Raw genomic sequence first — 57671 nt, forward strand, 5'->3', positions numbered from 1 at the left:
TGCTCCTTGAGCATGTCCAGCGTGCGCAGGTACTCGACCAGGCCGTAGCTCAGGGCGCAGTCGAACTGCAGCCAGTCACGGTCCGGGCGCATGCCGCCGTAGCGGATCAGGTTGCGGGCATCCTGCATGGAGAACAGGTCCTCGCCCGTGGCCATCGGGTTCTTGTAGTAGTTGCGCAGCGTGGCCTGGAGCTCGAAGTCCAGCGGGTCGCCCGGCTCCTCGTACCAGAACAGGTCGTACTGCGACAGCGCCTTGGCGTAGGCGATGGCCGTGTCGAGGTCGAAGCGGCCGTTGGCGTCCACGCACAGCTTCTGGCCGTCCTGCAGCACGCTCAGGATGGAGTCGATGCGGCGCAGGTCCTCGTCAAGCGAGGCGCCGCCGATCTTCTTCTTGACCACGGTGTAGCCGCGGTCAATGTAGCTGCGCATCTCGTCCTTGAGCTTCTGGTGGTCCTGGCCCGGGTAGTAATAACCGCCCGCGGCATAGACGAAGATCTCGCGGTTGGGCTTGCCGTTGCCGTAGCGGTCGGCCAGCAGCTGGAACAGCGGCTTGCCCTCGATCTTGGCCACGGCGTCCCACACGGCCATGTCGATGGTGCCGATGGCCACCGAGCGCTCACCATGCCCGCCGGGCTTCTCGTTGGTGAACATGGTGTTCCAGATCTTGTGCGGGTCCAGGTTCTTGCCGTCGTCGGCCATCAGGGACTCCGGCTCGGCTTCCAGGATGCGCGGGATGAACCGGTCGCGCATCAGCGTGCCCTGGCCGTAGCGGCCGTTGGAGTTAAAGCCATAGCCCACCACCGGCTTGCCGTCGCGGATCACGTCGGTGACGACGGCCACGAGGCTCAGCGTCATCTTGCTAAAGTCGATGTACGCGTTGCGGATCGGACTGGAAATCGGGAAGGTCTTTTCGCGGATCTCGACGATTCTCATGGATGTCTCCGTGCTGTGAGGGGTGGGTCAGTGGGTGCGATGATCCCGATTGCCGCGGAATGCGGCCAATGCTGTTTTTCTTGTCTTTGATGCCTGCACGGCATGGCCTATGAACCTCACCTGGCTCGATGACTTCCTGGCGCTGGCCGCGAGCGGCAATTTCTCGCGCGCCGCGGAGGAGCGGCACATGACCCAGCCGGCCTTCAGCCGGCGCATCCGCGCTCTTGAGGAATGGCTGGCCGTCGATCTTTTTGACCGCAGTTCCCAGCCCGTGCGGTTGACCGAGACCGGGCAATGGTTCCGCAAGGTCGCGCAGGACTTGCTGGCCGATGTGGCCCGCATCCCGGGCGAGGCGCGTGCCATCGCCGAGGCCCATTCGACGACGCTGCGCTTCGCGGCCACGCATGCGCTGTCGTTCACCTTCATGCCAGACTGGCTGCGCAGTCTGGAGGCCCATACCAGCATGGGACCGATCCGGCTGCTGTCGGACGTGCAGCAGACCTGCGAAGCGCTTCTGCTGCAAAGCCAGGTGCAGTTCGTGCTGAGCCACGCCCACGAGTTGGCGCCCGGCCCGTTGCAGGCAGGTGGCTACCCGTCGGTGCGCGTGGGCTCGGACGAGTTGATTCCGGTATCGGCCCCTGACGAGGCGGGAGCGCCCGCCCACCGGCTGGACATTAAGGGCAAAGTCGCTTCGGTTCAGCTTCTGGGCTACAGCACCGAATCAGGCCTTGCACGCATCCTGAAGCAGGTCCGTGGAACAGTGATGGAGCGGCTGCACACGCACACCGTGTTCACAGCTCACCTGGCATCCGTGCTCAGGACAATGGCGCTCAGCGGGCGAGGCGTGGCTTGGCTGCCGGCGACACTGATCCGAGAAGACCTGGCCAGTGGCCGATTGGTTGCGGCGGCACCTGAAGACTGGCGCATCGCGCTGGACATCCGGCTGTACCGGGATCGCGCTGCCGTTGGCGCTGCGGGCGAGGACTTCTGGACCGCTGTCAAGCAGAAGGACGCAGCACCCTGAGCGCCTGCAGCCAACTTCGTGTGAACGCCGGTGAAGCTGCGCAAGCCGTCGTGGAGTTCATCGCTGATCAAATAATTCTGCTTATCGGATCAGCACCGTCGCAGCACTAAACTGGCTGGCATGGAAATGCGGCTGTCTACCGCCGAGCTCGCCAGAGCGCAGCCGCTGCCCGATGCCGCAGCGCTCTCGGCTCTGCGGGCCTGGCACGAGGGCATGTCCTCGCGAGAGGCCGTGACGCACTTCATACCCGAGCGGTGGCTCCCTGGCGGCTCGTCGCGTTCCGTGATCAGCGACATCCGCCGGCAGCTCGCCGCCTTCGCGGCCAGCCGCCAGCGCGGGGACCTGGCACGGCTTTTCACGGGCACGGCGCGCAAGGGCGCTGCGGCCGCACGCGACGTCGCGCAGGCGGTCGAGGCGCTGCGCCACGCACCCATCCCGCAGCCGCTCATCGGCGACGACGTGAGCCGCTGGCTGCCGCCGCGCGTGGCGGCCGTGCTGCACAGGGCCGGCATCAAAACCTTGGCCGTGCTCACGCTGCGCGTGCCGCGCCGGCGGCGCTGGTGGAACGGCATTGCCGGGCTCGGGCAGTCCATGGCAGCCCAGGTGGAGGGCTTCTTCGCTGCGCACCCCGACCTCACCGAGCGGGCCCGGGCGCTGGTGACCGCACCCTCGGTCGGTGACGTGCGCCCGTGGGAGCGCATCGTCGTGCCCAGCGAGGGCGATGGCACCCAAGGCACCTTCCGGGCGCCACGCGAGTCGTGCTCCCTACGGGCCAACAACGACTACGAGGCCGTGCAGACCTGGCTGTCGATGCACGAGGCGCCGGCCACCCAGCGCGCCTACCGCAAGGAGGCCGAGCGCTTGATGCTCTGGGCCATTTTCGAACGCGGCTTGGCGCTGTCCTCGCTCACCACCGAGGATGCCGCGGCCTACCGCGCGTTCCTGCGGCATCCGGCACTGCGCTCGCGCTGGGTCGGCCCTGCGACGGCGCGTTCCTCGCCGCTGTGGCGGCCTTTCACCGGCGGCCTCTCGCCGCGCTCCATTGCCTACGCGTTGTCGGTGCTGGGCGCGCTGTTCCGCCGGCTCATCGCCAAGCGCTATGTGCTGGCCAACCCGTTTGCCGGCATCCGCGTGCGCGGGGCACGCGTGGCCGGCCTGGACACGACACGGGGGTTCTCCGGCGGCGAGTGGCAACTTCTGCGCACGGTCGCCGACGCCTTGGAATGGTCGTACGGGTGGACGCCGGCCGCAGCGCAGCGCATGCGCTTCGTACTGGACTTCGGCTTCGGCACGGGGCTGCGTGCCAGTGAGCTGGTGAACGCCGTGCTGGGCAACGTCGAGATCGACGCTGGCGGCGAGGTCTGGCTGCGCGTGGTCGGCAAGGGCAGCAAGCCCGGCAAGGTCGTGCTGCCCCTCATTGCGCGCAGCGCGCTGGAAACCTATCTGGTGCAGCGCCAGTTGCCCGTGAGCCTAGCGAAGTGGGATCCGGGCACACCGCTGTTGGGCAGCCTGGACGATGGGACCGCCATCATCGCCAGGCGGCTGTGGGCGGCGCTCAAACGCTTCTTCGCAACGGCAGCCACGGTGCTCGCTGACGTCAACCCGGCGCTGGCCGAGAAGCTGGGCCAGGCCTCACCTCACTGGCTGCGTCACAGCCATGTCTCGCATGCGCTCGAATCCGGTGCCGACCTCACCACGGTACGCGACAACCTGCGCCACGCGTCGGTGTCCACCACGTCGCTGTACCTGCACGCCGACGACGAGCGACGCGCCAGGCAGATCGCGGCGGCGTTTTCTGGCCATGGCAAACGGTGATATTCCCACCGCAAAACGCACCGATTTACACGGCCAAACTGCCATCGCCGTAATTCAAATTTTAGTAAGTCGCTGTCACGCAATGACTTTTTAAGTCAAAGCGCACCTATTTGCACGAAGAGTCCATCTACCCCGGGACGCGTGCTGGTGTCGTCGGGATGGAGCGACACCGTCCAGCATGGCTGGCTAACCACCATGCATCAGCTACGACGAGAGGCTCGCCTGGGCTTGGGAGGACGCTTGTGCCCGGATCGATGCAACTCCTTGTCGTTGAGCACGTACTCCGGGTTGTTTGTAAGCCGCTGAACAGCCAGGTCGATGAACGCCCGAGCCCGCGCGGGTTGTGACGTCCGACTGCCAAAGTACACGAAGTAGCTGGCGAAGTCCGGCATGTGTTCAGCCAGGACGGGAACGAGCTGACCTGAGCGGATATAGGGAGCCGCTGTGACGCCCGCCAATTGTCCCAAGACCTTCCCCGCCAGTACGGCCTGCAACTCGAAAACCTCGTCGTTGCTGCAGATCGCGGGGACGACTGGCTGGTCCACCGCCTGGTCGCCCAGCTTTACATGCCACGGCGCGACCTTGCCCGTACCCGGATGGCGAAAAGCGCTGCATCGATGGCTGGTGAGGGCCGCCAACGAGTCTGGCACGCCATAGCGCTGGAAATAGGCCGGCGCGCCACAAATGACCATCTGCAGCGGGAACAGCTTTCGCGCGATGACCCCCTCATGTGGTGACAGGCCGAGCCAGAAGCCCACGTCCACACGGTCCTCCACCCAGTTACCTACCCGGTCGTCCAGAAGCACATCCGGCTGAATGTCGGGGTACTGCTCGCAGAACTCCTCAACCAGGCGCCAGAGGATCGGCTGGAGGGTCGTGCGCGGACCGGTGATGCGCAAAGGCCCAGCGAACTCATCCTTGGCTGTCTGGGCGTTCTGCAGCGCACGCTGCATGCCAAGCAACGCCGGCTGAACATCCTCCAGCAGTCGCTGGCCAGCGTCCGTCAAAGACATCACCCGCGTCGTGCGATGAAACAGCCGCGCGTTGAGATGGGCTTCCAACTGTGCCAGCGCCTTGCTGGCGGCCTGAGGGCTGATGCTGAGCGCGTGTGCCGCCTTGCGCAGGCTCCCCAGCTCCGCAGCCTTGATGAACGTGGAGATGGACCGAAGCTCGTTGATGGCCATTTTGAGGATACGTCCTTCAATCGATTATCCGCATTTGAATGCCTATCAAACAACCTATCGATCACTATTCGGATGCGACTTAGGTGCCTAGAGTTCAATTCATTGAACACGGAAGGACCCGCCATGCAACACGTCACCCTGAACAACGGTGTCCAGATGCCCATGCTGGGCTTCGGCGTTTTCCAAATCCCGGACGCACGAGAGTGCGAGCGCAGCGTGGTCGATGCCATCCACACGGGCTACCGGCTCATCGACACGGCTGCCTCCTACATGAACGAGGAGGCGGTCGGCTCGGGCCTCAAGGCCAGTGGCGTGGCACGTGACCAGCTCTTCGTGACGACCAAATTGTGGGTGCAGCAAGCCGGCTACGAACGTACCCAGCAGGCCATCGACAAGTCGCTGCGCCGTTTGCAACTGGACTACCTGGACCTGTACCTGATCCATCAGCCCTTCGGCGATGTGCACGGGTCCTGGCGCGCCATGGAGGACGCTTACAAGGCGGGCAAGCTGCGCGCCATAGGCGTCAGCAACTTCCAGCCGGATCGGCTGATGGACATCAAGGCGTTCAACGAAATTACGCCTGCCGTCAACCAGGTGGAGGTGAACCCATTCCAGCAGCAACTCGAGAGCGTTCCCTTCATGAAGGACATCGGCGTGCAAGCTGAGGCCTGGGCGCCGTTCGCGGAAGGCCGCAACAATCTCTTCCAGAACGCAGTGCTCAGCGACATCGGCAAGCGCCATGGCAAGTCCGTGGGCCAAGTTGTGCTGCGCTGGCTCACACAGCGAGGCATCGTTGCCCTGGCCAAGTCGGTGCGCAAGGAGCGCATGGCCGAGAACATCGCCATCTTCGACTTCGAACTCAACGAAGCTGATCTGGCCCGTATCGCGGCACTTGACACCAACACGAGCAGTTTCTTCTCGCACCGCGATCCGGCCATCGTCAAGTGGATGTCCGAACGAAAGCTAGACATCTGAGGATGGTCAGAACCGTCTGCCAACCTCGGTCGCTGCAGCGCAGCGCCTACGCCGTGCTGGCCAGTTACCTGACGATTGTGGTGGACATCTCTATTGTCATCACCGGTCTGCCGCGAATCCAAGCCAGCCTAGGCTTCAGTGCCGCCGAGCTTTCCTGGGTGATCAATGCCTACATCTTCGAACCAGACTGACATTTCCGGCGGGCCGGTTCAAAGCGCCGTATTCGCTTTCGCGCCACGCATCGATCGGTTGCTGCTGCGGCACTTGCTCGGTGACATCTTCGAGCGCAACAGCTTCGACTGGCAGAGCCGCGAGTTGGCGACGGTGGCGCTCTCGCGGCCACGCCTGGCGCTGGGGCACGGTTGCGCTCGCACATGCATGCCAGCCTGCGCGTGGCCCTGAGCTTCGCGCCATTGCGGCAGTTGGTGCAAGCGCTAGCGGACACGGTTAACGCCGCGGTCGCGGCCCACGCGAACGAAGCACTCACACAGGCCCTCGCGGCATCGAAAGGTTGAGCATGAATGTCCCCCGACTCCCTTTGATCGTAGCCGTTGCCATGGCGGCGCTGCTGTCCGGCTGCGCTACCCCACGCAACAGCTCGAGTGATGCCTCTGCTCCGTTGGTGATCCAGGCGCAGGGGAGCTTTGCCGTCGGCGGAACCGTGCTGAAGGCCCCCGGCGACTATGACAACAATAAGCCTACAGCTTCGGGGCAGAGCTTTCACGGCGACCATCTCTACGCGTTCTATCAAGTGCCGCAGAACCACCGGGTGCTGCCCATCGTGATGCTGCATGGCGCCTTCCAATCCGCACGCAGTTGGGAGACCACCTCGGACGGTAGAGAAGGCTTTCAGACCCTGTTCCTACGCCGAGGCTTTCCGGTCTACCTGGTCGACCAGCCGCGCCGTGGGCGCGCGGGCAACAGCACCGTCGCGGCTTCGGTCGAGCCGTCGCCCAACGACCAGCTGTTCTTCGACCAGTTCCGCATCGGCAAGTGGCCGAACTACTTCGACAACGTGCAGTTTGATCGGAAGCCCGAAACGTTGAACCAGTTCTTGCGTTCGGTCACGCCCAACACCGGGCCCTACGACGCTGGTGTGATTGCAGACGCCATGTCGGCGTTGTTCGCCAAGGTCGGCCCGGCCATCCTGTTCACCCATTCCCAGGGGGGCGGCCCGGGCTGGCTGACCGCGATCAGGAACCCGAACGTCAAGGCCGTCGTCGCCTTCGAGCCGGGCAGCGGCTTCATCTTTCCGCCAGGCGAACTGCCACCCGCTATGCCGAGCGCAGCCGGCACGCTGATGCCGGAGGCGGTGCCGCTTGCGGACTTCGAGAAGCTTACCCACCTCCCGATCATCATCTACTACGGAGACAACTTCTCCGTCACCCCGACCGCTGAGCGTGGCCAGGACAACTGGCGCGTGCGGCTGGCCATGGCTCGGCTCTGGGTGGATGCTGTCAATAGGCACGGCGGCGACGCTCGGCTGGTGCATCTCCCGCAGATCGGCATCCGGGGCAACACCCATTTCCTGATGTCTGATCTGAACAACGTCGAGATTGCGGACCTCGTGTCGAAGTTCCTCGGCGAGAAGAAGCTGGATTGACCAGCGACCCGAGCCAATGAATCAGCGAGTTTTAGCGCCCGCCCAACATCTACATTCCGTATTTGTCATATCGAACTCGCCGGCGAGCCTCAATTTGACGCAGCGGACGAGGCTTGAGCGTGCAGATCCATTGAGGGCACAACGAGTGGTATTGCAGGCGTAGCTGCTTCAGCTTGTGGCAAAGGCCGATCCTGCTGCCTTGGACGTGTGGCGCAAGCCGTCTTCGGCAATCTGTGTCTTCGGGGGGTGGTTTCGAGTGCTCACTTCATGCTCTCTTTCTTCAATTCGACGCAAGGTCATGAGGTCCGCCGACTGCTCCTTGAAGTAACACCGGGTGCCCAACAGGCCAGGGTTTGGGCTTACGTGATTTCCGTGATGCACGGCTGCGCTTGAGAAATGACAATTGGCGTCATGCAGCACACCGATAGCTGAGGTGTTCATCAGCCCCCTGGCTGGATGAGCGCCCTTGGCGGTAGCCCTCTCCACTCAGACGCTGATCATGGACAACAACTCGCTTTCCCGCCGACCTGCCGAAGCACCGCCCGCCGAATACCTCTTGGCCATGGCTGATCTGGAGCGGCGTGCCTTTCGCGGCGAGTTGAGCCTTCGGCAAGTCCGGCACGAGATCTTCGCGCTGCGCGAGCGGTTCGGCGCCGAGCCCGCGCTCGTGATGCAGTGGGCCGCCGGCTCACGCTGAGCCTGGACTGTTGTCCGAGTCTCCCCGCACGGCCTGCGCAGGCCTGCGACCGCGATCCGAATCCGGATAGATTGTCCGAGCCGCCCCGCTGGTGGCAGGGCGTGCGTGTCACCCTCCTGCCCAGGCGGCTTCGGCGGCCTGCATGAGCGCCGGCTGACAGCCGGGCCTGGCAGGCGCGTCCCCGTGTCCGGACGCCGCCCTCGTTGTTTCGGCGGTGGTGGCGCACCTTGGGCATGTCCTCGATGCCCGTCGGCTGGCGCACAGGACACTGGGCTGTAGGAAGAACGCCAGCCCCCGGTCAAAGCAGGCGCACCGATCCCAGCAGCTCGAAGGCCTTGTCTTCCGAGAGCGCGCCTTGCCGGGCCTTGAGCACCAGCATCTTGATGAGCGCTTCCGTGATGGGCGCCAGACCGCCTTCGATGACCAGGGGCTGCGACACCATCGGCGTGAAGGCCACAGGTTGCACAGGGAGCTGTCGAGGGCTTTCCACGGCTGGAGCCTGCACCGGCGCAGCGCTCAAGACCGGTGCAGGGGAAGCCGTGGCTTCGGTCTGCCGTACAGGCGCAGGCTCTGGCGCTGCTGGCTGAGCTTCACCTTCCGCTGGTGCCGGCAGGTCCGCAGCGGCCGCAGGCGCGCTGGTGAGTTCAGCGGCCAGGTCAGCAGGCTCGAGGAGCTGCTGGCTACCTCGTTGGGATGCGCTCGCCCGGGTGCGCCGTCCCTTTGGCTCGACCGCAGTGGCCTGGGAGGCCGCAGCGCTTGCAGCAGGGCCCGCCGGCGCGGTACTGGGCCCACTCGGCGCAGCCGCGGCTGAAGTCGCTGCCCCGGCGGTGTTGCTGGCGGCCGTGGGTGCGGGTACCGCCGGCGCTGTGCCGCTGCTGCCCGGGGTGGGGTTGACGTCGGCGTCGGCGGCCGCGTCTCGCAAGGGCGCAAGGCGTTGCAGCGTGGTGGCAGGAATGTCCGCAGCCGAACGCGGCGCCTCGAACCAGTCATCGGGCAAGCCCAGCGCGCGCGCCATGCCCTGGCAGAGCTCCTTGTCCAGGCTCTTGCGCCCGCTGAGCATGGCCGACACGTACGGCGGCTTGGCATGGAGCACCCTGGCCAGCGCGCTCTTCGCGCCCTTGCCCTGGAGCAGCACGGTCAGGTTCTGCCTGCGCATCTCGGGAGTGGACATGGAGGAGGTCTGCATCGAGCCGGACTGCGAGGGGGGGGCTATCTCGGACAGGGGCAGCTGCGCTTCAGCGACGGTGGCCGCGCGCCTGGACGCCGTTGCAGGGCGCTTTCCGGCCGTTGGCGAGCGTCCAGGGCCGGCAAGGGCTTTGGCGCGGCCAGTGGCCGGGGTGGCAGCTTCTCGATCCGTTTGCCCAGCGTCTTGGTTCGTGGCGGCGGAGGATGGCTCCACGGACTTGGAAGCCGCGGCACCGGCAACTTGGGCCTGCGTCGGGACGGGCGCTGGTTGGGGCACGGCTGCAGCCGCTGCCGCGGGCTGCGCAGAGGTGAGGTTCTCCTCGGACAACGGGTCCGAGGCACCCTCCTCGAGATCGTCGTCGTCATGCAGGGCAGCCTGGTCGGGGTTCTTCAACAGATCCAGCGTGCGCGCCGGAACCTCCTTGTTGAGCCCGTCAAGCCACTTGCCGGGCAGCTTCAGGGTCCTTTCGATATGGAACGCCGTCTCGTCGGGGCACAGGGCTCCCTGCGACATGGCTTCCAGCCGCTCCAGGGGCACCTCGGCCACCAGCGCCAAGGCTTCCCGCACGGGCGTGTGTTCCAGCAACAGGCGCAGATTTGCAGCACGCAAGGCGCCATTGACCCCTTGCTTGGCGACTTGCACCTTGGCGTTGTCCTGCCGTGGCCCCTTCGGGCGTGGGTTCGACGCCGGGTGCAGGATGACGTTATCCCGCACCGGCTCGCGGTAGCCACGGTCGCGGCTGCGGCCGCGGTCGCGCTGCTTCGGTTGCCAATCAGGCTTTGCCAAATGGAGCTCCCTCAAAATTTCTACAGGCAAGGCTGTCGCGCCTTGCGTCTTGGTCCTGCGGACAAGAAGTGCGTTCGCTGTCGAGCGAGTTTCGTGCCAGTGCTTTTCCCGGGGGGGCTATCGCGGCTGGCGGCCGCCACGGTCAGGAAGACGCTGTTTTCAGCCGCTCGTTCTGCGGGAACATCGCGCGCCGTGCCTCGTCATCCATCTCGGCCTTGAAGGCATGGCGTTCCTTGAGCGCCTCCACGCGCTGTGCCGCGGGGCGGGCATTGATGGCATCGAGGAGCCGCTTGACGTTGGGCAGCTGCTGCCAGGCGTCGGGGCCGAGCGCGAAGGGGACCGCACGCGCCCAGCCCCAGACGGCCATGTCCAGCAGGGTGTAGTGCTCGCCCAGCATCCACTCGCGCTCGGCCAGGTGCTGCTCGACGAGCTTCCAATGCCGCCAGGCCTCGTAGTCGTAGCGGTTGAGCGCGTAGGGCACCGGCTCGGGGGCGTAGTGCTTGAAGTGCACGCACTGCCCGGTGAAGGGGCCGATGCCCGAGGCGGTGAACATCAGCCACGACAGCATCTCGCCGCGGGCCTCGGGCGCGGGCAGGAACTGGCCGGTCTTCTCCGCCAGATACAGCAGGATGGCGCTGCTGTCGAAGACAGTGGTCGCTCCATCGACGATGGCGGGCACTTTGGCGTTGGGGTTGATGGCCGTGTACGCCGGCGCGTGCTGCTCGCCCTTGCGCGTGTCCACCGGGATCGGCTCGTAGGACAGGCCGGCCTCCTCGAGGAAGAGCGCCACTTTCATCGGGTTGGGGGCCAGCGAGTAGTAGAACTTCAGCATGGAATCTCCTTGATAAGGGGCCGCGACCGCATGGTGCACGCTGCGGGCTGCAGCCTGCAGTGGCGTCTGGCAGGGCGCAGCCACGGCAATGCACGAGCCAGTCGCCAAGTCACTGGCCCGGGTATCCCCACAAGCGCCGTCGCAGGCATCGAGCGTGCAACTCGCACTGGGGCAAGCACATGCCAGTTTAGATAAAAACTCAACGGTATAGCGGGTCTGCGTCCTCGGTCCCCCGGATGGCGCCGCGCCGTGGTGGCAGGACATGCAGGCCAAGCGCGACTTGGTCAAAGAATCGTCGGTCCAAGGCCGGGGCGGCCGGTACTGCGCAACGCCGAGTGGGGCTCCCAGCGCGTCAAGCCGGAATGCGTGCGTCTCGGGACGGCGATGCGGCGGTTCACCAGCCACGGTACAAGGCGTCATGGGCCCTGGTTCAAGGCAGGGTTGGTGCCTGGGGAAACCATTCCCGGATGTCGGCCACCGTGTCACCGTGGCACAGCGTCAGGTACACGGCCTTGAACTGAGCCGTGTTGGCCAGCGGGACCGGCACGGCGATGCCTTCGACAAGGCGGCACAACAACTCGTCCACATCCACGTTGAGCTGCAGCCGGCAGTTCAGCGGCCGGTGCGCGTGGATGGAGCAGCTGCCGTCGGCGGCGAGAAACGTGCACGGCATGTCGTAGCCGTAACGACCTTGCTCAAGGATGGGCGAGCGTTTGACCCGCCGCGGCTTCAAGCGCAGTGCGTAGCCGATAAGCTGTGCCTCGCTTTCCGCCACCATCACGGGGATGTGGCAGCAATGATTGCAGGCCTTGCTGCATGCGCTCACCGGTGAGAGTATCTCGGAGAATCGGCCCGCCAGCCCACGCAGCCGGGACAAGGCGACGCGCGCAGGGTCCGTGGAGCGGCGCACGGCATCGAGCTCCTGGCCGAGGGCCTGGGCATGGGGGGCGAGCGCCTGGTTGGCGCGTTCGGCGCCACGCGCGGCATGGTCGTCGATCTGCGCGATGCGCATGCGCACTGCCGGCGGGAGCCGTGTCTGTGCGGCCGCGCTCGACGTCTGGGTGCCGGCATCAGGCGTGGCGGCGGCACTTGCGTGTTGCAGCCAGACGTCCTTGAGTTTCACCGCCGGTTCCGTGGCCGGATGCCGGCGAGCTCGATGCGCAGGGCTTCCCGGTCGAACTGGGGATCCACCAGATCGGGCAGCCATTCCAGCCGCTCGTAGAAGTTCAGCGCCGCGGCGTAGATCGCCATGGACACCGTGCTCTCCCCCCGCTCAAGACTGATGATGGTGGGCACCGAGGCGTTGAGCTGAGCGGCCAGCTCACGGATGGTCATGCCACGGCGTTCGCGCGCCAGGCGCAAGTTGGCCCCCAAGGCTGCGAGCGTCTTGGTGATTGCGGCCGGAAGTTCCCTGGTCATCTTCGGAGCACGCGGCATCAAATATATTTGAACTTGTTTAGCATTTTTGATCAAGTATAATTGAATTATTCTATTCCTTGGGAACGGTGAAGCCGGAGAGCCCCCGTGGCGGTCCTGGGGCCGGGTCGTGGTATCGGCATGGCGCCATGCCTGGTCAGCAACGAGGTACGGACCAACAGGCTCTTCTCCAGGGCGCGGCTGCCGCCAGCCGAGTGCGTCCCGCTGGGCGAGCACCAGGGCAGCGGGGGCTGACCACGGCGCCTGCAATGCCCGGCGACTCGCATGCTGAGTGTCTTCTTTGTCGCTGGAAACGGACTTCCACCATGGCGGCGCGATTGGAGTCGCCTGACCTGGTCTGTGGCTTTACGATCGCGCATGCCTGGGCCGGCGTGGCCCAGCTGCAAGGGCTGTCGTGGCAACGGCGCCAGGAAGCTGTGCAGCGCCAGCGCGGCGAGTGGCTGCGCTTGAGCCGCGAGTACTCCGACCACGCGCTGTGCGTGGCCGGCCGGCGCCTTCGGTGTCAACCTGAGCACGTTGGCCACGTATGGCGCCACTGACTCCCGGCGGAGCCTCTTGGTGGGACTGTGGGGATGCCGTGCTGAGAAGCCTGTCGATCGATGAGCTGCGTAGTCCGGTAGAGCCTGGCGGTGAAGGTTGCGTTGTAGACCACTTTGCTTCTCCGAGCTGCCACGCCTGCAAGGCCGCGTGCAACTGTGGCCCGCAACCGAGGACGGCAGCAAGATCAGCGACTGCAGCGGTTTCCTGGTTGAAATCGTCTGGAAGCAGTCGCTGCACTGCAGACGCAGTGCCATCATCACGGCTTCAGTAGCAGCAGCCAGCCCTCGAGGTCGCTTGGTGCACCGTAACTTTGAGCCGGGCATGACAAGGTCCGGCCTTTTTGAGGCACCATCGCGGCACGCCATTACATAGGAGGATCTCTTCGTGGCAAAAGTCGAAATCCAGAAGAACAGCGCCTTCATGAAGGCGTTGAAGCCCAGCCCCGAGCTTGCGGCCATCATCGGGCCCGATGCGCAGCCGCGCACAGAAGTCACCAAGCGCCTCTGGGACTACATCAAGCAGCACAACCTGCAGAACCCGGCGAACAAACGAAACATCCTGTGCGACGGCGCATTGAAAGCGGTCATGGGCAAGGACGAGGTCACGATGTTCGAGATGACGGGGCTGGTCAGCAAGCACATGGCTTGAACCGGCGTCGGACGGTGCATGCCGTGGCCGCGCGTCCTCTGCGCGGCTTGAGCTTTGCGTGCCGTCAGGGCGGCAAACTGCCTCAGTGCCGATAGCAACTCGGCTCCCATTCAAAACGCCATGCTGGAAATGCCCCGCGCTGCAGGGCTTTTTGATTGGTCCTGGAGCACGGCAGGCATGTGCGCTGGAGCAGCGGTGGTGCCGGGCCCGTCATGCTGCTCCAGTGACTGCTTCAGGCGGCCTTCTTCGTTGCCGCCTTCTTGGCGGCCTTTTTCGCGGGTGCAGCAGCGGTCTTGGCCGGGGCCTTCTTGGCCGGCGCCTTGAGAGCCTGCTTTGCGGCAGCCTTCTCGGCACGGGCCTTGGCGAGCTTTGGATCCACCAGTCCCGCCAGCGACGTGGAGGCCGAGAACTTCACCACCTTGCGCGCGGCGATTTTCAACTTGTCGCCGGTGCTGGGGTTGCGGCCCACACGCGCGGCGCGCTGGCCAACCTTGAAGGTGCCAAAACCTGCCAGGGCCACGGCGTTGCCCTTCTTGAGCTCGGTGCACAAAGTGTCGATCACGGTGTCAAGCACCTTCGTGGCGCTCGCCTTGGAGAGTTCGTGATTTTCTGCCAGCAGGGCAGCGAGGTCGGTACGGTTCATGCGTTGTTTGCATGGTCAATGGGAACGCGATTCTGACATTTGTGCGCAACGCTTCTTGCCGTGGGCACCCAAATTGTTGCTTGCGGGATCGGGGGCTCTGCAAAGCGAGCGCAACGGATGGTCCGGATCATGGGAAAAGCACAAGAAGGTCACTTTTCCTTGTCCGGCCCCACCTTGTCGCGTCCCGCGCCACGGGTGCTTGCCTTCTGCTGGACCCCACCGCCAGACGATCTCTCCGACAGTAGCGGCTTTGTCGGCCCACCGCGATCCGTCGACGCCTCGGTTATGTGTAAAGTGCGCGGCCTGGAAAACCTGTGTCCGCGGCCCTGCCGGTAGGACAGCGCGCCACGTCCTGCGTGTCATGCGGCTGGCATGCCAGTCGATAATCTTGGCAAAACTGAGTAGCAGAACATGAGAGTCAGGCTCGCGCTGGTGCAATTGGCGGAGGATTCGGCTTCGCTGCCCCGTCAGCCGTTAGGGTGCTCGGAAGGTTCCGTCCATGCGCTCCCGGCCGCAGAGCTGGCCGGGACGATGGAGGCCGTGCCGGCGTTCATGGCGCTGCTCGAGGTATGGATGCTGGCCTGGCAATGGGCCTGGTTCCCATTTGCGCTGCATGCCGGGCAGCAGACACTTCCCGCGCCAGCTCCATCAGGATTGCCGAACGACCGGGTTACGCAGCCTTCTTGCCGCGAGCACGGGCTTTGAAGAAGCAGCTGGCGGGCATGGACAAGGCCTGGGCCTCGTCGCGTCTGGGAAAGCTGCTGACGGCCTCCAAGGCGTGGACGCTCAGCTTGGACCAGGACCGTGCCGTCATCACGGTCCTGGACAGCGCTTATCCGGTCGGCTTGCTGCAGCTCGATGCCATCGTCGTCGAGCCAGGCGTGATCTGGTCGGCCGTGACGGTGTCGTTGCCAGGGCGCGAGGTATTGCAGCTGGACGGCATCCCGAACGGCAAGGCCCGGAAGATGGCCGAGACGTTGGCTGCGGTACGCCGGCAGGCCCTTGAAGCCCACCGCCTGCAGCAGCTTCTGGCCCGCCTGGACCGGGCCATCGGGCCGATTGTCGCGTGGGCCGACGCCTGCAGAGCCGCTTGCACGGCACAGCTGCGGCGCCGCGGCTGGCTCACACGGGATTTCATCGCTGCCCAGGATGCCGCCAAGCCCCAGGATCCACAGAGACTGCTATCCCATCCAGCCGTTGTCCAGGCTCTTCAAGGTCGCGAGCAACGTGAACGCGATGCGGTCGCTCTTTGGCGCAAGGACTTGGGCGAAGCGGCTCGCCTCGTCAACCAGCGCCACCTGGAACGGCAGCTGCAGGCGTCCAAGGACTTCTTCGACGCTGTGGAGAAGACGCCGCTCACGCCGGAGCAGGCGAGGGCGGTGGTTTGCTTGGACAACCGGGTCTTGCTGGTGGCGTCAGCCGGCTCGGGCAAGACCTCGACCATGGTCGCCAAGGCAGCCTACGCGCTGACGAAGGGCTACTTCGCGCCGGAGCGGATTCTGATGCTGGCCTTCAACCGGGACGCAGCAGCCGAGTTGGGACAGCGCATGGAGCAGCGCTTTGAACGCCTGGGGCTGCCAACGGGCAAGGTCGTGGCCCGGACGTTCCACGCCTTTGGCTTGGAAGTCATCGGCATGGCGACCGGGCGGCGGCCAACGTTGGCGCCCTGGCTGGAGAACGGGCGCGACATTGAGGCGCTGCTGGAGATTGTGGACCGGCTCAAGGACGAGGACCTCGGTTTTCGGGCCCACTGGGACCTGTTCCGGCTGGTGCTGGCGCAGGAGCTCCCTTCTCCGGGAGAGGATGCCGAGGCCGCAGAGGCCCGGCACCCGCAGACGCGCCAACCGGACTTCTGGACCCTCAACGGTGAGGCCGTCAAGAGCCGCGGCGAGCAGCTCATCGCCAACTGGCTTTTCTACAACGGGGTCGAGTACGAGTACGAGGCACGCTACAGAGTGCCCACAGCCGACGCGAAGCATCGCCAGTACCGGCCGGATTTCTACCTGCCTGCCATCGACGCCTACCTGGAGCATTGGGCGCTGGACCAGCGTGGCCGCCCGCCCAAGGCGTTCAAGGACTACGAAGCCGGCATGGCGTGGAAGCGGCAGACCCACCGCGAGCACGGCACGACCTTGCTGGAAACCACCGTGGCCCAGCTTTGGGACGGGCAGGCGTTTCGTTACCTCGCCAGGGAGCTCACGAAGCGCGGTGTCGTGCTGGATCCCAACCCGGACCGTCCGGTGAAGGGGCGCCCGCCAATGGAGAACCCGAGGCTTGCTCAAACGTTGCGCACTTTCTTGACCCACGCCAAGAGCAACCGCCTGACCATTGCCGATATTCGCCAGCGCCTGGAAGCTGGCGCAGCTGGCCCGTTCAAGTACCGTCACGGTGTCTTCCTGATGCTTTTCGAGCGCATCCGCGACGCCTGGGAGAAGCGCCTCAAGGATGAGGACTGCATCGACTACGAGGACATGCTCAATGTCGCCAGCGACTGCATCGAGCAGGGTCGCTGGAGGAGCCCCTACGAGCTCGTGATGGTGGACGAGTTCCAGGACGCCAGCCAGGCACGGGCCCGGCTGGTGACGAGCCTGGTGCGCGAGCCAGATCGCTGCCTGTTCGCCGTGGGCGATGACTGGCAAGGCATCAACCGGTTCGCTGGCGCGGATCTGCAAGTCATGACGGATTTCGAGGCCACGTTTGGAGGGTCAGAAATCCTGCGGCTGGAGACGACGTTTCGCTGTCCACAGTCGCTGTGCGACATCAGCAGCGGCTTCGTGATGCAAAACCCGAAGCAGCTGGCCAAGCGGGTGGTGTCGGCCCAGCCCGACGTTGCGCTGCCCGTGTGTGTCGTCAGCGTGGACAGCGAGGCGCAGATCGCGGCTGCGGTGGCGCAGTGCATCGACGAGCTCGGTGCGCAACCCAATGGTGGTCGCAGGGCCGCCCGCAGCATCTACGTGCTCGGACGGTACAGAAAGGACCGGCGCTTCCTGCCGCCAGCAGCCAGTGCGCCGAACGCAAGCGCCGAGGTTCGCTTCATGACCGTGCACTCGTCCAAGGGCACCGAGGCAGACCACGTCATCCTGCCTTGCATGACGTCGGGCACCATGGGCTTCCCGAGCCGGGTGGCGGACGATCCGGTGCTGCGCTTGGCAATGCCTCAGGGCGACGACTTCGAGTGGGCCGAGGAGCGGCGGCTGTTCTACGTGGCGCTTACACGGGCCCGCTCCAGCGTGACGCTCATCACCGTCGCTGGCAAGGAGTCGCCTTTCCTGATGGAGCTGGTGCGGGCCCATGGCCTGGCGGTGCGCAAAGCAGACGGCTCGGACAGCGAGCGGGAAATGTGTCCCCGATGCAGCGGCGGTTTTCTGGTGAACCGCCAGAGCCGATACGGCCCTTTCCTGGGCTGCAGCACCTACCCCGCATGCAAGTTCACGCGTGACCAGTCCGGCGAGTTTGCACATCCCCGCGGCTCCCGTACGGTCGGCTCACAGTAGGCGGCCTGATGCGTGTTGTTGCACCAGCGGCTGGCGCGGTTCGGCAACAAAGGCGGTACATGGCGGCCGCGGCCGGCTGCCATGGTGGGCGTCGACATCCGGCTCTATTCACACGCGGCCGACACGCAGTGCCAACGGCCAACGCACGATGCGGCGCGCGTGGACGCATCACCCCAGGCGCGGGCAAGGCTGGCGCGTAGATCGACGAGAGGCTGCTCACCCAAAACCTTGGCGGCTCCCTTCACGCGGACCAGGTCTGCACATAGCTCAGCAGCTCCTGCAGCTGCCAGTGCGCTTGACGAGCTGAAATCGTGCACCAGATGGCTGGCCCGTGGCCGAGTCAAGGGCATGGCGGGCGACGGCGCTGGCGTCCCAGTAGAGATAGCCGCAATCCCGTCCACAGCACAAAAACAACATACCTGATACTGCCCACCCCATCCGCTCCTCTGAACCGCGGCTGTTTCTCCCTGGTATTTCCTGGTCCTGACTTTTCACGGCCGCAACCGGGGGTGGTGTGTGGGTCTTGGCAGGGGGAGGGAGGGCGGCGGTGCGCCTCATGAGGCGGAGTCCATTGTGGGGTAGGGGGGAATGTTGGCTTCTCGTATGTAGCTTTTCAGAGTGAAGCGCGCTCTTGGCGTTGCTGACGGGGTTGCCGGCGGTTTTTGCTTCCGTATAGTGTGCTCAATACGGAACGCAAGAGGTGATCCCGTGGCCGCATTGCAAGACGCGTCTCACCTGCCCTTCGCGGTACGCGCTGACGACGTGGCGCCCACCACGCCGGTTACCCAAGACCAGCGCGCGGGTGCAGCTGCCCCGGTGTCGGGCAACGCCACCGGTCGCGAGGCTGCATCGCCATCGGGCCAGGCGGCGTGCGCCAGCACCTTGAGCTTCGAGCAGGACCTCGCCAACGCGCTGGGCCAGCTGCATCGCACCGAGGACGTCGTCAAGCCGGCCGTGCAGGCCGAGCTCGGCCGCCGGCTGCTGCAATGGCTCGCCAGGAGCGCCGTCAAGCTGAACTTCATCCTCGCCGGCGGCCTGGCCGCATCGGTGTTCCTCAACGTGATCCTCGCTTTCGCGGCCCTCAACCCGGTGCGCGAATACTTCGCCTCGGACAACGGCCGGCTCCTGCAACTGGTCCCGCTGAGCCGGCCCTACACGAAAGCGCCAACCGTCATCCAGTTCGCCAAGGACACGCTCAACGAGTCGTTCACCCTGGACTTCACCAACTACCAGGCCCAGCTGGAGAGCGTTCGCTTGCGCTACACGCGCGAGGGCTACGCCTCGTTCCTGCAATCGCTCAAGGCATCGAACATCCTGGACCTCGTCAAGGCCCGGCGCATGAACCTCTCCAGTTCGGTGGGCACGGGCGTGCTGGTCAAGGAGGGTGTCGAGAACGGCATCTACGTCTGGTATGTCGAGGCCCCGCTCGAATTGCGTTTGGCGGGGCAGACCAGCGAGATGCCCGCGCAACGGTTCCGCGCCACCGTTCGCGTCACGCGCGTGCCCACGCTCGACAACATCCTGGGCATTTCGGTCGGGCAGCTGGTGACCCAGCCGCGATAAGGGAGCCACGCATGAAGCGTCCTGCGGGGTATGTCGTGATCACGGCCATGGCTGTCTTGGCCGCCGAGCTGGCGCAGGCCCAGCCGTCAGCGCCCGCCGCTGCCGTGCCGCCAGGCGCAGCCGCATCAGCAGCCACGCCTGGAAGGTGGGTGCAATCACCATCCGGCACTGCGCCGGCGGCGTTCCCGCCGTCCCCTGCAGCGGCGCAGGCCGCCCAGGCTGCTCAACAGGCGCAGGCCCGCAGCCAGCAGATGCAGGCGGCCTTTCCGCCCACCAACTACGGCGCCGCGAACTACGCCGGTGGCGCCCCAGCGACGGCCGGCCCTGCCGGTGCAGCGCAAAACGGCACGGCACCGCTGCCGCCGCTCGTGCCGCCCACCGACTACCAGCGCGCCAACTCGATGGTGGCGCCGCTCAAGGGCGCCGAAATCCGCCAACTGCGCAGGCGGTTCGAAGAGACCCGCGCAGCCAAGGCGGACCGACCCGTGCGCACCACGCCACGCATCCGCTCCATCTCGGTCGACCTGTCCCCCGGCGCAACACCACCCATCCTGCGCACGCTGCCCGGGGAATCCTCCACCGTCGTGTTCCTCGACGCCACGGGAGCGCCATGGCCGCTGGGGGCCGTCCCGCGCGTGTCCAACCCCAACCGGGTCGCCACGGCCGAGTGGATCGAAGGCTCGCCCTCGGTCCTCGTCACCATGCTCAGCCCCTACGAGGAGGCGAACCTGACCGCCTTCCTGGTGGGCTTGGCCACGCCCGTGGTCATCAAGCTCGTGGGCGGGGAGCCCGACGCCCGGAGGCGTACCCGCGAAGTCGACTACCGGCTCGACCTGCGCGTGCCCGGGCGCAGCCCCTGGGCCCAGGCGGCTGTGCCCGGCATCGCCAAGATCGGTCTCTACGACGACACGCTGCAGGCCTTCCTCGACGGCCTGCCGCCCAACGACGCCGTGCGGCTGAAGCCCCGCGGCGAGGTACCGCCGCGCACCGAGGTGTGGCAGTACGCCGGCGCCCTGTTCGTGCGCACCGACCGCGACATCCAGACCGCGTTCGACAACACCTTGGCCGCCAGCGACGGCACGCGCGTCTACCGCCTCGCACCCACGCCCTACGTCACCCTCAGCGACGCGGGCCGCTCTCTGACGCTGCAGCTGGACTTGCCCTGAAGGCCGCCATGACCCACATCCAGGCAGATTTCGGCCGCCAGACCGTCGTCGTCGCGGCCCTGGCTCTCGTCGGTGTTGCCGGCGTGAGCTACCTGGGCTACTCCTGGTGGCAAAGCAGCCGTTCGACCCCGTCCAACGTCGCCGCGGTACCGGGCAACGGGCAGGGTGTGGCTGCCGAGGAATCGGCGCGCTACCGGCAGATCCTCGACGAATACAACCAGCGCAACGCGGCCATAGCCAAGGCAGGCAACGGCACTTACGTGTCCGTGCCTTCCACGCGTGGCGTGAGCACACCGCCAGGCATGGCTGAAGACGCCCCGCCAGCCGCTCCTGCGCCGGCATCGGCACCGGCTGCAGCAGCGTCCGCGCCGCCCCCTGCAGCCACCGTCAGCGTGCAGCAGCAGCTTGCCGTCGACCCCGACCGCGTCGGGCAGCTCGAAGAGCAGGTCAAGGCCTTGATGGACAACTGGTCCGCCGAGAAGCACGGCCTGGCCATCGTTGCGCAGGACGGCAAGGCCTACACGGCATCGCTGCAGCCACCACAGCCCGCTGCGCCCCCGTCTTCCCAGCAGCTCGCCGACGCCCCGGGCGAGCAGTTGGTGCCCGGCTACGAGCTCGTGGCCGCCGAGCTGCGCACGGGCATCGACACCGACGAGGATTCCCTGGTCGAAGCAGCCATCCCTGCCGGCCCCTACGCCGGGGCCCACGTCTTTGCGCCCGGCTACAAGCGGCTGGAGAACACCGTGGACATGACGTTCACCGGCATGACCTGGCGCGGCCGCACCTACAAGATCAACGCCAAGGCCGTCGACAAGGATTCACTGCGCACGGCGCTCTCCGGGGAAGTCAACAACCGCTATTTCAGCCGCATCGTGTTGCCGGCCCTGGCCACGGGCCTCGGGCGCGTGGGGCAGCTTTTCGAGCGCAGCGGCAGCACGACAGTCATCTCACCGCTGGGCGGCGCCGTGATCACCGCGCCGGAGTCGGTCAGCGGCCGCCAGGTCGCTGGCGCCGTGGTCGGCGGTGCCGCGCAGCAAGCAGGCAACGTTCTCGCGCATGACGCCGCGGCCATGCCGGTGAAGCAGGTGCTGGTGCCGCCCAACACCACCATCGGCGTGCGCTTCCTCGCGCCGGTCTTTGCCAGCGACGAGGTACGCGGCAACACGACGCCCACGCCCGCCGTCGCGAGCGGCAACACGCGCAGCCCGTTGCCGCCTCCCGCGGCAGCGCAAGGCTGGCCACCGGCCGTACCGCCCGTCGTGCCAGGCGTCCCGCTGCAGCCACCCCCGGGTTTCACGCCGCCGTACGTACCCAGCCCCTACGCCCCGAACCAGTAAGGCCCGGATTATCCAAAGCACGAGGTGCACCGTGGACCCATCCATCACCCCGGCCGCCGAGGAAGGCGACTTCTTCTCCGCGCCCGTGGCACCAGCGCCTGCTGCGGGAGCACCGGCCGCCGCGGCCGCCGTCACGGCAGCGTCGACCGCCTGTCTCCAGCCCGGGCTGCACACGAAGGTCAAGCCGTACCACGTGGCCGCCGGCATATTCGTGCTGGCAGCGGTGGTTCTCTTCGGCAACCCGTTTGGCGGCACATCGAACGAGCAGGACGACCCCAGCGCGGGCGCGCTGATGACGACGCCGCGCTATGTCGCAGGCGCGGAGGGCACTGGTCCAGCCGCTACGGCGGTGGCCGCGCCAATGTCCCCCAGCAGCGGGGTACGCGATGCAACGCCAGCACCACAGCAACCGCCGCAGCTGGCGGCGGCTGCGCAGCCAGGCGCGCCGGCATCCCTACCGGCCAGCGCCGCAGCGGCCGTGCCGCCGAGCGCGTTGGCCGAGAAGACCGTTGTGGACGAGCTTGCGGCCCTGCGCACGCAATTGGCGGCAATGCAAAGCGAACTCGTCGGGCTGCGAGCCGACCACGCGGCCGCCCGCAGCACGCCACCCGGCGCCCCGCGACCTCGTGTGGCAGCGACTGCCGAGCGGTTCAGGCCAGGCGTCACGGCCCGCTCTGCGCCTGAACGCCGCGCCGAGTCGGCTGATCGAGGGGTGCTCACCGGCTACCGGATCAACACCATCTACCCCGGGCAGGCGTGGATCGAGGTGGGCCAGCGGACCTTCCTGGTCGAGCCAGGCACGGTGGTGGACGGCATGCGCGTGACCCGCATCGACCCCGTCGCGCGGCGCGTCCAGACGACGCAAGGCGACATCCTGTAGCCAGGAGCCGGCCATGGATCTCGCCTCGATGATGGTCAACCTGGCCAACGAGCTCACGGCGCCGGCGTGGAAGCTGCTGTGGGTCGTCGCGGCACTGTGCGGCACGGCGTACTTCGGCCACATCGTGGCAAGGATGATGCGCGCCTCGCAGTTCCCGGGGCAACGCTCGCTGACCTTGGGTGACGTCGCGGCCGTGGCCATCGTTGCGGCATGCATGCTCAACCTGTCCCAGCTCATCAACGCCGCATGGAACTCGATGGGCACGGGCACGGTGTCCTACGGACCGATCTCCTACACCGGCGCAGCGGGCTTCGGCGTCTTCGCTGCCGCCATCAATGCCGTCCTGACGCTCGTGAGCGTTGCGGGCGGCTACTTCTTCTTCCGGGGCGTGCTGCTCTGGAGGAAAGCTGCCGTCGCGGGGGACTCCTCGCACGGCGCCGATGACGTCGTCTGGCGTGCAGCCACGCACATGCTCGGCGGCGCCTGTCTCGTCCAGATCTCCGACATGATCGAGCGCCTGCGCTCGACGCTCGGCCTGGTCTGGTGATCTACCTCCCGCACTGGAGCAGGCCATCATGAACCTGAGCAAGTTCAACCCCATGGAAGTGGTCGACGAGGCCGGCCGTTTCGTTCACGTCAAGCTCACGGCCTGCGCCGCCGTTACGCAGTACAGCGCCGATCCCCAGCAGCGCCGGATGGTGCAGCTCGGTGCCGCCGTCACGCTGCTGGGACTGGCTGCCGGGGCCCACGCCGCCGGCTTTGCCGACATGTTCACGGCAGCCGCCACGCAGGCCGACTCGATGAAGGTTTCGCTCGGAAAGATGCTGGCAGCGGGCGGCTTCGGCGCCGCCGGCTACGGCGGCTACAACTGGTGGCGCAAGGGCAAGGAGGGCGAGAACAGCCAGGTCAAGGGCGGCCAGATCGTCATCCCGTTCCTGGGCGGCGCGGCGTTGGGCGGCACGGGCTTCGTGCTGGTCAAGGCCGGCGAGACCGTGGGCATCACGGGACTCGCTCCCTGAAGGGCTCGGCGCGCAGGCGCAGCACGCCACCATGGCCCCGCAGTCTCCGCACGCCACCCTGCCAGGCTCGACGCCCGATAGCGCCAGCGGGCAGGGCACCGGCGCGGTGGGCTCGAACGTCGAGCAACCCGCGCTGGCGCCGCTGGTCCTTTCCGCCAAGAGCATCGTCTGGGGGGATCCGTCGCCGCAGGCGGTGGAGCCCTTCGCCGACTCGCCTGAGGACCGTGCGCTGCGCAGGACGACACTGCAGCGGCACAGCCACCGGTGCATGTTCTGCGGTCTGGAGTCGCTTGCCAACGAGGTCCACAACCGCAACGACAACCACCGCGACGTGCGCGCCGAGAACCTGGCCGTGGCTGACGCGATCTGCCACCGCTGGGCGCACCTCGGACAGCTGCGCAAGGGCGAAGGCCTCATCGTCTACCTGCCGGGGCTGACTGCTCGCGACGTCAGCCACCTGCTGCGCACGATCCTCGTGGCGATGCAGTGCGACGACGAAGCCGCGCGCAAGGATGCCAAGCGGCTGCTCAACTGGCTGGCGTCGCACCACGAGTACGTCGAGCAGTCATGGGGAACCAGCGAGCCCAGCGCGTTCGCCGCGGCCATCGCCCGTACCGCGCATGAGGACCGGATGCGCCGCTGCATCGCGTTCGAGAACCTGGCCCTGGTGATCAACCCGCAGATCGTCGAGGAGGCCACACGCCAGTGGCGTGACGAGCTCACCGCCCGTTGGCCCGTGGCGGCTTGGCCCACGGCCGCTCACGACGTGCTGCACGCCCCGACCTGAAAGAGGTGCCTTCATGCCCGGGATCCTGGAGAAGGGTGCTGCTGCCGTCGAGTCCCTGCTGGCCCACGTGGGCCGCTACCTCATCGGCCGCGACATGGCCTCGTACTGCGAGCTCGTCACGGCCCTGCCGCTGAGCGACGACGACCTCCGCCGGATGCCCGGCCTGCAGGACCCCTACGTGCTGGTCACGGATGCCAATGCGCTGGTCACCGTGTTCGACCTGCAGGGCAGCTACCAGCTCACCTCCGCGCAGGACTTCGCCGCCATCGTCGACAACCTGCGCGTGAAGATGAACGGCTACATGGCCCGCCCCGGCCACTCGCTGTCCATCGGGTTCGAGCGCGACCCCGAGCGAGCGCACGACGAACTCATGCGGCTGGCCGAGCCGCTCATCAAGACGGCCCGGCGCATCGGATTGCACAGCGAGGACATCATCCTCGACCGCGTGCGCCGCAATGCCCCGCTGGTGGCCTACGAGCAGAACCTCATGGTGCTCTACACGCACATGAACGTGATGAGCGACGACGAGGCCAAGCGCGAGCTCAAGGAGCGTGTGGAACGGGCGCTGCAGCATCAGCTGCCCTACCTGGACTTCGGGCAGAACCCGGCCGCCGTGCTGCTGGCCATGAAGTACCGCCACGACACGATGGTGGCCCGCGTGAAGCAGGACTTCGAGCAGTGCGGCCAGGCCGGTACCGCGGGCATCATGCTCAAGCCCATCGGGGCGCACGAGGCCATCAAGCGGCTGCGCATCATGGTCAATCGCGAGCGCACATCGCAGAAGTTCCGCCCGGTGCTGCCGGGCGACCGGTTTTTCCCGCACGGGCGCGAGGATGCGCGCGACTTCTCCGACCTCTCGGCTCCGCTCATCGGCTACCAGATCTCCACCACGTCCGTGGACATCGAGGGCGAGCTCATCCGCAGCGAGGACCTGTGGCACGCCAACCTCTCGCTGGAGCTTGGGCCACAGGAGCCGCAACCTTTTGGCGAGCTGTTCCGCAACGTCGACCGACGCATGCCCTGGCGGATGCGTTTGGACCTTTGCCCGGGCGGGCTCAACGAGATGCGCGGCCGCCAGATGATGCTCGCCTTCGCGGGCATGTTCCCCTCCAACAAGATGATCAAGCAGTCGTTCCAGGATCTGCTCGAGCGCAGCCGGCACGACGCGATCCTCTCGATGAAGGTCACCGCATCGACCTGGGGTCACAGCGAGCACGAAGCCAAGCAGCGCGCCGCCTCCCTGGAAAAGGCGCTCCAGGCCTGGGGCACCTGCCAGGTCACGGACGTGCACGGCGACCCCATGGCGGCGTGGGCCTCCACCATTCCCGCCTTCACCACCCGCAACATCGCCAACCGCTGGGTGCCGCCGCTGGACGACGCGCTGCTCATGGCGCCGCTGCAGCGCCCGGCCACCCCCTGGAGCGAAAACGGCACGGTGGTCATGCGCACCCCGGACGGCAAGATCTTCCCGATCCAGCCGGGCAGCCGGCTGCAGGACACCTGGATCGAGCTCGGCGCGGCACCGCCCGGCTCGGGCAAGACGACGCTGATGAACTCGATCAACAACGCCTTGCTGCACAACCCGGGCAGTGCGCGGCTGCCCCTGATGACGATGGTGGAGGTCAAGCCCGGCTCTGCGGGCCTCATCCAGCTCATCCAGGATTCGCTGCCGCAGCACCGCCGCCATGAGGCCATCTACCTGCGCCTGCGCAATGACCCGGAGTACGCAGTGAACATCTGGGACACGCAGCTCGGCGCACGCCGGCCCACGGCACGCGAATTCGACTTCCAGACCGACTTCATGACCGCGCTGTGCTCGGACGCCAAGTCCCGCAGCGCCCCCGGCGACTGTGCCCGCGTCAACGAGATGCTGCTCAACGTCGTGTACGGGGAGCTGGCACAGGTCAAGGCCAACACGTACGAGATGGGCGTGGAGCGCGTGGTCGACGAAGCGCTGAGCTCCAGCGGCCTTCGCGCCAGCCACGACGCCGAGGACTGGTGGCTGCATGCCACCTGGTACGAGGTCACGGACATGCTCTTTGCCCACGGGCTCCATCGGGAGGCGGCGCTGGCCCAGCGTCACGCCTCGCCCGTGCTCACGGACTTCATCGCGGCGCTCCAGCACGAGAGCGTCGTCGGCCTCTACGGCACGGCCATGGTGGGGCAGGAGCGGCTGCTCGACTACATGGCCCGCTGCTTCCACTCGGCCAGTTCCAGCTACCGGCTGTTCGCTGGACGCACCCGATTCGAGATCAGCAGCGAGACGCGTGTCGTGGGCATGGACCTCAACGAGGTGATCGGCGGCAAGTCGGATGAGGGCATGCTGCGCACCGGCATCATGTACATGTTCGCCCGGTACCTGGCGGCGCGGAACTACTTCCTGCGCGAGGATCTGCTGCTGCCGATCGTGCCGCCGCTCTACCGCGAGTACCACCGCCAGCGCGTCGCGGACATCCGTGACGAGAAGAAGCACATCAGCTACGACGAGTTCCACAACACCGGAGGCCTGGCGGCGTTCACGTCGACGATCATCAAGGACGGCCGGGAAGGGCGTGAATGGGGCATCCGCATTGCGGCGTTTTCCCAGTTCCTGGCGGACTTCCCGGACGACCTGCTGGGGGCGGCCACGTGCGTCTACGTCATGCGTGGCGGCAGCCCCGGCGACGAGCGGGTGCTGCGCGAGAAATTCGACGTGAGCGAGGAGGCCATCCGCCGGCTGCAGCGCGATGCCGTGGGTCCGAACGCCGAGGAGGGCGGCAATTTCCTGGCGCTGTTCAAGACCAAGCGCGGCTTTGTCGTGCAGATGCTCACCAACACCGTGGGTGCCGTGGAGGCCTGGGCCTTCTCCACGACTTCGGAAGATGTCTCGCTGCGCACGCGGCTGTACGAGGCACTGGGCACCTACGCGGCACGAAAGCTCCTGGCCCACCACTTCCCCTTGGGCACCGCCACCGAGACCATCGAGCGCATGCGTGCGGACGCCCCCGAGGGGGCACAGGGCTCCGTGGTGGCGCAGCTGGCCAGTCGCCTGCTGCACGAGCACGCCAGCCAACAGCGAAACCAGCAAGGGGGGCTGCAATGAACCACCTGCGCTTTCCGCCCCGGCGCGCCATGGCGCTGGCCGCCTGCCTGGCGGCGTCCCAGCCCGCGTTCGCGGCATGGCCGGTCATCGATGCGGCGGTGCTTGCGGCTGTGACGGCCCTCAACACGTCCGTCAACGCGATGCACACCAACCTCTACAACCTGCTCTACCAGATCGGCACGGCGATCAACCAGCAGACCTCGAAGGTTTCCAGCACGGTCGAAGCGGCCGCCCGGGCGCAGCGCGAGTTCGATACGGCGCAGGAGCGCAATCGCCGCTACGAGGATGCGCGTCAGCGCTACGTGGTGGCTCCCAGCATCTGCAGCGAGTCCGCTTCGGGCGGCGCCGCACAGGTGGCGGCGACCGCCGCCGCCATGAAGGGCAGCGTGCGCTCACGCGGAGGCGTTCCCATCACCAACGTCGCGATAGCACAAGCCGTCAACAGCCCAGGGGTGCCCCAGGAAGTCGACGCCGCGCGCGCGTCCAACGTCCACGTGCAGTTTTGCGACGCGGACGACCACGCCGCCTACGGCGGCAGCAAGGCTTGTCCGGCCGTCTCGACCAACATGCCTGGCGCCGACAAGCGCGTGGATTCGCTCTACATCGGTGCCGGGCCCAATGGGAAGGCGCCCGACCTGACGTTTTCACAACAACAGGTCGAGGCGGCGCTGATGTACGTCCAGAACGCTTATCGGCGCTCGGTCGGACCGCAACTGCGCAAGGGCGAAGCCGATACGGCCTCGGGCGCCCAGTACGTGGGCCTCGTGACGCAACTCAACGCCGTGCTCTCGGCCGCGGCCGACCCTGCAGAGCAGCAGATTGTCGACAGCACGCCAAATCCGGACACGCAGCAGTTGCTCAAGGAGGCGCTGCAGTCGCCCTCGGCCAGCGCCTATTTCACCCAGGTGGCATCGCCCCGTGCGCGAGCCACCAACGTGATGTCCGCGCGTGAGTTCGAGTCGTTCGAAGTAGGCCGCCGCTACGCCAACACGGCCTACCAATCCGACCTGCAATCCATGGGCGGCGAGAACCTCACCCGCGAGCTCATCCGCGTCAACGCCCTCAACGCCTGGCTGCTTGCCGGCCTCAAGAGCGAGATCCGCCGCAGCAACATCATCAGCGGCCAAGTGCTGGCCAGCACCGTACGCCAGGAGTACGAACCGATCCTGGCCCAGAAGTACCGGGCGGTGTCCGGGCGCATGGGGGGCCAATGATGGACGGCGACACCCGACCCAGCCGCGTGCGCGCCGTGGGCCGCGGCCTGCTGCGCGTGCTGCTGCCTTTGCATGCGATGCGCCAAACCGCGCACTTGGCCAAGCAGGAAGCCCAGCGCACGCGCGAGAACGTGGTGGTGCTGCGCAAACTCGCCAGCCAGGCACAGCGCGCCGTCACCGGCATCAAGGAGCAGCCAGCCAAAGGGCAGACTCTCCCAGCCGAACCGGAGGACGTCTCGTTCGCGCAGGCCATGGCTCAGCGTGGGCCTGACGCCATGTCCATTCCCGAGCTGCGCAGATCCTTCGTGGCCAGGAAACGCATGGCGCTGGCCATGGCGGCGGTCTTCGCGCTGGCTGCGCTGATGCAGATCGCATGGGGTTTGGTGAAACCTTCGGTGGGCGCGCTGTTCTTCGGTCTGCTATGCCTTGCAAGCAGCCAGCCGCTGTGTTTCGTGCTGGCGTTGAGCGCGCACTTCCGCATCTGGCAGCTCGACAACCGGCGCCTGTCGCGTGCAGAGAAGGGCGGGCTCGCCGATTTCAGGCGCGAAGTGCCGCGCTGGTGGTTGGCCGTGCTGGATCCGGAGTTCGGGCGTGGCCGAAAGGACAGGTCATGAGCACAAGGCAGCTTCTGAGGCGCGCGGTGTCGATCCTGGCTGGTGCGCTGATCGCGATGCCGGTGTTTGCTCAGCTGACGCTGGGCGAGATCGCTGGCGCAGCGAACCGCTCCGGCGACAAATCGCGCGAAGCACTGGTGGCGATTTTCGGCAACGTCGTCAACGACCCGTTGAGCGCCGCCGGCGGCACGGATACCGTCCTGGCCGGTATTTTCATGGTGACGAACGCGACGCTGTTGGTCATTGGCGGATTCATCGTCTGCTACCACTTCGTGCGCAAGCTTTCGCAGACCGCGCATGACGGCACGGTATTCGACCAGCAAAAGCACATCCTCTGGGGACCGATCCGTATTCTGTGGGGCGTCGCCTCGCTTGTTCCCACGCCAAATGGCTGGTCGCTGGCCCAACTCCTTATGCTTTGGGGTGCCTCAGTAATTGGCGTGGGCAGCGCAAATTTGGCCGTCGATCAAGCGACCGCGGCTTTTGATACTGGCAACAGCATGGTAACGCAGCCGGTTTTGCCTAGTACAGTGAAACTCGCTCAGGGTCTATTCGAAGCACATCTATGCATGCACGGGATTAACAGGGCGCTCGCTGTAGCCGCACAGAATGGCGCTCTCATACCAGGCAATGAATACATCAATCGCCACCCAACAGCCACCGGCTTTACGCTCAGCAACAGCAGCTTTGTTTGTGGCGGCTCTACTGTAAATGAATTTATTCCGTCAGCCGACGCAACCACTAGCTGGTTCAGCAGAAGCATCCCGCTCGAAGAAATCAGAAATGCTCATCTCCAAGCGTTGCAGATTATGCAGGCCGACTTAAACCAATCCGCAAGCGCATTCATTGACGCAATCGCTCAAAAACAACAGAACCCTGGCACAGCAATTCCCGACGCTGAAACTGCAATTCAACTTGCGGCTGCAAACTATGAAAAATACGTCAATACTGTTGCCGCAGAAAAACAAGGCGACATTAGACGCTTGGCATCTGAGCTCAGCGCCGTACTAACCGAATCCGGCTGGTGGACGTTAGGTGCGTGGTATCAAACTTTTGCACAAGCGAATACAAAACTGTCCGATGCTGTCGGTGCTAAAGCATCAGTGTATGGTGTAGCAGCGAATGGCGATCCAGCAATGCTGAACTTATATTCAGCAGCTTTAATGGCCTACAAAGCACAACAAGCCCGATCAACTTACACGCCGCCAATCGGAACCAGCAGCACGGGCGAGTACACACGCGCCGCCGTCGCCGAAGATCCAATCAAGGTAATCGGTAGTGTCTTCGCTGCTCCTGGACAGCGTTTTGTAAACGCTCTAATCAACATTAACGCTGGCGGCGCTGGTTTAGGCCAAGTCAATCCGTTGATCAAGATGAAAAACATTGGCGATTACACAATTGCTGTCGCAGACACCGGCCTTGCCGTTCTAGCAGCGGCAAAAGGGGCAGAACTGGCGTCAAAATGGATCGATGTCGGTGGTATAGGCTCTAAAATTGCTGGCGTCATATCCAAAATAAGCTCAATCTTGCTAATGATTGTTGTCGCGCTGTTTCTTTTGGGTGGCGCACTATCAGTCTATTTGCCACTGGTCCCCACCATTATCTGGTTCGGCGCAGCTATTAATTGGCTAATTGTTGTCGGCGAAGCTGTTATTGCTGCACCTCTCTGGGCGGTTACTCACCTACGCGGAGATGGAGGTGATGGCGTAGGCAACCATAGCACCTATGGCTGGGTATTTCTATTAAATGTTATGGTTCGGCCTTTATTAATGGTTTGCGGGTTCTTTCTTGGAGGCGCATGCCTGATTGCAGGCGGGACACTGCTCAATCAACTGTTTGGAATAGGCATTGCCAATGTCCAATTTGATTCAATGACGGGTTTAGTAAGCGTTCTATTTTTTATGGCAGTCTACGCATCGATGGCGATGAATCTGGTCCATACATGCTTCAACCTGATCTTCATCGTTCCAGATCAAGTCATCGCGTGGATTGGCGGGCATGCCTCGTCGACGCTCGGACGTGAAGACAACGATCGCATGCGTCAGGCGGTGGCAGTCTTTAGTAACAAGATGGAAGACAGCTTCAATCGACTAGAACGGATCGTTCGCGGAGACAAGGGGCCTAGAACGCCACGAGCAGGCGATGGGTTTAAGTCGTCGTAGTGGGACGAAGGATGTCAGCCAGTGCTACGCTACCAAGCCGTTTCGCATTGGAATGCTGACATGGAATGAACAGCAAGGGGATTAATGTGGGCAGTCTTCTATGGTTCATTCTTAGGCCATTTTATATATTTGGCCTAGTTTTTGTCGTACCGACATTTATTATTTTTTTGATGTCGGGAATTTCCGAGGAACCTGACGTCAGTATACCAGTAATTATTTTTTCACTACTGTACTTCGTTCTTGGCTATGTTTGGTTTGGATTCATCCCAAGAAAGTTAAATGCGCGCCTGACAGAAAGAATTCAAGCCAACAAAGGCAGGGAATTTACTCCGCTGGCACAAGCAACAGCACTCTTATACAACAGAGCGATTGCACTAGATCCCCAACATCGCAAACTTCTTTATATCGACATGCAAAAGGGCACGGAAGAAATTTTGAACTACGAAGATATCCGCGGATGGGAATTGATCAGACATGGCAATAAACCCGCCTCGCTCACATTAGCGACCGATTCGCCATCCCATCCCACGATTGGCCTTAACTTGCCTCAAAACCAAGTCGACAACTTCAGCGTCTGGCTTCGCACGTTAAAACAATAAGCGTTTGGCTTCAGTACATTGTGGACCAAATGAACTAAAAACTGGGATTGCATTATTAACTCAGCAACTTAAAACAGACCAATGTAAAATTGAGCGATGAAACCGCATGATGCCCGCCAGGAGTCTGAGGAAGCACTGCAACTGATGCGCCGACAGGCCCATCGGCTGCGGCATGAAGAGAAACTTTCATGGACTCGCATCGCTGAATTGCTTGGCATTGGCTTGACGACGATGAAACGTTGGGTCAGCCGCTACTGCCTGGATAATCCTGAATTAGGGGGCGTGGTTTCATTCAAGCGCGGACGGCAAGTAGGCACTCATCGCACACTCGGCCTAGAAAACGAGCGGGAATTGCGTGATGTGATTTTGCAAGAACGTCCGGAGAAAATCGGAATTGCGTTGGCGATGTGGACGCAGCGAGCGGTACAGCAAGCCGTCAAAATCAAGTTTGGCGTGGACATGCCGCTGCGCACTGTTGGGGAATACTTGCGACGCTGGGGCTATACGCCGCAGCGGCCGGCACGGCGGGCAAAAGAGCAGGATCCGGTGGCCGTTGACCATTGGCTGCAGCATACGTACCCGGCAATTGCCAAGCGCGCCAAGGCCGAAGGCGCGCTGATCTTCTGGGGCGATGAGACAGCGGTACGCCAAGACACGGCCTGGGTTCGTGGCTATGCCCCGCAAGGTCAAACGCCGGAGTTGACCCATGCAACGCGCTGGACGTCGATCTCGATGATTTCTGCTATTACCAACCAAGGGTTGGTGCACTTTGAGTTGCATGAAGGAGCAATCAATACCGAGCGATTCATCTCTTTCATGGCGGCGCTGATGAGGGATAACGCTGGCCGAAAGATATTTTTGATTGTCGACAATTTGCGTGTCCATCATGCCAAGGAGGTGATGCGGTGGATTGCGCATGAAGATCGCAAGGGATTGATTGAGCTATTCCATTTGCCTTCGTATTCGCCTGAGCACAATCCGGACGAGTGGCTCAATCGCGATTTGAAGACTCATCTGCGCAGCAAGCCGTCAGCAAAGAACGGTTCAGCCCTGCGTCAAATGACGACAGATTTCATGTCAAGGCTCGAAACCATTCCAAGCTACCTCAAGAGTTACTTCACGCATCGGTATACCTCCTATGCTGCGACGTGAGGCTGCTTTTTATTGCCAGCTTAATAATCTCATGCACCAACCGCACTCCTACCCGTACCTTTGATTTTACATAATTATCCTTGTCGCGGATTGAAATTAAGACGCCCTGCCGAGCGCGGAGCGTGTGGCCGGCTGGTATGTGCCCAAGGCGAACGTTCGTGACCGTCCTGCGGCTGGCTGCTTTGCAGAGTCAGGAGCCGCTCGAAGTTGACGGGTCTAAGGGTGGTAAGAATCGCCAAGCTGACCGGGCGGGGATGGAAACCCCCTTCGCGGTTAGCCCAGGTCCTCGCCGTCCGTCGCTTCAGATGGCGGCTTGGAGTCGCGTTTGGATGCCGGCGATGGAGGCGCCGCCCCGATGCCCGACCTCGGCGGATAGAACCCTTGCCGGCCCTCTGCGTAGTCATCCGTAAACTCTGTGGCTTGCAGAACCGCAGCAACCCCCGGGTCAACCGGCTCGTTCTCTAGCACGATGATTTGGCCGGGGCCCGACCATTTCGAGAGCCAGGCGTAGAAGCTTTCATTCACGGTTGCTAATGGGACATCGCGGTCGGCATCAACTAACTCCTTTTGGGCGTAAGCCTTCAGCGGCGAATCAAGAACGACCACTCCCAAATGCGGGTGCCCCATCTTCATCGCGTGTCTCATAAGGGCGATGGTGAGGGCGGTACGGAATAGACCCCGCTTGCCTGCTCCATAACTCAGTCGACGCCGACCGTCGAGAACAAGGTCGCCCGTCTCTGCGTCGACGTGGACGGATTGAATCGAGGTGAAGCCCCATGCGGCCAGCATCTCGCGAGCGTACTTGCCGACTTCATCGCCATGGAAGCCAATGTTCCGATTCAACGGCGTCTTCTTTTGCTTCTTCGCTTCCGTGAGCCGGTTGATTTCTTTGGTTAGACGCTCGACCTCATCGAAGGTACCAAGTAATGATGAAAGCTGCGTGTGCTGCTCTGCCAGGTGACGGGGGTCGACGTCGAATTCATGCCCGGCTGTCCGAAGGACGGACGCCTCTTCTCGTTCTAAAACCTCCAGCGAGGCCGATAGCTGCTGAACGTCAGAGGTCGCCTCCGCGATGCGCGACTCCTCGTGCTTGAGTGACTGCAGCAGTCCTGCGCGGAGCTCACGAATTTTGTCCGCTTCAGCCGCGATAGCCGCTCGGTATTTTTTAGGCGTCCTAGGTCCCAGGTCGGCAGTGTCGAGGTGTTGTCCGACCGGAGTACTGCATAGCGGACAGCGCGTCTCCGGCAGTACTTCGAAGAAGGCGATGCCTTCGTCCGTGGCTCCCAGGCGCGCGATGTCGCTAGAGTACTTTTGTTCCAGCAGCAAAAAGCGCTCTCGGATAGACGTCGCGCCGGCCAAGCGAGTCGATGCCTCGCTGAGCTTGATGCCCTCGGACGAAATCCGCCGCCGCAACTCTCGAAGCACCGAGGAGCGTGCCTCGTGTTGAGTAGATAGTCGGTCGAGGCCATCCTCGACGCGGGCAAGGGCAGTGGCAGTTGCGGCACGGTCGGCGTCGGCGGGGATGCCTGCAGCTGTGCGCTTCAAATCCATTTCGGCGGCCTTGAGCTGTCCGGCAATTCGGTCCTTGTCCGAAGTGCTCATATAGAGCTGTACGGCAGCATCGTCCAGGCCAGTCAAAAAGAGTGAGAAGGAAGCAATTCGCTTCGGAGCAAATTGCTTCGGCCCGCTGGCAGGCTCCTTGGCAATCATGCCGGTCTGTGACAGCAACGCCCAATGGCGCAGGTCATCCCCAGTAATTGCACCTTTCTTACTGCGGTTGTGCAGTACCTGTTTTCCCTCCGCCCCCGATAGCTTGACTAAGAGTTGACTGAGGTCTTGCTCGACTTGCTCCCATGGGTTCGGGTCGCCTTCACCGACCGAGAGTTCATCCATGCGAACGAATAATGCAGCGGCCCCACCAGCTATCCCCTTGCGGACGACGTACTCGTGCTTGCCTGCTGTGAAGATCAACTCTAGCGAGTCATACCCGTTCGACTCGGGGAACTGCTCTAGAGGGGTGGTACCGCCTAGCAATAACCAGAGGCAGTCATAGATGTGCGACTTGCCGGTGTCGCTGGGACCACGAATAAGCGTTCGAATCGGATTGAATGACACCTCGGCCGGAACGAGGGCCGGGCCGTGCACGGAGAGTTTTTTCAGTGTTATTGCCATTAATGCCCCCTCGAGCTAACACCTTCAAACTCCGCCCCCCAAAGGTAACCCTGTTGTGCAAACCTCTCCGTCATCTGCCGCGAGTTGAGCTCAGCGAACGCGGCCGCTGCCCATCGGCAGCGGCCTTCCAACTCGCGTAGGTACGGCGACGTCAGTGCGCCAACCATCGCCCTGGCGGCTTCACCGGCGAAGTAGGTGATGCCGGTTTCGTCCATCGCCGCATCGACCAAGCCGCGCGTGCTCATAAGATAGAGGCCCTGCGCGATGAGGTCCCGGCGACTCAGGTACTCGCTGCCTCGGAAGGGAACTGGCGTGTGCAGGCTCGGCGGCCCCCCAAGGTCGTCGGAATAGACGACGGCATAGTCGAGCAGCACCAGCTTCTGTAGGTCGGCACCTGCAGGCTGCAGCGAGTTCAGCAGGTAGACCATCCGGACGCCGAGTTCGAATGGCGAGTTGAACGTCGCGATGGGTCTAGACTTCTTTTTCATTTAACCCACTTAAGCTTGCCTTCATTGACAAGATGATGGCAGGTGCCGGGAAGGTCACCGCCACGCAGTTGAGGCGATAGGCGGCTCTCTCGTACTTGAAGCGACGACGCCTTGTCGACGGCAGCGTCGAGTCTGTCCATACCTGTCTTGAGCTTCAGCTGAGTCACCGTTGGTCGTATTCCGGTGTGCACCATCTCGAGCAAGCGCTCGAACTCAGGCTCATTCGGATAGATGTCTCGGCTGAATCGCTGGAGGCCCTCGGCGCAGTAGAAGACTTGGCGCTGCGCCATGAAGTGCTCGGCGTAGTCGCCGCTGCTTACATCGGCTAGAGTCACGGGCGATTGCTGGTGTTCGGTGTAGACGTTCAAAAGTTCTGCGATGTAGCCACCTTCGTGCGCAGCGGGCGCGGTGGGCACGGGCGCGTCGTCTCCGCGCTCGGCAACGATGCCGAAGAGCTCGTTGTGGGCCCTTTGGTCGAGCTTGTGCCACGTCAGGAGCTCGTGAACTTGGCATTCGACGAATTGCCCGAAGTCGAAGTCGTTGATGGCGGCCATGACCTCTGGCGTGAGCTCTGCGGCCTTTCCCTTCATGTTGTGCGTCTCGTTCTGCCAAGCAGCGATGAACGTGGCCTTGAATGACGCAGATCCAGCGGCCATGGCGTTGTGGAGTTCGTTGCCGACAGCTCGCGGGCAGCACAGGTAGTAGGTTTTAGGGCGCGGGTATGTCTTCAACGCCAGCTGCATGAAAAACTTCGCCATCTCAGGATACGCGTCGCTTTGCGTCAATCCGTTCTTGTAGTGCTTGGCTTGATAGAGATCCCACTGGTCTCGAACCAAGTCTTTGCCAAAGCGTGCCTCGATGTCTCGACCACCGTCGCCGGCGCCGCCGAGACGCTTCACGAAGGCGTACGGATTTCCGCTCGAAAGGGTACGTTTCCGGGTAGCGGCCAAGATGAACTCCTCCCACTGGTCGGGATTGAAGAGGAGTACTTGCGCTGACGGTTGGATGACGCCTCCCTTGGCGACCAACCGGTTGCTCCGCAGCATGCGGGCTGTCCCTGCTTTTGTTGGCATGACTTCTGAAACCGTCTTTTTGGCTGCATTGTCATTGAAATTGGACAGCACGCGAGTCGAGACCGCTCAATGAATCGCTTCGGCTTGCTGTCTCGCGCTACAGCACGGTAATCGGACGGCATTTCAAGCCGGCGGCTCGGGTCATGTCGGAGACATGAGCTTGTCTCGACCCATGAGGGCGGAGAGACGGCAGCGGATCCCTAAACTGCTGCCCTACCATTCGGTCGACTTTTGCGGCATGAGTTGCTGCCGCATCGATGTTCATCAAGTTGCTGAACCTAGCCCGACCGCCTAATACGAGTCGAGAGCTGCTGGTTAACCAGGTTGAACCCTGTCATTTGGATCTCGAGGTCAGGATGGGCTCACGCGAGTGACCGGGTTCAACTTGGAGCGGAAGTTCAAAGCGGGGGGCAGTTGTCCGCTCCTGGCCGACTGCAGGTACCCACCGTGACGACGGATGATCTGAATCGCTGGCTGCGAGGCGCCAACGACTCCGCCGTGCACCGGCGGTGGCCCGGCGGCATCGCCCTGGCGTCTAAGGCAGCAAAGCCGCGGAAGACTGGCCCACGTTGATGCCCATGGTCGACTGGACACACGAGGACGACAACCTCTTCCGCGCCGCGCCAGCGCGCGATGTGCATCGCGGCCGACCCCATGCCGCCAGAGGCGACGTGGATCAGCTTCTGCTCGGCGCGGCGGATTCAGCCCGATTTGGCCTCGCCGCCGGCAGCGTTGGGAAGCGGGCTCAGAGCCTAGAACACCTTGCTAGGGTTGAGCGGGCTGCGTGTATCCAAGCTGCACGGTGCTCGATCTTCAGGCACCAATTGCCCTCAGCCGCGGCCAGAGGCCGCCGTATCGGTGGATGTGGCGGCGGCAGACGCCGGGATCGTTATGGCGGGATGCCGACTTTCGCCACCAACCGAGCCCTGCCCATTCAGCCCGTCCACCCTTGGCCGCGCTGGTGTTGGCCAGCGAGCCCGCACAGACCTTGGTACGCCGCCGCCTGCGTACCACGCTCCACGGGCACCTGTGCGCCTGGTTGCCCGGGTACATGCTGACCAGCGCCTTCGTGTAGTGGATGCTTGCCGGTGTTCCCCACGGCCAACGGGAAGCTCAACCGCCGTGCTCTATCTGCCTTGACGGCACGGCACCATGAGCTCGTCCAGCAACCAGGCCCGGACTCCGACGGGGAGCGCCGCATGGCCGCTCTCTGCAGCGCGGTTCTGGGCTTGCAGCACATCGGCGTGCACGACAGCAGCTTCAGCTTCAGCCATCACTCCTTGCTGACCACTCAGTTCACTCGCGCGTGCAGCGCGGCTCCAGAAGCAGCGCTGCCACTGCGCATTCTTTTCGCGCGTCTTGTTATCGCCGTGGTGTGCGGAACCTTGGCGCGGGCCCGCATCGCCGTCGCCGCCCCCCGCGGCGCAGCTAGTGACCGCCAGCGCGGCGAGACTCCTGAGGGACAGGACGTGCTACCGGTCGGAGAACGCGCGTTCAACAAACATAAATATTTGTGCTTTTGAACGTTTGCTAATATATATGTCATGTCGAAGCGATCTGGCGCCGTTGACTCCATGCCCTCAGCGGTGCTGAGCCACCTTCGCTTGCTCGGCGAGAACTTGGCTATTGCACGCAAACGCCGAAAGGAGCCGCTGAAGTCTTGGGCCCAGCGGATCGGCGTCTCGGAGCCCACGCTCATGCGGATGGAGAAAGGTGATCCCAGTGTGTCCATGGGCGTCTATGCCACGGCCCTTTGGCTGATCGGCCGGTCTCAAGCTGTAGCCGAGCTCGCGGCACCTGAACACGATCAAGGCGCCTTGGAAGAGGTTGTACGCGTGGCCAAGGCCCGGTCGGTCCGCAAGCGGCCCTCGATATATGGCACGGCGCAGCGTGGTGAAACCGAAGACGGCGGCAATCCATGATCGAGTTCGAGCTGAAGAACTACCGGGCCGCAGACACGCTCTACCTTTGGTGGCTTGCCAACCCCGCAGCCCCCCGCCTGATCGGCGAGCTACGCATGGCGCGCTCCTTGAAGGGCGTTTCGCTGGTCTACGCGCCGGGCTGGCTCAAGTCCGGCTTTGCTCTCAGCGAAGACCTGCCCCTGGTCGCTGGCGAATTTTTCCCCAAGGAAAAGGAAACTGCCGCCGGCGCAGTCGATGACGCGCGTCCAGATCGATGGGGCGAGCGGGTGATTCGCTTCCTGGACAAGCCACCGCGCCTTGCAGTGCTGGACTATCTGTTCTTCGCTGGCGACGAGCGATTCGGTGCCTTGGGTGTCTCGGTGTTTGCCGACCAGTACTTGGCGCGCGCAACCGGCCCCTTGCCCAAGCTTGCCGATGTGGCGGAAATGGAAATGCTGGTGCAGCAGATCTTGGCCGGGCAACCCGTCGAAGAAAAGAAGCGCAGACTGATCACCCCAGGCACAACCTTGGGCGGTGCACGCCCGAAGGCGCTGCTGAACCTGGAACGCCACCAATGGGTGCTGAAGTTTCGCGACCTTGACGAGCCTTTCGACACGCCGATGGTTGAGCACGCTACGATGACGCTGGCTGTGCATGCTGGCATCCGGGTTGCCCAGACGCGGCCGGTGAAGGTTGCCCGCGGGCATGCCGTGGCCGTAAGGCGCTTTGATCGAGACGCTGGCATGCGCAAGCACGCGCTCTCCGCGAACGTGGCTCTGAAGGCGGCAGGAGAAGTTCTGGGCTATCCAGAGCTGGCCCAATTGCTGCGTAGGCGAGGGATCACGGGTGGAGCCCGGCACCTGAAGCAAATGCATGAGCTGTTCCGGCGCATGGTCTTCAATATCCTGGTCGACAACACCGACGACCACGAAAAGAACCATGCCCTGCTGATGGCCGACACTGGAGAGTACGACCTGTCCCCTGCTTTCGATGTCGTTCCTTCCGGGCAGTCACTGGGCTACCAGCAGATGCGTGTGGGCGCCGATGCGCATGATTCGACCCTTGAGAATGCGCTATCGGAGTGTGGGCAGTTCGGTCTCAAGAGGCGTGAAGCCATTGAGCAGATAAAGCTGGTCTGCGACGCGGTGGCCCAATGGAAAGAGCACTTCAAGCGCACAGGGGTAAGCGAACGCGACATCGAAACTTTGGTGGGCCAGATCGACCGCCCGTTCCTGCTGGATCAGCGCCAGACGTATCGATAGCTCCCTCACGAAGACGTTGGCAGCCGAGGGCCAAGCCGGTGCATGGGCATGCACGTGCGCGCTGGTGGCCGACAGTTCAGCAAGCATGGCGTCGGCGACCGCGGCCATTCGACGGTTGCAACCAGGATGTACCATCTCGCGCCCCGCTGTCATACCCAGACACCGGTACGGCAGGTGATGACAAGGTCAACAGGAGCACCGATCCTGAGACAGATCACTCGAGCGCTGAGAGAGCGCTCCCGGCACGTTCAATTGCGAACCTGCGCAATGCTGGCTGGATTCTCCAACGCCATGATGGCGCCGCTCAGCGTCTGAGCGATGCTCGGCTCGCTTGATCCTTCAATGGGCAAGATACCAGTGGCAACGAGAACGCCCTCCCCGTTGGCTAAACGCACAACATAGCTCGGTCTGCCCTTGATCACGTAGAGCTTCGTTCCTGGCACGACGTCAAGCACGCGCTGCTGCGCCAATACCTCGGCCTTGCTCAGCACAACCTCTTTGGCTTGAGTTCGGTGGCGTGACCGCATGCCATGCAATTGAAGATCGCCTTTATTGGCTCCTACACTGACAAATCCCAAGAGCTGGCCCTGAACCTCTCGCGAGCGCACCTCAAACAGCCAGCGTAACTGACCTGATCGGTACACTGAAATGGGATCGCCTTCTAGATATGGGAGTCGTCCATTGCGCCGGCTGACGGGAATATCCTCTTCCTTGAACTGAACTGCAAGTTTCGGAAAACAGCTTCGTGCCCGGGTACGGATGTAGTGCGGTACATTATCCTCAATCGGTTTAGGCAAATGACTGTATATCGTGAGCGTCGGCAAAACCTGCTCTAACGGAGCGACCTGCGCCATGCAATCGCCACTGGCATGACTCCGTTTGCTCAAGCCCAGAACCAATATCAATACGACTGCAATGAATGATGTGCCTCCAAGAATCAGTGCCAAGCGTCGACGACTGTGGCACAGAACCCGTGCCACATCAGGCTTCTGATAGGCCACTAGATTCCCAGGCTGGCTCCGTTTATCGTCCATGCCCTATATGGTGCCGCAGATGTTATTGCATGGCAATCCTGCGACTCACAAAAACGTCAGGACCTTGACTCGCACTGCGGATTCTGCTTTCACCGTGCTCGCAATCACCGTCCGAAGCACGGTTCACTGAGAGCCGCACAAAGAGCCCGAGATATCAACTCCCTCAGCAGGTCAACAAGTTTCAATGTGATGCCACGCCGGACCAACTTACAGCACAACATCTTGCCAATAACAAGGAAAATCTTTTCCACCGCAAGCCACTTATCTGATTCTATTTCTCAAGAGCGATGCTTGCCAGCCAAGGGGGTGTGCATATTTCTGGCCATCGCCTGGACAGGATCCGCCGATTTTCCTCCTGACAGCGCAACAGTCGAAGAATTACCCTATTGACTTCTTCGAAGCCCCGCCCCTCCAGCAACTCAATCACCGAAGTGGTTGTCAACGTGTTTTTCGGAACCAGGAGAAGCACATCGTCCCTTATACATCGCAGGCCCAATTCAATGAAAAATACCTGCTCCACCAGCCCAGCAAGGCACCGTCGCGGCACGCAGTGCTTTTGATCCGACGTATACAGCATGAAGTACCTGGACAGAAGCCAATTCCACGCTGGAGTGTTAAGCCAACGCAGCAGAAGCGACGCCTTCAGTGGCACAGGTTGACGTATCACTTCTGCGATGAATGCAGCACCAGCAAAGCGCTGCGCTCCGCCAGAATTGCACAAGAACAGCCTGCCATCCCAGAACCATATGCTCAGTGTCTTGCTGCCCGGGAGATGAATGACTCGAGTATCGCCATGACCAAGCATTTCTGCGAGGCCGCGCTGGTTTATCTCAGTCCGCATTGACATGCAATAACGCTGACCGAAAGCTGCCACACTTTCAAAGTAAAGATCCGACGATCGGCTGTCCATGATGCCGTCCACATCACAGATGTCGCATGTGAAATCGTCGATCTTGACGGCCATGGTCAACGGCCCGAAAGGGTTCTTTACCGAAATTTTCCGAATCCGCCCTTCACCGCCAGCCAGGCCTTCAAATTCACTTCGCTCCCAGACTGCGGACGTGAACTGATTCCAGCACGGCCTGGACTCTGCAAATATTCCATCTCGGCTTTGATCGAAAGGCACCCTGTCAACTTCCGAATCGAGCAAACTCAGCGCCTGCACCAATCCTCGCCACGCATCGATGCGTTGAAAAGCATGTGCATCGGGAAGGCGCAGGAGGCGGCGCCAAGCTGGCCACGATTCAATGCCCAACACAGCACGTGGCACGTCCGACAGGCATTCACGGTCAGGCCATTCAGGCGCTGCCGCCGGCGCTCCTGCAGCAGGGAAACAACTGCTGCTGCTTCGTGGTATCGGCATAAGCCAGATTCCTGCGTCGCATCTTTAGAACGAGCTTTTCGAATGGAATTATCGCAAGCAGAACTGTACGCATGTACAGCCTCTTTTGAAGATAACCCCTCTTCTTAGTGCGGAAACCCAAGGATCAGGCCGCGGGATCGCCGCCTTGGCAGGGTCCGTCCCCAAACAATGCAACCTGATGAGCGAGTGTCTTTAGACAACAGGGTTTGGAACTCCGGCCCTTTGATTCCATTTATCAAGGGGTCAGTACTGCGCCGCAGAACTGGCCGCACGCTAGCAGGCATTGGCGTACGACGCACAGCGAAGATGCGTGGTTTGGCGATGCGTTGAAGGACGCTGTCCCTGCCTTCAGTGCCCGCTTTGTTTATTCACCAAAGACACCTGTTGGCTTCCTGGAGGCCCATCCTGCTCGCTTATTGAGACATGCGGCTCCCAACGCGGGCCACCGTTGGCTCAGCGTGCTTTGGGTTTGATGGCCCGGGGAACTGCAGCGGGAACAGGCGAAGCCGGGCTGGCTTCAAGCAATGCAGAGGGTGGCGGCTCAAGCGTCACCTGCACGGTCGGATCAAACCGGCACGTCGCTTTCTTGATTGCTGACCAGTGCCGGTAGGGAACAATGCCGACATTAAGCGCCCGATCGCTGAATGCTGTCATCACTGGGCACGCGATCAACCGGAGGTGGCGGCAAGCAGGCGAGTCGGCAAGCACTGTCAGCAGAGAAGGATCGCGAGCCAGACTCGGTCCGACCAGGTCGTCATCGATATGGCTCGCGCGCGGGTCGTCCGGCGTCAAGCCGGCGCGGATCCACTCGGCAAGGTCCCGGTTCATTGCGCTTGCCATGCGCAGCATCGAGAAGAAATCGTACTGGCCCAGATCTCCCGCCCTCATCACGGTCGGGTTGGGCCTGTGCTCGATCTCTACGACCAAGTCAACCACGGTGTACTGCTGGCGCAGGCGATCCGCATGGGCCCGGGCCGCGACGAACGCATCAGGCTTGCTGCGGGTGCCATAGACGCCGACGAACGCCCCGTGCATTGGATGGGCCAGCGGCAAGGAGCACTCATGCAGTTTCAGCTTGTTCGGTCGGTGCTCGTAGAACACGACTGTCGAGAGTTCAATTTGATGCATGCAGGCAGTGGTCGCGCTCAGTCAACTTTGTTTACCGCCGTGTCTTGCCTGGACCAGCCCTCGGAAAGAACATCGCCTGCTTGCTGTCGCTGGCCCACAATGGCCACGATTTCAGCCATCAGCTTCAGACTCTCCCGAGGGGTCAAGTTCAAGCGAGAGACGGCTTCGATCCAGCGAAGAACCGGCCGGCCTGGTAGCGAGTGATGATTACGATCGTGTGGACGAATATGGCGGTACACGCTCGGCGGCGAACGACCGATGAGCGCCGCAAACATCGCGAAATCCTGCGGTTGATCTTCCTTGAAACCCAACCACTGGAAAAATTCCTTGATGTCGGGATCAACAGGTTTCGGCGCGGACTTCGGATATTGCAGGTAAATCTGCAAAAGCATCGCTACAGCGGGATCAGTCAACGGCTGCGCACCGCGCTCCATGCTGGTCAATTCATCCCATTTAGCTCTCGGCAGTCCAAATGCGTTAGCCGCCTCCGCCTTCGAGAGGTGGTGATGGGCCCTCCACGTCTCCAGATCTCCTCCAGACAAGGGACGCTTTTCTGACTGCACGGGTTCCGTAGACATCCTGCTGATGATAGCAAGGAAGACCCTGTTCGCCGTCCCGTCTCGTTGCGTATCTCCGGAGTCGATTTCCGCATAATACCTATTGTACGGATAAAGTCTGGTTTGACTGCTCAGGGCCGACCGCCTCGGCCTTGCGCACTGGCCGCCCAGCGGCGGCTGGCGGTCGCTCGATCCAGGCGGACGCGCGTGAAGAGGAGCCGACGTGAGCAGCCAACTCCAGGAGTTCCGCAACTCGGTCTATCACCGTTTCATGGTCGGCGCCCATCGGCGACGGCCGCCCGTGGACATCGCACAAGAGCGAGCCGGCGGCTTCCAGGCGATGGCTCAGCAGCAGCGCCCGCAGGAGCTTGATCCGGTCCTCGTGCGGCACTGGGCGGTGGCTGACCTGATGTCGTATCAGGAGGCCAACGGCGCCAGCAGTCAGACGATCCTGGACGTCATGCGCGCCAATGCGGCGCGGCATGCCGGATATCGCGCGTCGATCCAGGCGCTTTTCCCTGGCTTGGCTGCCGTTGGCATCGAAGCGCCGACGTACAGCCGCCGCGTGGGGGCTTCAGGCGCGCTGCCGCTGGAGTTGGAACCAGCCCAGCCCCCGGACGATGCACCGGCCGCCACGCTCGTGCCCCCGTCCACGGCGCTGCCCCGATTGCCCAACGTGCAGGAGCAGGCGGCCGCGCGTGCCATCGAGCAGACGTACGAGCGCCTGGCAACGCCGCCGGGCGACACGCTGGACAGCGCCAACGCCGAGGGCCTTGCCCGCTCGGACGCGGCCTCCCTCTGCACCATCGAGAATCCGGCGCAACGCTACTTCTGCGCCGTGGCGATGGGCGACAGCGCGAGACGGCACAGCGCGTACCAGGCTGCCCTGGAAAAGTTGACCCCCCTCGTCGCTGTGGAAGTGGCAGCAGCGCTGCGCGAAGAGGACCGGCGAGCGGCCTCGCGGCAGCGGATGGAGCTGGCCAAGGGAGAATTCCTGCTGCTGCAGATCGAGCAGCGCGGCGAAGGCCTGGAGACAGCATCGCCGGCGGCAGCCGCTGAAGCCGCCCGTGCCGATGCACAGGCCGTGCGGCAGATCCCCTCCGCCAATGAGCGCTCGCTCGCGCTGCTGGCGATGGGGTGGCGTGCCTACGGGCACGACGGCTACCGGGTAGCGCTGCGCACGGCCGCGCCCGATGTCGAGAAGCTGGCCAGCGAACTGCAAGTTCGCGTGGAGGACGGTGCAACCAACCTGCCGCGGGATCCCCTGGAAGACGCATTGCTGGATGCCGCTGTTCGCGGCTTGGCGCGGTTGCCGGACGTATCCGGCCAGCTTCCTCTGCCAATGCCGCAACCACCCGCGCCTGACGCGATGCAGGCGCAGCACGAGCGTGACGTGCAGACCGTCGCAGACTTCGTGCAGGCACATCATGCTCGAACGCCCGAGGCGGTTATCCGGGCCTTGGCACAGGCCCCGGTTCAAGTGCGCCAGCTCCTGCGTGATGAAGAGCGGGTGCGAGCTCTCGACGCGGAGGTGAATACCAAGCTCGCGCATTTGCTGCCCGCCCGTGTCGCCAGGATCCGAGCCCTCATCGCGACGGAACTGGGCTACGCGGGCGCGCAAGCGCTTCGCGACGAGGCACAGAGGCAGGAGGCTGCGCTGGCCGAGATCATTGCCAGCGCTAACCGGCCACGTCCGGCGCAGGAGATGGCGCGCGATGTGCGGCTGGCAGCCGACTTCGTACAGGAATACCACGCGCGCACTCCCCACGGTATTGCTGCTGGCCTGGCGCAAGCGCCAGCGCCGGTGCGCGCGCTGCTGGCCAATGAGCAACGGATGGCCGACATCGACGCGGCACTCGACGAAAAGCTCGCCCATCTGAACCCTGTCTACGTCGCCGAGACGAAAGCCGTCATCGCGGCAGCGCTGAAGAACAAGAGCGCGCAGACGCTGCGCGCCGCGGCCGACAGCCAGTGGGCTGAGCTGGCCCAACGTGTTGCGTCGAGGCAGGTTCCTTTCGAGAGCAGCCGGCTGCTGCTCGTATGCGTCCAAGGTGACTTGAACGGCGCGCACCAGGACAGCAACGGCCTGACCTTGCAAGCCGCCTCGCCAACCGACCGCAACACGCTGCACTTTGGCGTCAACGCGGTGACCGGCGCAAGCGGCAGCATCGCCATCATCGCCAACCCACGCGAGATGCCTGTGCCGGCGGGATGGGGCCAGACCGATGCCTGGTGGCGGCTGCGCAGCCATCGCGACGCCAGCGGCCAGCTGCAGCGCAGCCTGAGCGTGGGGCAGGCCGTCATCGTCGCTCCACTGGGCACCGTCGTGCCCGAAGGTGCGCGGGTGGTGTTCTATGAAGGCGGCACCGCCGCGCGCGACCACGCGATCCAGCAGGTGTTCACTGGCCACGGGGCACCACTGCACGAGGCAGGCCCACGCGAGTGGACCGACTGGCAGAGGACGGGCTCCAGCCAGGAGGACCACGCACGGTGGCGCCGCGATACTTCATCACGCCTGTGGCCCGGCCACGAAGCCCACATCCATCTCGGCGGCTACGAGACCTCCACCGACCATGCACTCGAGGGCGTGAGTCTCAGCCCTATGCTGCAGGCCATGCGCGAGAACGGCCCGGTGTACACCGACGCCACCGGCGCCCAAGCACCCTACGTCGACGAGATGGAGCGCCGTGTCGAAGAAGTCCGGCGCAGCGTCGACCGCCTGCTGTGGAATGAAACCCCTGCAACAGAAGCGGCCCTCATCGCGGCGCACTACCGAGATCTGGTGCAGCGGCTTGCAACCCAAGTGGAAAGCGCCCGCAAGCTCGACCCTGACTGGCAGGCCGAACCTTTCTCCTTCGCCATACCAGACGTCAAGGAGGCCGCACTGCCCGGCGCCCAAAGGGACGCCGCCGGGAGCACCAGTGAAGCGCCGGCCCACATCGCATCGGATGCGGCTGCCGTTGCCGCAGGTGCAGCCCATGACGCAGTGCCGGCCGCGGGAGCAGCGGCGCCAAAGATCTTGGCTGTCGTCCCCACAGCTGCGCATTTCTCCCAAAACTCGCCGCTGGCTGAAGCGGCGTCCGACAGGCGCGGCGTGCCCTCTCCCGTGGAGATGGCCCAAGCGGTTCACGGCGACGCAAGGGCTGTAACTCCCGCGCAATTCCAGCTTGGCGATGCCGAGGTCGCCCGGGCCTGGACGCAGCTGCGTGATGGTGATGCCGGTGCCGGGCAAACTGCCGTGTTCGACGACATTGCCCAGCGTCATCTTGGGTTCACGCTGCCGCATGACTGGACTGGCCAGGCTGAGGCCAAGCGCGGTGCGATGTACGTCGAGCCCGGCACGCACACGGGTATCGATCGGGAGGTCTGGTCCGTGTCCGTGGAGAAGCCCAATGGGGGCCTCCAAGTGGTCACCGCTTGCCCGGACGAAGAGCGAGCCCTTGCGCTGGTGGACCGCCTCAGGCAAATCGCATCGCACTCCTCTGCGCCGGTGCGTGCGCCTGCAGCCCCGCAGGATCAGGCAGCGGTCGACAACGATCCCACCCAGCAACCGGACGCTCGGCCCGGCGAGCAAGGCGCTCGGGTGGCATCCAGCTCTGAACACGCTCTGCCGGCGCAAGACACCAGCGAGGTCGCTTCCATTGCAGCATCGAGCGCACCGTGGCGGGAGGTCTCGCACGTCGAGCAGATCAGGCTGCGACACACTGCCCTGCGCCAATCTGGAAGAGCGGTCTCGGAGCTGGATGCCGCCGAGGTGTCGGCACTTGCCGCGGCCGATGCCGCTGCGCTGCGCCAGATCCGCACCGAGGGCAACCTCGTGGCCGCCGTCAACGAGATCATGGCGAGCGCGGAAGAGCGTGCTTATCAGGAGGCACTGCGCACAGCCGACTACCAAGTGGCCAAAGCCATCGAGTCCATCCGGTTCGACGCCCACGTGCAGAGCCTGACACGCCACCCGGCCCGGCGCGGCGGCTTGGAAGGCGTGCTGCTGGAGCAAGGCACAGCGCCCTACCAGTTCCAAGACAACGAGAAGAGCACCCATTACGTCAAGTACCGGAATGACGAAGGAGAAGATCGCACGGTGTGGGGCCGCCATCTCCCTGCAGCATTGATCGGCGCCGGTGCACAGGTAGGCGACCGGATCTGGCTCAATCGCAAGCGCACGCCTCCCGAGCTGCTGCATGCCGGCAACGGCGACCTTCCCTGCGATCTTGCCGAGTTTGCGCTCGAGGTGACGGCCAAGGCGGCACTGCTGTGCACCTCGCCTGCGCCTGCAGTACCCGCCGTGCAGGCGTTGGTCACCGCTGAAGCGACGGCCGACGTCACGACCGAGAAGACGGATGTCAGCGTCCCTCGACCAGTGCAGGAAGCCGCTGCGATGGCATCGGAAGCAGCCCCGGCCACTGCACAGGCGCCAGCTTCGCATGCAGCCGCGGCCCGCGCAGATGTTCAGCCCGCAGCGTCTGGCTCAGGCTTGAGCACGCAGCCCAATGCTGCTGAACTCATGCCCCCGCCCACCGAGGCTGCGCCAGCGCAGCCACAGACACCGCCGGCTTCAACAAACACGGCCACAGACACCTCTACGACCAGGCCCCCGGTCGCGCCGGCAACGCCACCCACACAAGACCTGGTCCACCAGGACCTGCTGCGGCGCCTGGCCGGGTTGCGCAGGAGGGATAGTGAACGTGCACGCATCGAATCCGGGCTGGTTGCCGAGGCTGCGATAGTGGATGCCGAGCCGGCAGATCAAGCTGCGGGCATGAAGCGGCAGCACGTCGGGCAGGACCGCGCCGGCGCAACACATCCCAAGAGCGAAATGCCGGCACGCGCCGCAGCAGCAGGCACTGCACCACAACAGGGACCTCGCCTGCGTCCCGCCCTGGACATGACGCTCGATGGCTTCACCGGCGATCCGGCCGATGCCCGGCCGTCGCCGACCGAGCACATCGGCCAGCTGCTCGAAAGCATGACGTTCGAGATCCAGCGCAACGGCAGCGTGCTCTACCTGTTGCGCGGCCATCCGGCCTTCATCGACCATGGCGAGCAGATTTTGATGCACAGGTCCGTCGCGCCAGACAATGACGACGCCCTGCTGGCCGCCGTGCTGATGGCCAAGGAAAAGTGGGGCGGCAAACTCGAAGTCACGGGCTCACCAGACTTCAAGCAGCGAGCCATTGCAATCCTGGTCAAGCACAACATCGACGTGGTGTTGAAAAACCCGGAGCAGGACGCCATGCGCCGCCAGCTGCTGCAGTCAGGCCCCTCAATGGAGCCACCATCGTCCAGCAGCGCCCAGGTGCCCGTGATCAACCAGCCTGTGCTGGCACATGCAGCATCGGCCGAAGCGGTGTCCGTCGCGCAACAGCCGGCGAGCACGGCGGCGTCCACCGCAGCGCCCGCTCGCAGCCGTTTGGACGACGGGCAACCGGGCGCGCCTGCCGAAGCTGCAGCGCCCAGCACTGCTCAAGTGACCGCTTCAGGGGCCAGTCAAGCGGGGCACACCGCGGCACATCCCAGTCCGACTGCGCCAGCAGCACCGGTTGTGGTGGCCGATGTCGAAGCCGCTACAGAGGCAGCCCATGCCGTCCATGGCGAAGTCGCCGCCCATGCTTCGGTGAGGGACGCTGGCGATGCGCCGTCCAAGGAAGCGGCTGCTTCGCAGACGCTCGCAGGCGACCTGGTGCCCGTGGACGCGCGCAACTGGTGGTCGGTGCAGCACTCCGGCGTCGAGCAATGGTTTGTAGGTGCGGAGCGCGAAGCCGAGCTCAAGCGCCTGGGCCCGCAGCCCGTGCATGGTGAAGTGTTCTGGTTCGACAAGGCGGGCAGGCGTTGCGACCCGCCAGAGTACGCTGAGGAGTACAAGGCACGGCTGCGTGCCCACGCCCCTGAGCAACACGCTGGTCCGGCCCAGGTCGTGCTGCGAGGCCTGCGCAAGAACGGCGACAGGAACGAAGTTGCCGTGCTGCTGTTCAAGGGCGAGGGCAACCACCTGCAGGGCTACCTCATCATCGACGGCAAGAGGCAGCCCGTGATCGCGCACATCACTCAGCGCGCTGCAGACCCCGACACCGGCGAGGTTCGCCCGAACTACCTGCGCCTGCACGTCAACGATGGCAACCCGAAACATCCGCAATGGCGGGAGATCGGCTACGGCAACGCGATCAACCATCGAGGCGACGGCAAGCCGGTCTACTTCGACGAGATGCTGCTCAACGTCGGCCGGGAGGTCCTGAAAGCGCGCGTCACGGGGTCGGTCGAGCCGCCACTGCACCGCAGCCTGGGCTTCATCGAGTCGCGAAAGCAGCGCAGCGCCAAGGAAGCGACGGTGCATGCGCTGGAAGGCACCACCCCAAAGGCGAGGCCGGCCGCGGGCGAGGAAGTCGCGGCCGGCGCTCCTCGCAAAGGTTCGCGGCGTAGCGCTCGGGCCCGAGCTGCTGCTTGAGCGCTTCTCGCACGGTGGAAGCTGCCCAAGCCGCACCTTCCGTTTCTTCTCACCGTGCAAGGCAAGAGTCCACGGAGGTGACAGAGATGGTGAACCGCATGACTGGATGGCGGCGCTGGGCCTGGGTGGCGGTACTGGCAGGCGCGCTGTGCGCCACGCAGGCATCAGCTGCGACGTGCCGCAGTGGCGCAGCCGCTGCTCAGGGCGGCCAGGTGGGATATCAGATCGACATCCGCAAGGCGGACGAGACGGAGCAGCAGGACCGCGCGTCCTCCGACATCCTGGGGCGCTGCGTTGGCAGCGTGACGGGCATCCTCACGATTCCAACCTTCCCCAGCTTGATGGACATCTTCAACAGGATCAAGGACGAGATCTGCCGCATCGCGAGTGCGCAGGTGCACCAGGCCGTGGGCAGCGTGAGCGGACAAATCAACGACGCCATGAACGACATTCCGGGACACGACGGCTCTGTCATTGTTCCGGTGCCCGTGACACCTCCGCCGGGCATGAGCACGGCGCCGGCAACCGATTCTTCCAGAAGCCTCTCGGACTATTGGCAGCGCATCTGGCGTTGATCGACCATCAGCGCAGCCTCGACAGCACCATCATTTCGAAAGCCATCGCGAAATTGGAGAAGTTATGCAGAATCTAGGCCATGCCTCCTTTGTCATTTGTGCCTTGCTGGTACTTCCCGAGGCCCATGCCTGGCCGCAGACCACGGCTGCGGACAACGGTGTACCCGCACTGAAGGTGACTGCTCCTAATGGGGCTGAAAACCTCTTGATTGGCAGCATGCACATTCCGGCTGATGGACTGCGGCAACCTGCAGATTCGGTCATGGATGGCGCCAAAAGCTATGTTGTGGAGGGAGTACCTGATCCCGGCAGAAAGGCCGATCAAAACGCGACGGCACCAGAAGTTCTCCAGGCCGGTGAAGCGATGCGCCGTGCCAGCGCCCGCGGTGAGCAAGGGCTGCGTGAGCTGATGCAAGCCGTTGCTCAAGGCAACGTCCCAGGCGTGACGATGCGCAACGACAAAATCGTCCTGCGCGCGAACTGGGCCTTGTCACTGACGGAAGACCAAGTTGCCCAGCTTTATCGCAATGCAGGATGTGACCCGGTCGTGACCCAAGCCGTGATGAAGTCAGGCCAGACCGTAGAGCGCGTGGTTGACTTGACGCTCGTGCTTCGCAGCCCTTCTGCAGCAGCCAATATCGCCTCCCGGCCCTGTGCGAGCCCGGGACTGCTTTCTCGCGATGGACTGCTTTTCAGGGCTGCGGCAAAAAGAGGGTTGCAACCCCAGCCGCTGGAAACCCAAGAAGAAGTTGACAAACAACGCAATGCGGTGCCCTTACGTATTCATGAGTTTCAATTGCACCAAGCATTCAGGCCGGTATATCAACGGGCGCTGCAGCAAACCATAAATTCGCTCAACTCTGGCAACTATGACGGTATTTTGAAAGCCATCAATAGCATAGTCGGGCCTGCGAAATTCGTTTTGGCGCAGTAGTGCAGTAGTTCGGTGCCAGGGCAGACGATGCTCACGAGCCTGACTAGGTCGGCACCATAGCGGCAGACGGTTTGGGGTCGGTGGCACGCCATCCAGCGAACAAGGCGGCCAGGAATTGCAGGTACAAAAAAACCGCTGCGATACCCAGCCGGGCAATGGCGCGCAGCAGCCAGCGCAGGTTGTAGCCTGCAGCGCACAGCACCGTATGCAGCGCGTCACCGTCGGCGCCCTTGAGCCAGCAGCGCTGCAGTCCGTGGTCATGCTTGGCATGACCGATGGCCGGCTCGACAGCTTGGCGCCGGCGCAGCCAGCGGCGCTGGAGCTTGGTGAGGCGCTTGATCTTGCCGCGGTGGATGAGCTGCACGGGTGCCACGGCGGCGTCCACGCCGCGGTAGCCCAGGTCCACCACGGCGACCTTGGGCGCCACGCCGATGTCCTGCAGCAGCGTGTTGGTCTGCTCCAGTTGCGCGGCCAACGTGTGGCCGTCGAAGGGGTTGCCGGGGAAGCTTCGCGCGCCCACGACCAGCCCGTGGCGGTGCGTGATGGCCAGGCTGGCCTTGACGCCGAACTCGTAACGCTGGCGTGCCTTGCCCTTGGAGATGCACTCCGCCTCGGGCGCATGCAGCGCATAGAGCTTGTTCTTGTCCTTCTTGCGCTGGGTGTGGATGCGCTGGGCACGCTCGACCCAGAGTTGCAGCGCGGCACGGACCTTCTCATCGAGGAGGACCATCTTGCGCTGCACGTCGCGCAGCAGCGCCCCGAGGATCGTGCGCTGGCGCCGCACCGTGCGTCCCAGCCGCCGGGTCTGCTTGGCGTGCGCGTAGCCACCGGCCTTGCGCCGCAGTTCGCGGCCCTCGCGCTCGTAGGTCTGGCGCAGCTTCAGGCCCGCGCGCTTGGCCAGCTGCGCGATCTTGGCTCGCGCGACTTCCAACAGCCGGCTGTCGGTGGGGAAGGCGATGGCCTTCTCCTGGACCGTGGTGTCCACCGTCACTATCTCCAGCTCGGTCTTCTTCACCGCCTTCATCGCCACCGCAGCTTCGATGGTGGACTTGAGCAACTGCTCCACGCCGGCCTCGCCCAGCACGCGGCGCAAGCGCCCGATCTGTGTGGCGTCGCAAGGCGGCCGCGGCTCGTAGTACTCCATGCCGCTGAAGAACTGCCAAACGACGTTCTCGCTCCAGCGCTCCACGACCGATTCATCGCTCTCGTTGTAGGCGTGCTTGAGGTACAGCAGCGAGACCATGAGCCGGATGGGCAGCCGCGGCCGTCCGGCGTTGCTCACGCCCGCGCCGGCCACGGCCAACGTCGGGCCGAAAAGGTCGGCGCCTTCGATGCCACGCCCGGCACGGTCCTTGTGCGCGAGTACCGGCGCCAACGCGGCTTCGATCTCCTGCCACGGCATGCGTGTGGCCAGCACGGCCAGCGGGTGGCGCATGTCGATCATGGTCTCCAACCGGGCACGGAAGAAGTCGTCGGTGCTCATCAAGCGGCCTCCAAAACTCCCAGGAATCGAATACCGATAAGGCGAATTCTGGCAGTTCCAATTACTGCCGCATACCCTGAAAAGTCAATGGCGGCGGGGACTTGCAGCATTTTGCAGGGCCGACTAGCATAGCAGCCACCCCTGAGGATGCCAGGATTTATGAACGACTCATGGTTCTCAACCGAAACAGCGCCTGGCTGCCGAAATTGATGGAATTTCTTAACAAGGGCCGATCCGTGGTCAATGTAGGCGCCTCGCACTTGCCCGGCCCAAATGGCGTTCTTGCGCTTTTGCGCGACAAGGGCTACCGGATTGAGCCCATCGTGATACCGGCCGGCGACGGACGCTGATCAGTTGGGACGCATGCACGCGACGCGAATTCGGGTCGGGCTGCGCCAATAGCCTACCAGCAAGAACCTCAGGGGCCCAAATAAGCTCAATGCCAAGTCCATCTCGGACCGGTCAATGGCGGTGTGAGGTTGCGTAGATGTTGCATTGGCAACCGTGACTGGCGACGCACTGGTCGACCGGTTGCACTGGATCGTCTGTTCACCAGAACACGAGCAGAGGCCGCGCCTCGTGTGCTGCGCGTCAGGCTCGGCTCGATGGTGCAGGCCAAGCCCGCAAGCGCGTTCGTCGCCTGGAAGAAGGTGTGCCGCTTTCGGGATTGAACAGTAACGCGTGACCTTGACAGGGCCACCACGGGAGGCAGTGTTGGCAGCACGTACGGTCGTGCCGACGGTTTCACTGGTGCCGCTGTGCTGACGTGCCGGATCTACTGTCCCGTACGAGGGACAGCGTGTACGTGGCATGGAGCCAGTCCATCACCCGCTGCGCGCATTCTGCGCTCTGGCAGCGCAGGAGCACGATCACGCCCGGCATGGTGATGGCGCGCAGCATCCAGCGACCCAGGCTGGTGCCCAACTCGTCAGCGTCCGCGACGGTGGCGGTGGCCAACCCGACACGACCCGTTGCGTCGACGGCCCGGTTGATCGACGCCTCCACCGCGGGCAGTAGCCTGGGTTTGTGCTCGTCGTCGAAGAGCAGCAGCGAGACGATAACGGGCACGCTTTGCCCGGAGCTGTTGGACGCCCAATAGGCTGGGACGACTTCGAGCGCTGTTTCGGTCACGCGCCATCCTCCAGGTCTGGCGGCAGCAGGTGCCATCACCGCGCAGCCGATGAAGTCACCGGATACCGGAAACCAGCGCCGCGGTAAGGGCTGGACTGTTCTTGGAGCATTCCGCATCATTACATTAATACGGAATCTACGTGCCAATGGCATGTGTTGTGCGAGACGGCGATGATGGCAGCTATCGAGATGGCATCTCCACCCGCGTGCGTGCTCCAGGCGGCGGCGGACTACTCCGTTCCCGCACGTGCCCTACTGGCCTTGAAGCTGGCGTTGCTGCCCGGCGAGACATCGTCGGCAGCGGAACTGGCCAGTGCGCCCATCCCAGTGAACGCGAGCTGGCAGCGGCACCTGGCAAGGACAACGGGTCTGCACGCCGACGTGGTGAAGACTGACCTGTGCTGGTCCGCACGCGTGGCGGCGTACGTGCTGCGCTACGAGATCAACCAGGCAGGGGGAGATTTCTGGAGTGGCGTGGGCCGCTACCCCTCCAGTACGCCGCCGGGCGTGCCCGCACCGCGCGATGCTGTCGCGCACCTGGTGGACGCGGCTTCGCAGCGCCACGGGCTTGACGCACAGCTCATCAATGCGGTGATCCAGGTCGAATCGCAATTCGCGCCGGATGCAGTCTCGCCCAAGGGCGCGCGCGGGCTGATGCAGCTGATGCCCGCTACTGCGGTCCGCTACGGGGTCAGCACGACGGCCGAGCTGTTTGCGCCGGCGACCAACATCGACGTGGGAACTCAGCACCTGCGCGGCTTGTGGCAGCTGTTCGGCGGCGACCTGGAGCTGACCTTGGCCGCCTACAACGCAGGCGTTGGCGCGGTGACCAAACATGGGATGCGGATCCCGCCCTACGCCGAAACACAGAACTACGTGCGCAGCGTACTGGCGCTGCACGGGCCAACGTTTGCGCGTCGTGTCTATGACGCATCGCTGCGGTTTTGAAGCGGCGGACGGCCATGCGCTCGAATGCCCATCGCACCGACGACATGGGGTTCGTCTGTCTGGCAGCTGCAGCTTTGGTCGCGGCACTCCTGTGGTTCCTTTGGTACCAGTACCACGTCGAGATCAGCTACTACGCCTTGCTATGGACATGGAAGCTGCTCGGATTTCTGGAATGGCCCTGGATGCCTGATGCGATCCGGTCCTGGCGCGCACAGGCTGTGAGCCTGGCAGCGATGCCGCAGCGGTTGTCACTGCCGCAGCTGCTCGATGTGATGAATACCGCAGGCTACTTCTTCGTCCTCATCCCTATCGCCTTGACCCTGCGCGCCGTGGTCCTGGCCACCCGCCACCGGGCCAACCTCACATGCAGGCGCATCGACGCCAGCACCCTGCCCTGGATCATGGCCAAGCATGCGCCTGCAGTCATTCCAACGCTGTACTACGGTGACAAGCAAACCCTGCTGCTCAATGTCGATCCCAAGGAGCACCGCAGCGCCCTCAACCCGGAAGAATGGGTGGCCGAGCACGCCTTGTTGATCGACGGCATGCTCGACCGTGCCAGGTGCCGCGAGCTGCTGGCCGCCAACCTCGGCACGCCAGTCACGGACCTGGCTGAACTTCAGCCACACGAGCGTGCCCTGTTCGCCGTGTTCGGCGCGCGGCTGCTTTCCAACGGGAAGGATGGTGCCGCCGCCCAAGAGCTGTTGGATGCGTTGAACAGGTCCTGCCACGCCGGCACGCTCAAAGGGCAACGCGGCTACCCCGATCTGGCGCTCGCGCAGCCTGCGTTCGAGCGCTACGCCCAGCATCCCGAAGCGGCTCAGTGGCTGGCCAGGCATCCCTATCCGAAGACGCTGCTGCATTCGATGCACAAGCAGGTGATGCTCTCCGGAGCACTGCCTTCATCGCATTTTCGATGGCTCAAGGGAATGGATCGCGGACTTTGGTACGCGCTCAACACAACTGGCCGCAAGACCCCGTTCATCGAGTCCGCCGCCGTCTTCACGCAGGCGCTGTGGGAGGACTTCGCACAGGACTGCGGCTACGCGCTGACTGAACCCTTCGTGGACGACGCCATCGACGGCGTCGAGAAGTACCTCATCAGAATCGGCCTCATGCGGCCGCGAAAGGACTGACCGTGCCTGTGACCGACATCGTCCGCCCCTTTGGCCGCTCCCTGTACGTCGAGTTCGGCAGCACCGGCAACTCTGGCGCGGTGAGCACGTTGCAGCTGGACAAGGGGCTCACCATCACGAAAAGCGCCCTGGAGATCCACGGCCAGTACCACACTTCGGACACGGCCTTCGTGATCGAGCGCTTCCCGAGCGAGCAGCTGGCGTCGAACGCATTGCAACTGTTGCGCGGCGCCGTGCAGCGATTTGCAAAGCGCCAGCGCGTCGCCGGCATGGTCAAGGCTGGCGTGCTGTGGGGGGTGACGCCGCTGGCCATCGTCGTGCTCGCCCTCACGCTCAACGTCGCCGCGACGCGCCAGGCCGGCGTGTTGCCGCCCGTGCTGGCGCCGACACCGCTGGCCACGGCACCAGGCGTCCCGGTGCCACCCGTCCAGCCACCCGAGGCCGAGGTCGCCAAGGGCATGGACAACGCCGTGCGGGCCGGCAAGTTCTCGGTCCAGGTGTCTTCCGGCTCCGCCGGCACGCTTTATGTCTTCTCCGACCCGGGCTGCCCGCACTGCCGGGACTTCGAGCGTGAGCTCGACGTGCTGGCCAAGACCTACACCATCCATGTCTTCCCGGTCAGCGTCATCGGCGGCTCGGCCTCCGCGACCCGCATCTCGCAACTGCTGTGCAC

General features: G+C 63.9%; 46 protein-coding genes and 1 pseudogene (1 of these 47 only partly in view). 31 read left to right on the forward strand and 16 right to left on the reverse strand.

Going from position 1 to position 57671, the window contains the following annotated elements; all coding sequences use genetic code 11:
- Positions 1–932: mandelate racemase/muconate lactonizing enzyme family protein (locus H537_RS46365; protein ID WP_043460742.1), on the reverse strand; the 932-nt coding region annotated here is incomplete at its 3' end.
- A 109-nt stretch (positions 933–1041) separates the two neighbouring features.
- Between H537_RS46365 and H537_RS0130415 the strand changes: the two genes are divergently transcribed.
- Together H537_RS0130415 and H537_RS0130420 are read left to right on the forward strand one after the other, a co-directional pair.
- Positions 1042–1956, forward strand: coding sequence for a LysR family transcriptional regulator (locus H537_RS0130415; RefSeq protein ID WP_029000902.1), 915 nt, complete (start codon positions 1042–1044; stop codon positions 1954–1956).
- A 120-nt stretch (positions 1957–2076) separates the two neighbouring features.
- Positions 2077–3771 (forward strand): site-specific integrase, encoded by a 1695-nt coding sequence (locus H537_RS0130420; protein WP_029000903.1) that lies wholly within the window; start codon positions 2077–2079, stop codon positions 3769–3771.
- Positions 3772–3971: 200 nt separating this feature from the next.
- On the opposite strand, the gene H537_RS0130425 is transcribed toward H537_RS0130420, so the two are convergent.
- A complete protein-coding gene (locus H537_RS0130425; RefSeq protein WP_029000904.1) occupies positions 3972–4955 on the reverse strand; it encodes a LysR family transcriptional regulator in 984 nt (327 codons plus the stop codon).
- Between the two features lie 123 nt (positions 4956–5078).
- Between H537_RS0130425 and H537_RS0130430 the strand changes: the two genes are divergently transcribed.
- From H537_RS0130430 to H537_RS0130445, 4 genes and pseudogenes are all read left to right on the forward strand, one after another.
- Positions 5079–5930, forward strand: coding sequence for an aldo/keto reductase (locus tag H537_RS0130430; protein ID WP_029000905.1), 852 nt, complete (start codon positions 5079–5081; stop codon positions 5928–5930).
- Positions 5931–5932: 2 nt separating this feature from the next.
- Positions 5933–6103: pseudogene (locus tag H537_RS0130435) on the forward strand (MFS transporter); the annotation flags it as partial.
- A 383-nt stretch (positions 6104–6486) separates the two neighbouring features.
- The gene (locus H537_RS0130440) at positions 6487–7533 is read left to right on the forward strand and encodes an alpha/beta hydrolase (protein ID WP_375136345.1); all 1047 of its coding nucleotides are present in this window, start codon (positions 6487–6489) and stop codon (positions 7531–7533) included.
- A gap of 499 nt (positions 7534–8032) precedes the next feature.
- Positions 8033–8230, forward strand: coding sequence for a hypothetical protein (locus H537_RS0130445; protein WP_156902022.1), 198 nt, complete (start codon positions 8033–8035; stop codon positions 8228–8230).
- Positions 8231–8528: 298 nt separating this feature from the next.
- Here the strand turns inward: H537_RS0130445 and H537_RS0130450 are convergent, their stop codons facing one another.
- From H537_RS0130450 to H537_RS0130465, 4 genes are all read right to left on the reverse strand, one after another.
- The gene (locus tag H537_RS0130450) at positions 8529–10232 is read right to left on the reverse strand and encodes a helix-turn-helix domain-containing protein (RefSeq protein ID WP_156902023.1); all 1704 of its coding nucleotides are present in this window, start codon (positions 10230–10232) and stop codon (positions 8529–8531) included.
- Positions 10233–10344: 112 nt separating this feature from the next.
- The gene (locus H537_RS0130455; protein ID WP_029000910.1) at positions 10345–11034 is read right to left on the reverse strand and encodes a glutathione S-transferase family protein; all 690 of its coding nucleotides are present in this window, start codon (positions 11032–11034) and stop codon (positions 10345–10347) included.
- A gap of 430 nt (positions 11035–11464) precedes the next feature.
- Positions 11465–12157: a YkgJ family cysteine cluster protein gene (locus tag H537_RS49860; RefSeq protein ID WP_051243679.1), complete on the reverse strand. Its 693-nt coding sequence runs from the start codon at positions 12155–12157 to the stop codon at positions 11465–11467.
- Entirely contained in the window at positions 12154–12471 is a 318-nt protein-coding gene (locus H537_RS0130465) for a helix-turn-helix domain-containing protein (protein WP_029000911.1), read from the reverse strand. Before H537_RS0130465 ends, H537_RS49860 begins: the two co-directional genes overlap by 4 nt.
- A gap of 960 nt (positions 12472–13431) precedes the next feature.
- On the opposite strand from H537_RS0130465, the gene H537_RS0130475 reads away from it, so the two are divergent.
- A complete protein-coding gene (locus H537_RS0130475) occupies positions 13432–13659 on the forward strand; it encodes an SWIB/MDM2 domain-containing protein (RefSeq protein WP_051243802.1) in 228 nt (75 codons plus the stop codon).
- A 232-nt stretch (positions 13660–13891) separates the two neighbouring features.
- On the opposite strand, the gene H537_RS0130480 is transcribed toward H537_RS0130475, so the two are convergent.
- Entirely contained in the window at positions 13892–14302 is a 411-nt protein-coding gene (locus H537_RS0130480; RefSeq protein WP_029000914.1) for an HU family DNA-binding protein, read from the reverse strand.
- Between the two features lie 569 nt (positions 14303–14871).
- On the opposite strand from H537_RS0130480, the gene H537_RS46380 reads away from it, so the two are divergent.
- The 14 genes from H537_RS46380 (at position 14872) to H537_RS0130545 (ending at position 33371) form a co-directional block, all read left to right on the forward strand.
- Positions 14872–17796, forward strand: coding sequence for a UvrD-helicase domain-containing protein (locus H537_RS46380; RefSeq protein ID WP_238446857.1), 2925 nt, complete (start codon positions 14872–14874; stop codon positions 17794–17796).
- A 708-nt stretch (positions 17797–18504) separates the two neighbouring features.
- The gene (locus H537_RS0130490) at positions 18505–19359 is read left to right on the forward strand and encodes a DotI/IcmL family type IV secretion protein (protein WP_238446858.1); all 855 of its coding nucleotides are present in this window, start codon (positions 18505–18507) and stop codon (positions 19357–19359) included.
- Positions 19360–19370: 11 nt separating this feature from the next.
- On the forward strand, positions 19371–20525 hold the full coding sequence (locus H537_RS0130495) for a DotH/IcmK family type IV secretion protein (protein WP_029000916.1): 1155 nt from the start codon (positions 19371–19373) through the stop codon (positions 20523–20525).
- Positions 20526–20533: 8 nt separating this feature from the next.
- On the forward strand, positions 20534–21862 hold the full coding sequence (gene traO / locus H537_RS0130500) for a conjugal transfer protein TraO (RefSeq protein WP_043460748.1): 1329 nt from the start codon (positions 20534–20536) through the stop codon (positions 21860–21862).
- 31 nt (positions 21863–21893) lie between these two features.
- Entirely contained in the window at positions 21894–22742 is an 849-nt protein-coding gene (locus H537_RS53560) for a hypothetical protein (RefSeq protein WP_156902025.1), read from the forward strand.
- Positions 22743–22755: 13 nt separating this feature from the next.
- Positions 22756–23289 carry a conjugal transfer protein TraQ gene (gene traQ, locus H537_RS0130510; protein WP_029000918.1) on the forward strand — a complete coding sequence of 178 codons (534 nt, stop codon included), beginning with the start codon at positions 22756–22758 and terminating at the stop codon, positions 23287–23289.
- A 28-nt stretch (positions 23290–23317) separates the two neighbouring features.
- The gene (locus H537_RS0130515; protein ID WP_029000919.1) at positions 23318–23761 is read left to right on the forward strand and encodes a DUF6750 family protein; all 444 of its coding nucleotides are present in this window, start codon (positions 23318–23320) and stop codon (positions 23759–23761) included.
- A 31-nt stretch (positions 23762–23792) separates the two neighbouring features.
- A complete protein-coding gene (locus tag H537_RS46385) occupies positions 23793–24548 on the forward strand; it encodes a hypothetical protein (protein ID WP_051243684.1) in 756 nt (251 codons plus the stop codon).
- A 13-nt stretch (positions 24549–24561) separates the two neighbouring features.
- On the forward strand, positions 24562–27630 hold the full coding sequence (locus H537_RS0130525; protein ID WP_029000920.1) for a putative type IV secretion/conjugal transfer ATPase: 3069 nt from the start codon (positions 24562–24564) through the stop codon (positions 27628–27630).
- Positions 27627–28844, forward strand: a complete 1218-nt coding sequence (traW, locus tag H537_RS0130530; RefSeq protein ID WP_029000921.1) for a conjugal transfer protein TraW — start codon at positions 27627–27629, stop codon at positions 28842–28844. Before H537_RS0130525 ends, traW begins: the two co-directional genes overlap by 4 nt.
- Before the next feature lie 26 nt (positions 28845–28870).
- Positions 28871–29458 (forward strand): hypothetical protein, encoded by a 588-nt coding sequence (locus H537_RS0130535; protein WP_156902026.1) that lies wholly within the window; start codon positions 28871–28873, stop codon positions 29456–29458.
- A 26-nt stretch (positions 29459–29484) separates the two neighbouring features.
- Complete coding sequence (locus H537_RS51655) at positions 29485–31620, forward strand: DotA/TraY family protein (protein WP_238446859.1); 2136 nt, start codon at positions 29485–29487, stop codon at positions 31618–31620.
- A 65-nt stretch (positions 31621–31685) separates the two neighbouring features.
- Positions 31686–32219: a hypothetical protein gene (locus tag H537_RS53565; protein WP_156902027.1), complete on the forward strand. Its 534-nt coding sequence runs from the start codon at positions 31686–31688 to the stop codon at positions 32217–32219.
- Positions 32220–32315: 96 nt separating this feature from the next.
- Positions 32316–33371: an IS630 family transposase gene (locus H537_RS0130545; RefSeq protein ID WP_029000923.1), complete on the forward strand. Its 1056-nt coding sequence runs from the start codon at positions 32316–32318 to the stop codon at positions 33369–33371.
- Between the two features lie 273 nt (positions 33372–33644).
- Here the strand turns inward: H537_RS0130545 and H537_RS46390 are convergent, their stop codons facing one another.
- The 3 genes from H537_RS46390 to H537_RS0130560 are packed head-to-tail and all read right to left on the reverse strand — an operon-like array spanning position 33645 to position 37155.
- Positions 33645–35543, reverse strand: coding sequence for a P-loop NTPase family protein (locus tag H537_RS46390; RefSeq protein ID WP_156902028.1), 1899 nt, complete (start codon positions 35541–35543; stop codon positions 33645–33647).
- A complete protein-coding gene (locus tag H537_RS0130555) occupies positions 35543–36031 on the reverse strand; it encodes an ABC-three component system middle component 2 (RefSeq protein WP_029000924.1) in 489 nt (162 codons plus the stop codon). The genes H537_RS46390 and H537_RS0130555 overlap by 1 nt, the downstream gene beginning before the upstream one ends.
- Positions 36028–37155, reverse strand: coding sequence for an ABC-three component system protein (locus H537_RS0130560; RefSeq protein ID WP_238446860.1), 1128 nt, complete (start codon positions 37153–37155; stop codon positions 36028–36030). Before H537_RS0130560 ends, H537_RS0130555 begins: the two co-directional genes overlap by 4 nt.
- Positions 37156–38303: 1148 nt before the next feature.
- Here H537_RS0130560 and H537_RS0130570 point away from each other — a divergent pair.
- The 3 genes from H537_RS0130570 (at position 38304) to H537_RS0130580 (ending at position 40267) form a co-directional block, all read left to right on the forward strand.
- The gene (locus tag H537_RS0130570) at positions 38304–38627 is read left to right on the forward strand and encodes a hypothetical protein (RefSeq protein ID WP_029000926.1); all 324 of its coding nucleotides are present in this window, start codon (positions 38304–38306) and stop codon (positions 38625–38627) included.
- A 174-nt stretch (positions 38628–38801) separates the two neighbouring features.
- Complete coding sequence (locus tag H537_RS55160; RefSeq protein WP_211235111.1) at positions 38802–39026, forward strand: hypothetical protein; 225 nt, start codon at positions 38802–38804, stop codon at positions 39024–39026.
- The gene (locus H537_RS0130580) at positions 39023–40267 is read left to right on the forward strand and encodes a type II toxin-antitoxin system HipA family toxin (protein WP_043460751.1); all 1245 of its coding nucleotides are present in this window, start codon (positions 39023–39025) and stop codon (positions 40265–40267) included. The genes H537_RS55160 and H537_RS0130580 overlap by 4 nt, the downstream gene beginning before the upstream one ends.
- Positions 40268–40515: 248 nt before the next feature.
- Here H537_RS0130580 and H537_RS53570 read toward each other — a convergent pair whose 3' ends face one another.
- The 4 genes from H537_RS53570 to H537_RS51660 all read right to left on the reverse strand — a co-directional run bounded on the left by H537_RS53570 (position 40516) and on the right by H537_RS51660 (position 44226).
- On the reverse strand, positions 40516–41214 hold the full coding sequence (locus H537_RS53570; RefSeq protein WP_156902029.1) for a hypothetical protein: 699 nt from the start codon (positions 41212–41214) through the stop codon (positions 40516–40518).
- Between the two features lie 358 nt (positions 41215–41572).
- Complete coding sequence (locus H537_RS53575; protein WP_156902030.1) at positions 41573–42664, reverse strand: DUF6685 family protein; 1092 nt, start codon at positions 42662–42664, stop codon at positions 41573–41575.
- 453 nt (positions 42665–43117) lie between these two features.
- A complete protein-coding gene (locus H537_RS0130590; RefSeq protein ID WP_043460753.1) occupies positions 43118–43792 on the reverse strand; it encodes a hypothetical protein in 675 nt (224 codons plus the stop codon).
- Positions 43793–43809: 17 nt separating this feature from the next.
- Positions 43810–44226, reverse strand: a complete 417-nt coding sequence (locus tag H537_RS51660; RefSeq protein WP_238446862.1) for a hypothetical protein — start codon at positions 44224–44226, stop codon at positions 43810–43812.
- A gap of 346 nt (positions 44227–44572) precedes the next feature.
- Between H537_RS51660 and H537_RS0130595 the strand changes: the two genes are divergently transcribed.
- The 3 genes from H537_RS0130595 (at position 44573) to H537_RS53580 (ending at position 52300) form a co-directional block, all read left to right on the forward strand.
- Positions 44573–50791: an LPD7 domain-containing protein gene (locus H537_RS0130595; RefSeq protein ID WP_029000930.1), complete on the forward strand. Its 6219-nt coding sequence runs from the start codon at positions 44573–44575 to the stop codon at positions 50789–50791.
- A gap of 14 nt (positions 50792–50805) precedes the next feature.
- On the forward strand, positions 50806–51366 hold the full coding sequence (locus H537_RS46400; protein WP_238446863.1) for a hypothetical protein: 561 nt from the start codon (positions 50806–50808) through the stop codon (positions 51364–51366).
- A gap of 64 nt (positions 51367–51430) precedes the next feature.
- Complete coding sequence (locus H537_RS53580; RefSeq protein ID WP_156902031.1) at positions 51431–52300, forward strand: hypothetical protein; 870 nt, start codon at positions 51431–51433, stop codon at positions 52298–52300.
- A 43-nt stretch (positions 52301–52343) separates the two neighbouring features.
- Here the strand turns inward: H537_RS53580 and H537_RS46405 are convergent, their stop codons facing one another.
- On the reverse strand, positions 52344–53783 hold the full coding sequence (locus tag H537_RS46405) for an IS5 family transposase (RefSeq protein WP_051243700.1): 1440 nt from the start codon (positions 53781–53783) through the stop codon (positions 52344–52346).
- Positions 53784–53884: 101 nt separating this feature from the next.
- Here H537_RS46405 and H537_RS51665 point away from each other — a divergent pair, with 101 nt between their 5' ends.
- On the forward strand, positions 53885–54133 hold the full coding sequence (locus H537_RS51665; protein WP_259375250.1) for a TraB/GumN family protein: 249 nt from the start codon (positions 53885–53887) through the stop codon (positions 54131–54133).
- A gap of 394 nt (positions 54134–54527) precedes the next feature.
- Here the strand turns inward: H537_RS51665 and H537_RS0130615 are convergent, their stop codons facing one another.
- On the reverse strand, positions 54528–54914 hold the full coding sequence (locus H537_RS0130615) for a hypothetical protein (RefSeq protein ID WP_029000932.1): 387 nt from the start codon (positions 54912–54914) through the stop codon (positions 54528–54530).
- Positions 54915–55088: 174 nt separating this feature from the next.
- On the opposite strand from H537_RS0130615, the gene H537_RS46410 reads away from it, so the two are divergent.
- The 3 genes in view from H537_RS46410 to H537_RS0130630 are tightly spaced (at most 14 nt apart) and all read left to right on the forward strand, a layout consistent with a single transcriptional unit that may run on beyond the window.
- The gene (locus H537_RS46410; RefSeq protein WP_238446864.1) at positions 55089–55862 is read left to right on the forward strand and encodes a lytic transglycosylase domain-containing protein; all 774 of its coding nucleotides are present in this window, start codon (positions 55089–55091) and stop codon (positions 55860–55862) included.
- 14 nt (positions 55863–55876) lie between these two features.
- Complete coding sequence (locus H537_RS0130625) at positions 55877–56998, forward strand: secretion/conjugation apparatus DotM-related subunit (RefSeq protein ID WP_029000933.1); 1122 nt, start codon at positions 55877–55879, stop codon at positions 56996–56998.
- An 8-nt stretch (positions 56999–57006) separates the two neighbouring features.
- Positions 57007–57671: the 5' portion of a DsbC family protein gene (locus H537_RS0130630; RefSeq protein WP_051243709.1), read on the forward strand. Its footprint extends 238 nt past the window's final position; the window shows 665 of its 903 coding nt (coding positions 1–665); it begins with the start codon at positions 57007–57009; its stop codon lies beyond the right edge, outside the window.

The organism is Azohydromonas australica DSM 1124 (assembly GCF_000430725.1).
Classification (GTDB): domain Bacteria; phylum Pseudomonadota; class Gammaproteobacteria; order Burkholderiales; family Burkholderiaceae_C; genus Azohydromonas; species Azohydromonas australica.

Bases quoted from the DNA above. Each gene is read 5' to 3' on its own strand.
- traO (WP_043460748.1), top strand. From the start codon at position 20,534: ATGACCCACATCCAGGCAGATTTCGGCCGCCAGACCGTCGTCGTCGCG.
- H537_RS0130445 (WP_156902022.1), top strand. From the start codon at position 8,033: ATGGACAACAACTCGCTTTCCCGCCGACCTGCCGAAGCACCGCCCGCC.
- H537_RS46390 (WP_156902028.1), bottom strand. From the start codon at position 35,543: ATGGCAATAACACTGAAAAAACTCTCCGTGCACGGCCCGGCCCTCGTT.
- H537_RS46380 (WP_238446857.1), top strand. From the start codon at position 14,872: ATGGATGCTGGCCTGGCAATGGGCCTGGTTCCCATTTGCGCTGCATGC.
- H537_RS46385 (WP_051243684.1), top strand. From the start codon at position 23,793: ATGGCCCCGCAGTCTCCGCACGCCACCCTGCCAGGCTCGACGCCCGAT.
- H537_RS0130555 (WP_029000924.1), bottom strand. From the start codon at position 36,031: ATGAAAAAGAAGTCTAGACCCATCGCGACGTTCAACTCGCCATTCGAA.
- H537_RS0130590 (WP_043460753.1), bottom strand. From the start codon at position 43,792: ATGCATCAAATTGAACTCTCGACAGTCGTGTTCTACGAGCACCGACCG.
- traQ (WP_029000918.1), top strand. From the start codon at position 22,756: ATGGATCTCGCCTCGATGATGGTCAACCTGGCCAACGAGCTCACGGCG.
- H537_RS0130465 (WP_029000911.1), bottom strand. From the start codon at position 12,471: ATGCCGCGTGCTCCGAAGATGACCAGGGAACTTCCGGCCGCAATCACC.
- H537_RS51660 (WP_238446862.1), bottom strand. From the start codon at position 44,226: ATGGAGCGCGGTGCGCAGCCGTTGACTGATCCCGCTGTAGCGATGCTT.
- H537_RS53565 (WP_156902027.1), top strand. From the start codon at position 31,686: ATGAACAGCAAGGGGATTAATGTGGGCAGTCTTCTATGGTTCATTCTT.
- H537_RS0130515 (WP_029000919.1), top strand. From the start codon at position 23,318: ATGAACCTGAGCAAGTTCAACCCCATGGAAGTGGTCGACGAGGCCGGC.
- H537_RS46405 (WP_051243700.1), bottom strand. From the start codon at position 53,783: ATGAGCACCGACGACTTCTTCCGTGCCCGGTTGGAGACCATGATCGAC.
- H537_RS0130545 (WP_029000923.1), top strand. From the start codon at position 32,316: ATGAAACCGCATGATGCCCGCCAGGAGTCTGAGGAAGCACTGCAACTG.
- H537_RS53575 (WP_156902030.1), bottom strand. From the start codon at position 42,664: ATGCCGATACCACGAAGCAGCAGCAGTTGTTTCCCTGCTGCAGGAGCG.
- H537_RS0130455 (WP_029000910.1), bottom strand. From the start codon at position 11,034: ATGCTGAAGTTCTACTACTCGCTGGCCCCCAACCCGATGAAAGTGGCG.
- H537_RS0130495 (WP_029000916.1), top strand. From the start codon at position 19,371: ATGAAGCGTCCTGCGGGGTATGTCGTGATCACGGCCATGGCTGTCTTG.
- H537_RS0130480 (WP_029000914.1), bottom strand. From the start codon at position 14,302: ATGAACCGTACCGACCTCGCTGCCCTGCTGGCAGAAAATCACGAACTC.
- traW (WP_029000921.1), top strand. From the start codon at position 27,627: ATGAACCACCTGCGCTTTCCGCCCCGGCGCGCCATGGCGCTGGCCGCC.
- H537_RS0130580 (WP_043460751.1), top strand. From the start codon at position 39,023: ATGATCGAGTTCGAGCTGAAGAACTACCGGGCCGCAGACACGCTCTAC.
- H537_RS53580 (WP_156902031.1), top strand. From the start codon at position 51,431: ATGCAGAATCTAGGCCATGCCTCCTTTGTCATTTGTGCCTTGCTGGTA.
- H537_RS0130420 (WP_029000903.1), top strand. From the start codon at position 2,077: ATGGAAATGCGGCTGTCTACCGCCGAGCTCGCCAGAGCGCAGCCGCTG.
- H537_RS46410 (WP_238446864.1), top strand. From the start codon at position 55,089: ATGGCAGCTATCGAGATGGCATCTCCACCCGCGTGCGTGCTCCAGGCG.
- H537_RS0130440 (WP_375136345.1), top strand. From the start codon at position 6,487: ATGGCGGCGCTGCTGTCCGGCTGCGCTACCCCACGCAACAGCTCGAGT.
- H537_RS0130625 (WP_029000933.1), top strand. From the start codon at position 55,877: ATGCGCTCGAATGCCCATCGCACCGACGACATGGGGTTCGTCTGTCTG.
- H537_RS0130415 (WP_029000902.1), top strand. From the start codon at position 1,042: ATGAACCTCACCTGGCTCGATGACTTCCTGGCGCTGGCCGCGAGCGGC.
- H537_RS0130475 (WP_051243802.1), top strand. From the start codon at position 13,432: ATGAAGGCGTTGAAGCCCAGCCCCGAGCTTGCGGCCATCATCGGGCCC.
- H537_RS0130570 (WP_029000926.1), top strand. From the start codon at position 38,304: ATGGCCGCTCTCTGCAGCGCGGTTCTGGGCTTGCAGCACATCGGCGTG.
- H537_RS0130425 (WP_029000904.1), bottom strand. From the start codon at position 4,955: ATGGCCATCAACGAGCTTCGGTCCATCTCCACGTTCATCAAGGCTGCG.
- H537_RS55160 (WP_211235111.1), top strand. From the start codon at position 38,802: ATGCGGATGGAGAAAGGTGATCCCAGTGTGTCCATGGGCGTCTATGCC.
- H537_RS0130525 (WP_029000920.1), top strand. From the start codon at position 24,562: ATGCCCGGGATCCTGGAGAAGGGTGCTGCTGCCGTCGAGTCCCTGCTG.
- H537_RS0130430 (WP_029000905.1), top strand. From the start codon at position 5,079: ATGCAACACGTCACCCTGAACAACGGTGTCCAGATGCCCATGCTGGGC.